The organism is Bacillus sp. BML-BC051 (assembly GCF_019656175.1).
In the GTDB taxonomy this organism is placed as follows: Bacteria; Bacillota; Bacilli; order Bacillales; family Bacillaceae_G; genus Bacillus_A; species Bacillus_A mobilis.
On the sequence record NZ_BPLI01000015.1, the window covers coordinates 115,344 to 173,014 of the forward strand.

The 57,671-nt window shown below is 34.2% G+C and carries 55 protein-coding genes, 1 pseudogene and 1 riboswitch (2 of these 57 cut by a window edge); of the genes and pseudogenes, 8 read left to right on the forward strand and 48 right to left on the reverse strand.

The genetic code is table 11. From position 1 onward, the window contains the following. From K5S59_RS06940 to K5S59_RS06985, 10 genes are all read right to left on the reverse strand, one after another. Positions 1–79, reverse strand: the 5' end (the start) of a protein-coding gene (locus K5S59_RS06940) for a glycosyltransferase (protein WP_098873305.1). It extends 2,483 nt beyond the left edge of the window; 79 of the gene's 2,562 nt are visible here — the first part of the coding sequence; its start codon is at positions 77–79; its stop codon lies beyond the left edge, outside the window. A gap of 447 nt (positions 80–526) precedes the next feature. After that, positions 527–2,251: a thiol reductant ABC exporter subunit CydC gene (gene cydC / locus K5S59_RS06945; RefSeq protein ID WP_098237702.1), complete on the reverse strand. Its 1,725-nt coding sequence runs from the start codon at positions 2,249–2,251 to the stop codon at positions 527–529. A gap of 2 nt (positions 2,252–2,253) precedes the next feature. Continuing rightward, positions 2,254–3,969 carry a thiol reductant ABC exporter subunit CydD gene (gene cydD / locus K5S59_RS06950; RefSeq protein ID WP_098873304.1) on the reverse strand — a complete coding sequence of 572 codons (1,716 nt, stop codon included), beginning with the start codon at positions 3,967–3,969 and terminating at the stop codon, positions 2,254–2,256. Beyond that, complete coding sequence (gene cydB, locus K5S59_RS06955) at positions 3,969–4,985, reverse strand: cytochrome d ubiquinol oxidase subunit II (protein ID WP_120449853.1); 1,017 nt, start codon at positions 4,983–4,985, stop codon at positions 3,969–3,971. The genes cydD and cydB overlap by 1 nt, the downstream gene beginning before the upstream one ends. Continuing rightward, positions 4,972–6,375 carry a cytochrome ubiquinol oxidase subunit I gene (cydA, locus tag K5S59_RS06960; protein WP_098258279.1) on the reverse strand — a complete coding sequence of 468 codons (1,404 nt, stop codon included), beginning with the start codon at positions 6,373–6,375 and terminating at the stop codon, positions 4,972–4,974. Before cydA ends, cydB begins: the two co-directional genes overlap by 14 nt. 616 nt (positions 6,376–6,991) lie before the next feature. After that, entirely contained in the window at positions 6,992–8,047 is a 1,056-nt protein-coding gene (locus K5S59_RS06965; protein ID WP_098237699.1) for an LLM class flavin-dependent oxidoreductase, read from the reverse strand. A 120-nt stretch (positions 8,048–8,167) separates the two neighbouring features. Further along, positions 8,168–8,611 carry a MarR family winged helix-turn-helix transcriptional regulator gene (locus K5S59_RS06970; RefSeq protein WP_001205521.1) on the reverse strand — a complete coding sequence of 148 codons (444 nt, stop codon included), beginning with the start codon at positions 8,609–8,611 and terminating at the stop codon, positions 8,168–8,170. Between the two features lie 141 nt (positions 8,612–8,752). Then, complete coding sequence (locus K5S59_RS06975) at positions 8,753–9,076, reverse strand: carboxymuconolactone decarboxylase family protein (protein ID WP_002071373.1); 324 nt, start codon at positions 9,074–9,076, stop codon at positions 8,753–8,755. Between the two features lies 1 nt (position 9,077). Beyond that, positions 9,078–9,485, reverse strand: a complete 408-nt coding sequence (locus K5S59_RS06980) for a tautomerase family protein (protein WP_120449851.1) — start codon at positions 9,483–9,485, stop codon at positions 9,078–9,080. 41 nt (positions 9,486–9,526) lie between these two features. After that, positions 9,527–10,075: a DUF4865 family protein gene (locus K5S59_RS06985; protein WP_000579910.1), complete on the reverse strand. Its 549-nt coding sequence runs from the start codon at positions 10,073–10,075 to the stop codon at positions 9,527–9,529. Positions 10,076–10,195: 120 nt separating this feature from the next. Between K5S59_RS06985 and K5S59_RS06990 the strand changes: the two genes are divergently transcribed. Next, positions 10,196–10,984, forward strand: a complete 789-nt coding sequence (locus K5S59_RS06990) for a LysR family transcriptional regulator (RefSeq protein WP_000405010.1) — start codon at positions 10,196–10,198, stop codon at positions 10,982–10,984. Positions 10,985–11,076: 92 nt separating this feature from the next. Here K5S59_RS06990 and K5S59_RS06995 read toward each other — a convergent pair whose 3' ends face one another. From K5S59_RS06995 to K5S59_RS07050, 12 genes are all read right to left on the reverse strand, one after another. Then, complete coding sequence (locus K5S59_RS06995) at positions 11,077–12,030, reverse strand: branched-chain amino acid ABC transporter permease (RefSeq protein WP_002071368.1); 954 nt, start codon at positions 12,028–12,030, stop codon at positions 11,077–11,079. A gap of 49 nt (positions 12,031–12,079) precedes the next feature. Further along, complete coding sequence (locus tag K5S59_RS07000) at positions 12,080–12,940, reverse strand: branched-chain amino acid ABC transporter permease (protein WP_000382803.1); 861 nt, start codon at positions 12,938–12,940, stop codon at positions 12,080–12,082. A gap of 21 nt (positions 12,941–12,961) precedes the next feature. Then, positions 12,962–13,663 (reverse strand): branched-chain amino acid ABC transporter ATP-binding protein, encoded by a 702-nt coding sequence (locus K5S59_RS07005; RefSeq protein WP_001196687.1) that lies wholly within the window; start codon positions 13,661–13,663, stop codon positions 12,962–12,964. Next, positions 13,641–14,414, reverse strand: a complete 774-nt coding sequence (locus K5S59_RS07010; protein WP_000149312.1) for an ABC transporter ATP-binding protein — start codon at positions 14,412–14,414, stop codon at positions 13,641–13,643. Before K5S59_RS07010 ends, K5S59_RS07005 begins: the two co-directional genes overlap by 23 nt. A 90-nt stretch (positions 14,415–14,504) precedes the next feature. Beyond that, positions 14,505–15,722, reverse strand: coding sequence for a substrate-binding domain-containing protein (locus K5S59_RS07015; protein ID WP_098237695.1), 1,218 nt, complete (start codon positions 15,720–15,722; stop codon positions 14,505–14,507). A gap of 234 nt (positions 15,723–15,956) precedes the next feature. Beyond that, positions 15,957–17,753, reverse strand: coding sequence for a 6-bladed beta-propeller (locus K5S59_RS07020; protein WP_033656318.1), 1,797 nt, complete (start codon positions 17,751–17,753; stop codon positions 15,957–15,959). 62 nt (positions 17,754–17,815) lie between these two features. After that, entirely contained in the window at positions 17,816–18,811 is a 996-nt protein-coding gene (locus tag K5S59_RS07025; protein WP_001020748.1) for a 3-oxoacyl-ACP synthase, read from the reverse strand. Then, entirely contained in the window at positions 18,811–19,227 is a 417-nt protein-coding gene (locus K5S59_RS07030) for a MaoC family dehydratase (RefSeq protein WP_002071359.1), read from the reverse strand. The genes K5S59_RS07025 and K5S59_RS07030 overlap by 1 nt, the downstream gene beginning before the upstream one ends. A gap of 4 nt (positions 19,228–19,231) precedes the next feature. Beyond that, a complete protein-coding gene (locus K5S59_RS07035) occupies positions 19,232–20,722 on the reverse strand; it encodes an o-succinylbenzoate--CoA ligase (RefSeq protein ID WP_001161516.1) in 1,491 nt (496 codons plus the stop codon). 15 nt (positions 20,723–20,737) lie between these two features. Further along, positions 20,738–21,343, reverse strand: a complete 606-nt coding sequence (locus tag K5S59_RS07040; RefSeq protein ID WP_001290799.1) for a TetR/AcrR family transcriptional regulator — start codon at positions 21,341–21,343, stop codon at positions 20,738–20,740. A 130-nt stretch (positions 21,344–21,473) separates the two neighbouring features. Beyond that, a complete protein-coding gene (locus K5S59_RS07045) occupies positions 21,474–22,397 on the reverse strand; it encodes a CobW family GTP-binding protein (protein WP_174718023.1) in 924 nt (307 codons plus the stop codon). Between the two features lie 103 nt (positions 22,398–22,500). Beyond that, entirely contained in the window at positions 22,501–23,937 is a 1,437-nt protein-coding gene (locus tag K5S59_RS07050) for a flavin monoamine oxidase family protein (protein WP_000983553.1), read from the reverse strand. Positions 23,938–24,138: 201 nt separating this feature from the next. On the opposite strand from K5S59_RS07050, the gene K5S59_RS07055 reads away from it, so the two are divergent. Further along, a complete protein-coding gene (locus tag K5S59_RS07055; protein ID WP_000715319.1) occupies positions 24,139–25,083 on the forward strand; it encodes an L-lactate dehydrogenase in 945 nt (314 codons plus the stop codon). Between the two features lie 78 nt (positions 25,084–25,161). Here K5S59_RS07055 and K5S59_RS07060 read toward each other — a convergent pair whose 3' ends face one another. From K5S59_RS07060 to K5S59_RS30105, 3 genes are all read right to left on the reverse strand, one after another. Then, entirely contained in the window at positions 25,162–26,175 is a 1,014-nt protein-coding gene (locus tag K5S59_RS07060) for an AI-2E family transporter (protein WP_001006588.1), read from the reverse strand. A 176-nt stretch (positions 26,176–26,351) separates the two neighbouring features. After that, on the reverse strand, positions 26,352–27,962 hold the full coding sequence (locus K5S59_RS07065) for an amidase family protein (RefSeq protein WP_098237690.1): 1,611 nt from the start codon (positions 27,960–27,962) through the stop codon (positions 26,352–26,354). A 111-nt stretch (positions 27,963–28,073) separates the two neighbouring features. Next, positions 28,074–28,205, reverse strand: coding sequence for a hypothetical protein (locus K5S59_RS30105; protein WP_000997344.1), 132 nt, complete (start codon positions 28,203–28,205; stop codon positions 28,074–28,076). A gap of 183 nt (positions 28,206–28,388) precedes the next feature. Between K5S59_RS30105 and K5S59_RS07070 the strand changes: the two genes are divergently transcribed. After that, positions 28,389–28,808, forward strand: a complete 420-nt coding sequence (locus K5S59_RS07070; RefSeq protein ID WP_000860621.1) for a GNAT family N-acetyltransferase — start codon at positions 28,389–28,391, stop codon at positions 28,806–28,808. A 145-nt stretch (positions 28,809–28,953) separates the two neighbouring features. Here K5S59_RS07070 and K5S59_RS07075 read toward each other — a convergent pair whose 3' ends face one another. The 4 genes from K5S59_RS07075 to K5S59_RS07090 form a co-directional block, all read right to left on the reverse strand. Further along, on the reverse strand, positions 28,954–29,556 hold the full coding sequence (locus K5S59_RS07075; RefSeq protein ID WP_001277029.1) for a nitroreductase family protein: 603 nt from the start codon (positions 29,554–29,556) through the stop codon (positions 28,954–28,956). Positions 29,557–29,613: 57 nt separating this feature from the next. Beyond that, positions 29,614–30,264 carry a DsbA family oxidoreductase gene (locus K5S59_RS07080; RefSeq protein ID WP_000216687.1) on the reverse strand — a complete coding sequence of 217 codons (651 nt, stop codon included), beginning with the start codon at positions 30,262–30,264 and terminating at the stop codon, positions 29,614–29,616. A gap of 71 nt (positions 30,265–30,335) precedes the next feature. Further along, on the reverse strand, positions 30,336–30,767 hold the full coding sequence (locus K5S59_RS07085) for an Rrf2 family transcriptional regulator (RefSeq protein ID WP_000704076.1): 432 nt from the start codon (positions 30,765–30,767) through the stop codon (positions 30,336–30,338). A 120-nt stretch (positions 30,768–30,887) separates the two neighbouring features. After that, positions 30,888–31,757 carry a LysR family transcriptional regulator gene (locus K5S59_RS07090; protein WP_000156763.1) on the reverse strand — a complete coding sequence of 290 codons (870 nt, stop codon included), beginning with the start codon at positions 31,755–31,757 and terminating at the stop codon, positions 30,888–30,890. Positions 31,758–31,854: 97 nt separating this feature from the next. On the opposite strand from K5S59_RS07090, the gene K5S59_RS07095 reads away from it, so the two are divergent. Continuing rightward, the gene (locus tag K5S59_RS07095) at positions 31,855–32,760 is read left to right on the forward strand and encodes a DMT family transporter (protein WP_098258282.1); all 906 of its coding nucleotides are present in this window, start codon (positions 31,855–31,857) and stop codon (positions 32,758–32,760) included. 199 nt (positions 32,761–32,959) lie between these two features. On the opposite strand, the gene K5S59_RS07100 is transcribed toward K5S59_RS07095, so the two are convergent. The 7 genes and pseudogenes from K5S59_RS07100 to K5S59_RS07130 form a co-directional block, all read right to left on the reverse strand. Further along, positions 32,960–33,580 carry a YcnI family copper-binding membrane protein gene (locus tag K5S59_RS07100; protein ID WP_120449847.1) on the reverse strand — a complete coding sequence of 207 codons (621 nt, stop codon included), beginning with the start codon at positions 33,578–33,580 and terminating at the stop codon, positions 32,960–32,962. 32 nt (positions 33,581–33,612) lie between these two features. After that, complete coding sequence (locus K5S59_RS07105; protein WP_000636158.1) at positions 33,613–35,262, reverse strand: copper resistance CopC/CopD family protein; 1,650 nt, start codon at positions 35,260–35,262, stop codon at positions 33,613–33,615. 479 nt (positions 35,263–35,741) lie between these two features. Then, positions 35,742–35,873, reverse strand: a pseudogene (locus tag K5S59_RS07110) (glyoxalase); the annotation flags it as partial. Between the two features lie 36 nt (positions 35,874–35,909). Then, on the reverse strand, positions 35,910–36,923 hold the full coding sequence (locus tag K5S59_RS07115) for a CgeB family protein (RefSeq protein WP_000156216.1): 1,014 nt from the start codon (positions 36,921–36,923) through the stop codon (positions 35,910–35,912). Positions 36,924–37,174: 251 nt separating this feature from the next. Continuing rightward, a complete protein-coding gene (locus K5S59_RS07120; RefSeq protein WP_073518019.1) occupies positions 37,175–37,594 on the reverse strand; it encodes a VOC family protein in 420 nt (139 codons plus the stop codon). Between the two features lie 83 nt (positions 37,595–37,677). Further along, entirely contained in the window at positions 37,678–39,033 is a 1,356-nt protein-coding gene (brnQ, locus tag K5S59_RS07125; RefSeq protein ID WP_120449845.1) for a branched-chain amino acid transport system II carrier protein, read from the reverse strand. Between the two features lie 235 nt (positions 39,034–39,268). After that, entirely contained in the window at positions 39,269–39,961 is a 693-nt protein-coding gene (locus K5S59_RS07130) for an FMN-dependent NADH-azoreductase (protein WP_000522526.1), read from the reverse strand. A gap of 293 nt (positions 39,962–40,254) precedes the next feature. On the opposite strand from K5S59_RS07130, the gene K5S59_RS07135 reads away from it, so the two are divergent. After that, on the forward strand, positions 40,255–41,220 hold the full coding sequence (locus K5S59_RS07135; RefSeq protein WP_120449843.1) for an arsenic resistance protein: 966 nt from the start codon (positions 40,255–40,257) through the stop codon (positions 41,218–41,220). A gap of 50 nt (positions 41,221–41,270) precedes the next feature. On the opposite strand, the gene K5S59_RS07140 is transcribed toward K5S59_RS07135, so the two are convergent. The 3 genes from K5S59_RS07140 to topB form a co-directional block, all read right to left on the reverse strand. Next, positions 41,271–42,512, reverse strand: coding sequence for an MFS transporter (locus K5S59_RS07140; RefSeq protein ID WP_000091032.1), 1,242 nt, complete (start codon positions 42,510–42,512; stop codon positions 41,271–41,273). 88 nt (positions 42,513–42,600) lie between these two features. Next, a riboswitch (SAM riboswitch) is annotated at positions 42,601–42,706 on the reverse strand. An 84-nt stretch (positions 42,707–42,790) separates the two neighbouring features. Further along, positions 42,791–44,038: a DUF4153 domain-containing protein gene (locus tag K5S59_RS07145; protein WP_220784045.1), complete on the reverse strand. Its 1,248-nt coding sequence runs from the start codon at positions 44,036–44,038 to the stop codon at positions 42,791–42,793. 348 nt (positions 44,039–44,386) lie between these two features. Beyond that, positions 44,387–46,531, reverse strand: coding sequence for a DNA topoisomerase III (gene topB / locus K5S59_RS07150; protein ID WP_000766759.1), 2,145 nt, complete (start codon positions 46,529–46,531; stop codon positions 44,387–44,389). Between the two features lie 292 nt (positions 46,532–46,823). Between topB and K5S59_RS07155 the strand changes: the two genes are divergently transcribed. Together K5S59_RS07155 and K5S59_RS07160 are read left to right on the forward strand one after the other, a co-directional pair. Beyond that, complete coding sequence (locus tag K5S59_RS07155) at positions 46,824–47,393, forward strand: class I SAM-dependent methyltransferase (protein ID WP_098258287.1); 570 nt, start codon at positions 46,824–46,826, stop codon at positions 47,391–47,393. 317 nt (positions 47,394–47,710) lie between these two features. Further along, the gene (locus tag K5S59_RS07160; RefSeq protein ID WP_098258288.1) at positions 47,711–48,256 is read left to right on the forward strand and encodes a hypothetical protein; all 546 of its coding nucleotides are present in this window, start codon (positions 47,711–47,713) and stop codon (positions 48,254–48,256) included. A 51-nt stretch (positions 48,257–48,307) separates the two neighbouring features. Here the strand turns inward: K5S59_RS07160 and K5S59_RS07165 are convergent, their stop codons facing one another. After that, entirely contained in the window at positions 48,308–49,888 is a 1,581-nt protein-coding gene (locus K5S59_RS07165; protein ID WP_098873298.1) for a multicopper oxidase family protein, read from the reverse strand. A gap of 119 nt (positions 49,889–50,007) precedes the next feature. Beyond that, entirely contained in the window at positions 50,008–51,291 is a 1,284-nt protein-coding gene (locus K5S59_RS07170; protein ID WP_000843002.1) for an aminopeptidase P family protein, read from the reverse strand. A gap of 189 nt (positions 51,292–51,480) precedes the next feature. On the opposite strand from K5S59_RS07170, the gene K5S59_RS07175 reads away from it, so the two are divergent. After that, the gene (locus K5S59_RS07175) at positions 51,481–51,711 is read left to right on the forward strand and encodes a DUF896 domain-containing protein (RefSeq protein WP_000789775.1); all 231 of its coding nucleotides are present in this window, start codon (positions 51,481–51,483) and stop codon (positions 51,709–51,711) included. A gap of 50 nt (positions 51,712–51,761) precedes the next feature. Here K5S59_RS07175 and K5S59_RS07180 read toward each other — a convergent pair whose 3' ends face one another. The 7 genes from K5S59_RS07180 to K5S59_RS07210 form a co-directional block, all read right to left on the reverse strand. After that, a complete protein-coding gene (locus K5S59_RS07180) occupies positions 51,762–52,241 on the reverse strand; it encodes a CcdC family protein (protein WP_000561062.1) in 480 nt (159 codons plus the stop codon). Between the two features lie 17 nt (positions 52,242–52,258). Beyond that, complete coding sequence (locus tag K5S59_RS07185; protein WP_071721767.1) at positions 52,259–52,654, reverse strand: DUF2871 domain-containing protein; 396 nt, start codon at positions 52,652–52,654, stop codon at positions 52,259–52,261. A gap of 146 nt (positions 52,655–52,800) precedes the next feature. Then, complete coding sequence (locus tag K5S59_RS07190; protein WP_000358395.1) at positions 52,801–53,196, reverse strand: cytidine deaminase; 396 nt, start codon at positions 53,194–53,196, stop codon at positions 52,801–52,803. A gap of 33 nt (positions 53,197–53,229) precedes the next feature. Next, positions 53,230–54,531 carry a pyrimidine-nucleoside phosphorylase gene (locus tag K5S59_RS07195; protein ID WP_001983022.1) on the reverse strand — a complete coding sequence of 434 codons (1,302 nt, stop codon included), beginning with the start codon at positions 54,529–54,531 and terminating at the stop codon, positions 53,230–53,232. Between the two features lie 36 nt (positions 54,532–54,567). Further along, the gene (locus K5S59_RS07200; RefSeq protein ID WP_000876173.1) at positions 54,568–55,749 is read right to left on the reverse strand and encodes a NupC/NupG family nucleoside CNT transporter; all 1,182 of its coding nucleotides are present in this window, start codon (positions 55,747–55,749) and stop codon (positions 54,568–54,570) included. Between the two features lie 102 nt (positions 55,750–55,851). Further along, entirely contained in the window at positions 55,852–56,523 is a 672-nt protein-coding gene (deoC, locus tag K5S59_RS07205) for a deoxyribose-phosphate aldolase (protein ID WP_001017444.1), read from the reverse strand. A 305-nt stretch (positions 56,524–56,828) separates the two neighbouring features. Then, positions 56,829–57,671, reverse strand: partial view of a DNA-binding transcriptional repressor DeoR gene (locus tag K5S59_RS07210; RefSeq protein ID WP_000356571.1) — the 3' portion only. Its footprint extends 105 nt past the window's final position; only the last 843 of its 948 coding nucleotides appear in the window; its start codon lies off the right edge, out of view — the gene reads right to left on this strand; its stop codon occupies positions 56,829–56,831.

Here is a 57,671-nt window from a genome sequence, read left to right on the forward strand (position 1 = left end):
GATTATAAGTAGGAATTAATACACTTACCAACGGAATTCGCTCTATCGCCTCTTCACTTTTTTCAAAACGATTCCCCATCTTTCCCCCCACCTTCTCGCATATTATTTATATACGCGACATAATATCACATTACTTAAACCGTATGAGAACTTTATACTTTTATGCAAGCCCATAACAAAATATCCAACTTTTCACTCGTAAATATACATATTCAATCATATAAGCATTTGATTAGCTACTTTTTATTCATTTGATTTCTATCATAAAATAATGTAAGGCAAATAAAACGAAACCTTAATTAAAGGAGGCTTCTCCATCCCTTCTAATTATCCCCCCTCACCAATCGGATTTTTACGTACAGTTACTCTTCCGCCTAATTTCCTCACATCAACCGGATCTTAAGATAGGAGTCTTATTTCCTGCAAATAGCGGGATAAATCTACACCTTAAAAAGAATATATATTTCTTAACAAAAAATAGCTGCACCATTAGGCGTAGCTATTTTACAATTATTACTTATTCAAACTATATTCCTTTATCTAACTCATAAAGCATACGATACTTCTCGTTTTCTCTCAAAAGTTGTTCATGACTACCTTGCATCACAATTTGACCACGATCAAGGAATATAACTTCATCTACATGTTCAATTCCTACAAGATGGTGCGTAATCCAAATCACTGTCTTTTCTTCCGTTGCAGAAAACATTGTTTCTATTAAAGATAATTCTGTCTTTGGATCTAAGCCGATCGTAGGTTCATCAAGGACAATAATTGGAGCCTCTTGCATGAGCGTTCTAGCAAAAGCAACCCGTTGTCTTTCCCCGCCAGAAAACCTTTTTCCCATTTCATGCATTTTTGTTTGCAATCCGTCTGGAAGAGAAGCTATATGCGAAGCTAATTGTGCTTTCTCTAAAGCTGACCATATCTCTTCATCCGCAGCCTCTGGTTTACCGATTCGCACATTATTTCCAATTGTCGTATCGAATAAATGCGGCTTCTGATTCAATACAGAAATATATTTCGATAAAAGATTCGTATGAGCATGTTCACTATTCAATAAAACTTCACCATGTAACGGGCTTAGCGCACCTGTTAACAATTTTAACAAAGTAGATTTTCCTGTTCCGCTTCTTCCTAAAATGGCGATTTTCTGTCCTGCCTTTATTTGCAGTGATACTTCTTTCAATACAAATTCATTACTATCTGGGTAACTATACGATACATGATTTAATTCAATGTCTATATGTTTTGATGCAACATAACCTTTATCCCCGCGTAATTCCTCTCCATCCTGTAAAACAGCATTACCTTCTACTTGATTTAGACGATGAGCAGATTCTACATATGATGGAATTCGATCGATAGCATCTGAAAGAGGAATAAGCGCGTTTGTAACTGATAACGTCATTAAGACGAAAGCCGCAATAACGGTAGGTGCAATCTGTTCACTTGCCGCCTCATTTCCAGTCCATATGATCATTGAAATAACTACAATCCCCACTACTACTTGAATGATACTGTCCCGAATATGATTCCAGCGTTTCATTCGTTTTTCCGTTTTTAACAACTGAGCATTTTGCTCTACATACTTATCAATGAATTCATTTTTTCTACCACTTGCTTGCCAATCTGATAATCCAAAAACAGCGTCTGTTAGTTGTTGATATAAACGGCTTCTTCCTTGTTTTAAAGTAACATGATGTTGCTTCATTAAAAGTAATGATACAAATGGAAGCAGAAAGACGATAATCGCTAGCATACATGCTGCAATAAGTGCAAACACTACGTCAAATGCACCGATAACAAGTACGAATATGCTATATACAACTAATGCTAATATGCTAGGAAATATTGTACGTAAATATAGGTTTTGCAAATGCTCTATATCTTCGGATAATACACCTAACATATCGCCCGTTTGAAATCGCGAACGGAAAAATAACGCCTGCGGTTCTACTATTCTATATAGTTTCGTTCTCATTTTTTCTAATATGCGTAGTACGACATCGTGTCCAACTAAACGCTCTAAATAATGGAATACCGCTTGTCCTATACTAAACGCACGTGTTGCCACGATAGGAACATATACAGCCATTACATTTTCTGGTCTAAGAGCAGATTTAGAGATTAAATAACCTGAAATGAAAAGTAACATCGCACCTGAACTAACTCCAAGAAGACCAAGGAATATAGTTAAAGTCATTCTACCTTTATTTTGCTGTATATAAGGTTTAATCCAGTTACTCATCTCTATCCCCTCTCTTTCCTGTGAAAATGTAATGCCTCATTCTTTAAAAGTTCTTCATACGTTCCACTTTCTATCATTTCCCCTTTATTTAAAATAAGAATATGATCCATCTGTTTCATCCAGTGAAGACGATGTGTTGCAAGAAATACTAACTTACCTTCAAACAGACGTAACATCGCTTGTTTTATTTCAAATTCAGTTTCAATATCAAGATGTGCTGTAGGCTCGTCTAATAAAATAATTGGCTTTTTGCTTAAAAGTGCACGCGCCATAGCGACACGTTGTTCTTGTCCACCACTAAGCATACGTCCACCTTCTCCAATTCTTTCATACATCCCGTTCGGAAGCGATGTTACGAGTGAACGAAGACCAACTTCATTAATAACTCTTTCCACTTCTTCATCAGTTGTATTTGTTTCATAAAAACAAATGTTATCTTTTAATGAAAGCGGGAAAATATAAGGTTGCTGCGGAATATAAGCAATATTCTTTTGCCACTCTTCACGAGTAGCCCCGTCAATTTCCACACCATTTACAATCATCTTTCCACCTGTAGGAGTTAAAAAACCTGCTAATACGTCGATTAATGTTGATTTTCCTGCTCCACTTTCACCAATTACACCTATAGCGCTGTTGCCTTTCCAAGTAAAATCAATTCCCTCTAATATTGCTTTTGCAGACTCATCACTCTTTACTTTTACATCTTGTAATTTCAAGTTACTAGAGGAATTCCATATTAAATCTACATTTGATTCTTTCTTTCCTATTTCTTTTTGTTGCTGTAAAATCTCTTCTATTTGCTCCATTGCAAGTTGTCCATCTAACGTAGCATGATAATTCGCTCCAACTTGTTTAATCGGCAGAAAATATTCTGGAGCTAAAATTAAAATCGTAAGGGCTGGCAATAGTACAATCGTCCCATCTATTAAACGTATCCCTAATCCGACCGCCACAAATGCGATGGATAAGCTCGTAAAGAAATCTAATGCAAAAGAAGAAAGAAAAGCAACTCGCAAAGTACGCATCGTTGCTTTTCTATACCTTTTACTTACTTTTTCAATCTTTCCTTCGTGCTGTTTACTTTTACCTAAATACTTTAATGTTTCTAATCCTTTTAACGTATCTACAAAATGATTAGAAAGTACTCGATATGACTCATATTGGCTATCCGCCATTTTCTGCGCTGCTAATCCTAGTAGGATCATAAATATAATTACGATAGGAATCGTTACAACTAAAATGATTCCAGACTCAATATCTAACGTAAAAACATATAGTACAATTAGTCCCGGTACGATACTACTTCTAATCATTTTAGGAATTGTCAATTCAATATATGTTTTAAATTTCTCAATACCTTCAATCGATAAGGTAACCAGATGACCTGTTCCAGCAGTTTGAACATACCGTGGACCTAATGTGAAATACGCCTCTATTAATTGTTTTCGCAGTAGCGATCCTGTTTTTTCAGCGAAACGTTCCACTAATATTTGCGATATTCGCACTAGCATGTGACGTACTGCAAACGTGATTCCAAAATAAACAGTCTCACTTAACACAGATTGCACTGTTTCTCCTTGAAATAAAAACGTAATAGCCCGCGCTAAAAACACTGTTTGCGCAATAATACTTATAGCTTCTAAAATGCTAATAATCGTTAACACTACATATAAAACTCGGCTACCAGGATACGACGGAAGTCCTCTTTTTCTTTTCATTAGTACTCCAAATCTTTATCTGACTTAACAGGTTGTCTAAACACATAGAAACTCCATATTTGACTTCCCATAACAAATGGCAATATAGCAATTGAAAAATACGTCATCAGTTTTAGCGCATAATCTCCTGATGCTGCATTATAAATTGTTAAATCGTATATTGACCCTAACGAGCTAATTAAGACACGTGGGAACATGCCGGCAAACACACTCGCACTTAGAAAAATGATTGTTAAACTCGTCATAACGAAAGCCCAACCATCTCTTCTTCTTTTATTTAATAATGTTGACGCACATAATGCTACAAAAGCTCCGATCGGAACCATAATCCACTCTGTACCATGACCAGTGAATATATCTGTTTTCCATAACCCTACACCGGCAAAAATAAGAAGTGCTATAATTGCAAGCGGTGCAATTTTCAACGCAGCAATACGTGCACGTTCTCTTAACTTACCAGTTGTACGTATAGTAAGGAATTGCAAGCCGTGAACAATACATAGCAGAAGGAACATAACTCCTCCAAGTAATGCAAATGGATGAAGTAATTGTAAGAATCCACCTACAGCATTTTTCGTCTCATCAATTGGAATACCTACCATAAAGTTAGCAATTGCAACTCCCCAAAGAATAGGCGGTAGCAAACTTCCTAAAAACATACCCCAATCCCAAAAACTTTTCCATTTATGATTGTCTATTTTCGCACGGAATTTAAAGGAAACCCCTCTTATAATTAAAGCAAGAAGCATAAATACAAACGGAATGTAAAACCCGCTAAATAAAGTTGCATACCAGTGCGGGAATGCTGCGAACATAGCCCCACCTGCACAAACAAGCCATACTTCATTCGCGTGCCAAAATGGGCCAATTGTATTTAAGTAAATTCTTTTCTCTAAATCGTTTTCCCCTAAAAACCTTGAAACTATACCTACACCGAAATCGAAACCTTCAAGTACAAAGAAGCCTACGAATAAAACTGCAATAATGATAAACCACAACTCATTAAGAGATAACATACTCTTCCTCCTTATCAAATGGATCATGGCTTTGAGAATCCTGTTTCGCTTTCTTATTCTCATGTCCTTTAATAATACGAACAAATAAGTAAATAGTGATTCCACCTATAATTAAATATAGTGATGTGAATGAAACTAAAGAGAATAATACTTCTCCGAACGTAACATTTGGAGATACAGCATCTTCCGTTTTCATAACACCGAAAACTACCCAAGGCTGACGTCCCATTTCAGTCATAATCCATCCTACTGTATTACCGATAAACGGTAGTGCAATTGCATACACCATTAATTTTAAATACCAGTTTTTTTCAGCTAAACGATCTTTTCTTGATAAGAACCATCCGTATGCTCCTAGAAGAAGCATAAATGTTCCACTCATTACCATCGCTCTAAAACTCCAAAACATAGTGTGTACTGGCGGTATATAATCTCCAGGCCCATATTTTTCTTCATATTGCTTTTGAATTTGATTCATTCCTTCTACTTGACCACTAAATTTATCAAATGATAATAGACTTAGCATATAAGGGATTTGAATTTCAAACGAATTTTCTTGCTTCTCTGCATCAATTTTCGCAAATACTGTAAATGGCGCTGGATCCTCACTCGTATTCCATAACGCTTCAGCTGCTGCCATTTTCATTGGATGTGTCTTAATTAATTGTTGTGCTTGCGCATGACCGAAGAATAATACTAGCGCAGTTGTAAGTGTTCCAACAATGATAGAAATGCGGAACGATTTTTTAAACACTTCAGTTTCTTGAGCTTTCGTTATTTTCCATGCACTCACACCTGCAATAAAGAATGCACCAGTTGCAATCGCCGCTGTAATTGTATGCGGGAATTGTACCCATAATTGTGGGTTTTGAATAATCGCTAAGAAATCATTCATTTGTGCACGTCCATCTGCTGCCATTTCATACCCTACTGGCGATTGCATAAATGCACTTGCAGTTAAAATCCAAAATGCTGATAACATTGTTCCAATTGAAAGGAGCCAAATACATAAAAGGTGAATGCGCTTCGGTAATTTGTCCTCACCGAATACCCATAACCCTAAGAATGTAGACTCAATGAAAAATGCTAATAAACCTTCAATCGCAAGTGATGGACCAAACACATCACCTACGAAACGTGAATAGGTTGACCAGTTCATACCAAACTGGAATTCTTGTAGAATACCAGTTACTACACCTACCGCAAAGTTTACAAGGAATATTTGTGTCCAAAACTTCGTCATCTTCTTATAAATTTCTTGTCCCTTTACCACATATAACGTTTGCATTAATGCAATGATAAAAGCTAAACCAATAGACAGCGGAACAAAAAAGTAATGGAAAATCGTTGTTGATGCGAATTGTATTCGTGCCAATTCGAGCGTTTCCATACTACAATCACTTCCTTCATAATTTTTTATATCGTATTTTCGATTGAGTTGTATGAATAAAACAACTCAAATCTTAGAAATATAGAAAGATAAATTTGTTTATGTACTTTTAGAAAATAGAAATTTTCAGTTTTCAAGATCATTACAAAAGAACTTTCTCATAAAATTTACCTTTTCACTATTTCAGTAGTGTTTTATCCGTTAATCGAATTGTATAATATACCTGCATAGTAAATTCAGCTGATTTTTGACGTATTATTGACATCATTTTGTCTGAAATATGTCTTTTGTCATTTTTTTGAATTAAATTTTTCTCATTAATAAAATGTATTTTTTTAATATAAGACTTACTTTCGTATCAATAAAATAATCGTTTTTCTCTTTATACACTTGACTTTCTTATGAAAAAATGTCCTCTTAACCAATGAAGAAATCAGTTATTTTTTTGTCAAGAGAAAAATGCATTTCTAAAATTCAAACACAAAATAATGTTATTTAAAAATAGAAAATATCCTCCCTCTTTCCAGACCGAAAATTCATTTTTTGTCATTTTTTCAAACGAAATTTATACATAAAAAAATACCGAGAATCGATTAGACTCTCGGTATTTTTCAAATTATTTTGCTGTATGTTTTCTAACAGCCGGTAAAATTTCAGTAGCAATTAATTCGATGTTTTTCTCAATTTTATTAAGTGGTACACCACCAAAATCAATTTGTGCCATAAAACGTTGTTGTCCAAACAATTCATATTGGTAAAGCATTTTTTCAATAATTTGTTGCGGGCTACCAACCATTAATGCATCACGGTAATCTACTGCATTTGTAAATTGTTGCTTCGGATACCCGCCACCGCGTAGTGTAAGCATACCAGCATTAATATGAGGATAGTATTCATTAAATGCATCTTGTGAATTTTTTGCTGTATAAAATAAACTCGTTGTTGCAACTGGTAAACTTGCTGGATTAAATCCACTTTGCGCCGCAGCCTCACGGTAGGCATCTACCGATCCTTTAAAGTTAATAGCTGGGCCACCTAGTGTTGTTATCATCATTGGTACACCCGCAAGTCCCGCTTTAATCGCACTAGCTGGTGGGCCACCAACTGCACGCCAAATTGGTAAGTTATTATTTTTAGCCCTTGGAATAACCGATGCATGTGCAAGCGGCGCTCTGAACTGTCCGTTCCATGTTACATGTTCCTCTTTATTAATTTTTAATAAAAGATCCATTTTCTCTTCAAATAACTCTTCATAATCATTCACATCATAACCAAGTAAACTATATCCCCCAATACGAGATCCACGACCAGCTACGATTTCTGCACGTCCATTAGAAATTAAGTCAATTGTAGCAAAATCCTCATATACTCGTACCGGATCAGATGTACTTACTATCGTTGCTGAACTTGCAATTTTTATATTTTTCGTAGCTTGTGCAATAGCTCCTAAAATAACTGTATGAGCTTGTGTTGTAAAATGCGTTTGATGGCTTTCACCGACAGCAAATACATCAAGTCCAGCTTCATCCGCTAACTTAGCTGTTTCAATTAATTCATGAATTCTTTGCTCTGCACTAATCTTCTCTCCGTTATGCGGATTTAAAACATGATCCCCAATCGAATATAATCCAAATTCCATTCCTTTACTTGTATCCATACGGTATTTTTCCATAGTTGCTCTCTCCTTTAATGAAGTGTTATTAGTTTCTCTTTTAAAAACGTTGGTAAGTCAAGTGTATCTCCCTATTACCTACACCATCACTTGATTAGTCAATTGATGGTGTAAAAAAAATTACTCATGTGGTAATTCTTTTTTTTCACTATGCTTATGAACTTTCGTCATTAGCTCGTATAATATTTTCTGCTCTTCTTCATTTAATACATCATCAAAAAACGATGATTGAAATGCAAGTTGCTCTGGCAATGCTCTCTCTAAAGCTGCTTCCCCTTGCTCTGTAAGGCTAATTGTTTTCGTTTTCCAATCTTGTTTTCGCACAATATATCCTTCTTTTTCAAGACGAGTTAACATTCGAGAAATACCGCCTTGTGTAACAGTTACCTTTTCAGCTAACTCCATTTGCGTTAGTGGTTGATACGTACGTATTTGCAAAAGCACATCGAATTGAGCTGTCGTTAAATCAAAACGTTTTAAAAACTCATTTGACATCTGATTACTTTGGTTCGTAAATCGTATTAAACGTAACCATATTAATGATCCTATCGTATTATCACGCATATTTGATCACTTCCTATCGTGAATCTTACTATCACTTTACTACGCAAGTGATAAAAAAGCAAGAGAAAAAGTGAAAAATATCTCATTAAATAACGATAAGAAAGAATTCATATTTAAATAAATTCTTTCTTATCGTTATTCTTAACTTTCCATTTCATTCATTGCTATATTTAAAGCTCCCACTGCTTTGGGCCAACCAACATAAAAAGCCATATGTGTTATTAATGCGATCATTTCATTTTCTCCAATTCCATTTTGTTTGGCCAGTCGCAAATGAAATGGTAATTGTTCTGTATGACCAAGACTGATTAATACCGACACTGTACATAAACTTCTTTCTCTTAATGTTAAAGTGTCATCCCGCCACACTTCCTCGAACAATATCTCTTCACTATAATGAGCAAATGCAGGTGCCATTTCTTTCATTCTCTCTTGAATACAATATTTAATTGATTCATTCATCATTTCACTCTCCCTTCACTTTTACCAATTGTGCCAATCCTTGACCAAATGACCAATTTTCAGTAGATGTCTCATTTAGCGTAATAAAAATATCTGCACTTTTTATACTAGAACATTCAGAAACCTTCGAGGATATCGACTGATACAGATCACTTTTCTGTTTTATCGTTCTTTCCGGTCCACATGTAATAGAAATATAAATCATATTCTCTGTTCTCTTTTCTCCTCTTTCTAATAAATAATATGGATTATATAAAAAGTGATTTTGTTGATAAGGTAAAAACAGTTGAAAATAATCATTTTCAGGGATGTTAAAATGTTCAATTAATGACAGATGAATACATTCACCTATCTTTTTCAACTCTTCTTTATTTAATATATTTTCATGATAATAAACGTTCACAAAAGGCATACATATTCATTCCTTTTTCCTAATTTAACTTCAACAAATTTTCATCGTGAAATGTGCAAAATCTCATATACTGTAACACCTTTATTTGTTACCATTTCAGGCTTTTCTTCATAAAAATTAAACTGACTATACCTCCATTTATCTGGATTATAAATGATTACATTTCCTAAACACTTTTCTATATTTTGTACATATTCATTCATAGTTTTTAATTGAGTCTCCCTCAGTGAATTACTTTGAGAAATACTCCCTACATATTCAACCACATACTTACATTTCTTAAAATCATCCTTTAGATTAACAACTAATGGAGCACCTATATTTATTTGTTGCCACCCAAAAGATTGTAAAATATTATCGTAATACCCTTCAAAGATAAATTTGTTCATTCCTTCATGGCCATTCCAAATATATAAAGGTGCATAACAGTTATAGAAATTCCCATGCTTACCTGCCTCAGTCATTAAATATGCTTTGAAATTCAATTCTTGAAAACCATCCGTTTTATACCCATTATCCTTTACCCTTTTCTTAATAATCTCCATATCATAATCTTTTGGCAAAATGACCTTATATTGCATTCCAATCATGTTTATCACTCACTTTCCATCTTATATACACAATGATAAACCGGTGATTGACTAACGTAAAATAGGTATAAATTATGTTTGATATCATTTATAATGATATCGTATAAGGGGCTGTGATAAATGGAAATAAATGATCTTATTATATTCAAAACTGTAGCTAGCGAAGGTTCTATTAGTAAAGCTGCGAAAGAGTTAGGGTATGTTCAACCAAACGTAACTGAGCGAATCAAAAAATTAGAACAAGAGTTAGAAACACCTTTACTACATAGAGATAACAAAGGCGTTTCCTTGTTACCTTCTGGTGACATTTTATTAGACTACACGAATCAAATATTAACTCTAGTAGAAGAAGCAAAAGATAAAATTAAAACGAATGGTTCTTCTTATATAATTGCGACGTCACAATCTATTTTGACTAATTATGTAAGTAAGCGTATTAAAGAAAATTTCAGGAATTATCAAATATATGTAGAAAATAGTAGTCATTTACAAAAATTACTGCAACAACAAAAGGTTGATATGGTCATCACTTATGAGGATGATCCCGACGCAGCTTTTAAAAAAGTATTTACTACTTCAATGTCTGTAGGCTTATTAAAAGCGAAAGAAACACGAACCATTGACTATTCAAAGGAACTCTTCTTCGTTAGTAATGACAAAAAGTGCCCTTTTAGAAATAAGACGATACAATTTCTAAAAGAAAATCATTTATCTCAAGGTCAACTTCAACAATTAGATTCTTATTCGCTTATGGAAGAGTTTATTCAGGATGGAAAAGGAATAGCCTTTTTGCCGATTAGAAATGATACATTGGTACCAATTGAAAATGTTCCAATTGAGAAATTAGCTGTTCATTTTTTTACAAATCAAAACTCTTTAAAACAAATCCCTGATGAACTATTTGATTAATATAATAGCTATAAACTAATTACATACACTAATAAAAATCCCTCCTTTACGAATTTAAAAGAGGGATTTTTATATTCTATACAATTGATTTTTCACACATTTTGCTCCACTTTTGCACTTTTCTCCTTCTTACTCTGTTTCACATTCTTCAGTCTCTTAATCGTGCCAACTAATCCTTTCGGAAAAACTAACAAGACGATAATGTACAATAAACCAAGAATAATTGTCCATCTTTCAAAAATCGGATACGCTGTGGCTAGTTCTGATAAATAATATTTCAGTGATTCAATAATTCCAGCTCCAGCAATTGCTCCAATTAACGTTCCAACGCCTCCAATCATTGTCATCAATAATGCATTTAATGTCATTTCAATTGAAAATACAGTCGTATTAACAAAGCGTAGTGTGATAACAAATAAACCACCGCTAATTGTAGCAACTACTCCTGCAACAATACTAGCAATAATTTTATAATGAAGAACTTTATATCCTAGTGCCTCAACACGTTGCTCATTTTGTGAAATTGCTTTTAATACTTTTCCAATTGAAGATTTTGTGAAAAGACGTAACAGAATAAAAATGACAATTAAACATATAAGTGTTACATAATAAAAGGTAAAACGATCACGGAATAAGTCTGGTACACCAAATGTAAAACCGTCTCCTCCATGAGTGAGTCCACGCCATTTTTCAGCAAGTACGAAAAACAACTGTGAAATAGCAAGTGTTAACATTGCATAAAAATGACTTTTCAGACGCAATGAAAGCAAGCCGATTATATAACTAACAATTGCTGAAATGATAATTGCAGCTACTAGCCCTATAAAAAAGTTCGTTATAGATACTCCTTGCCGATCAAATAAAAGCGCTACGCCATATGCCCCTATTCCAAAGAACATACAATGGCCGAACGATACAATTCCGGTATATCCAAGTAATACATCAAAACTCATTGCAAAAATAGCAAAGATGAAGATTTGAGTGAACAAAATTAACAAGCTCCGTGAATCATTTACGAATGGAAATACACTTAAACAAATGAGCATACATACTCCGAAGTATACTTTAATTCGATTTGAAGTGCTGTTCACCATGTCACCCCTTTTCACCAACAAGTCCGTTTGGCTTCACTATTAAGAAAAATAGTAACATTAACATATTAATTGCAAGCGATAAATCCGGTATAAAATATGCTGTAAAAGCACCAGCTAATCCGACAATTAAAGAAGCGATTGCTGAACCTTGTACGCTTCCTAACCCTCCTATGATTACTACTATGAAAGCTAAAATCGCATACTGCATACCCATCTCTGCAAAAATAACGCCTGAATACGGTGCTAATAAGAAGCCTCCCAACGCTGCCATCCCTGCTCCTAATAAAAAGACGAAAGAAAATATCGCTTTTACGTTAATACCGAGTGCTTGAACCATCTCTTTATCCATTACACCTGCGCGAATCATAAGACCTATTTTTGTTTTTTTGAGCAATAATAGTAAGGCAATGTAAATGATGATCCCAATTAAAATAACGAATAGACGATATTTAATTAATATAACACCTTCAAATGTATAACTACCTTGTAACCATAACGGTAATTTAGCACCAATTGGATTCGGTCCCCAAAATACTTTAATACATTCACTAAGTACAAGCATTCCTCCAAGCGTCACAAGAAGCTGGCGAACATGATTTCCATATACCGGTCTAATAAGGAATCTTTCTAAAATGAATCCAAGAAACATACCCATTGCAATTGCTCCAACTAACGCTAATACATAACTACCTGTCGTATTAAATAACCAAACACCTGTAAACGCTCCCCACGCAAATAAACCACCATGTGCGAAGTTTAAAACGCTCATTAAACCGAAAATCAGTGAAAGACCTGATGCTAATAAAAAAATAAGCATCCCTGTTGAAATCCCATTTACAAATAAATTGATTAACACATCCATCCTTCTCACCTCGGATTCATGTTAAGAGATTCCTAAATATTTGTGACACATTTCCTTATCCTCTTTTAATTCATGCATAAAACCGTTATGAACAATTCTTCCGTTATCCATAATATAAAAGTAATCACCAATTTGACTAGCCATCATAAAGTTTTGTTCAACGAGTAAAACTGTTGTTTTCTCCTTCATTTTTAAAATAGCTATCATTAATTTCTCTATCATAATAGGGGACAAACCTTTACTCGGCTCATCAATAAGTAATAAACCATCACTATTAATAAATGCTCTTGAAATTGCTAGCATTTGTTTTTGTCCGCCGCTTAAGAGTCCACTTTTTTTGTGCCAAAACTGCTTTAAATCTGGAAATAGTTCAACCATCCACTCAATTTTCTCTTCCGCTTCTTCTCCCTTCCCCCTAGCAAGAGCGAATGTTTCTTCTACTGTCAGGTCGTGAAAAATACCTTGATTTTCTGGTACATAACCTATTCCTTTTCTTGAAATTAAATGTGTAGATAATCCATTTACTTGTGTACGATCATAATAAATTTCACCATGTGCGATATGGTGAAATCCCATAACGGAACGTAATGTCGTCGTCTTCCCTGCCCCATTTCTTCCAAACAGTACAGTAATCGTTCCTTTCTCAACAGCAAGAGATACCCCTTGTAAAATATGAAACTGATCTAAATACGTCTCTATATTATTCACTTGTAATAGTGCCACTATATAATCCCCCTAAATAAGCACTTTGTACACGCTCATCTTTCATAATCTCTTCGGGCAAACCTTCAGCTAATAGCTCTCCATGGAATAAAACGATAAGATGGTCTGACAAACCTAGTACCATATCCATTTTGTGTTCAATCAGTACAATCGTACTCTCTGGATGTTTTTTAATATTCTCAATCACTTGTAAAATAGCCGGTACCTCCTCAACTGATATACCTGCCGTCGGCTCATCAAGTAGTAACACATCTGTTTTTAAAGCTAATAACATTGCAAGCTCTAACTTTCGTTTTTCTCCATGTGCTAAATCTTTCGCTAATACATGTTCTTTCTCCTGAAGTAATACAGTTTTTAAGAACCGTCTCGCCTCTCCAATTTGTTGCTTAAACTTTGCCGAACTCGGAAAAAAACTATAGTAATCTTGCACGAATGATTGAACACTTAATCGAACATTTTCAAGTACCGTTAACTCCGGGAATATATTTGTAAGTTGAAAAGAACGACCAATTCCTAATCGAGTTCGATCCGAAATTGATAATTTTGTAATCTCTCGTCCTTTAAAATATACTTCACCCTTCGTTGGAGAAATTTGTCCACTAAGTAAATTAAATAACGTTGTCTTTCCTGCACCGTTTGGTCCAATAATAGAAATGAGCTTTCCTTTTTGTACTGTTAAATCCACGTCCTTAATAACATGATGCTCGCCAAAAGATACGCTAAGATTTTTCGTTTCTAACAAATGTGTCACGAAATCCCTCCCTTTAAAGCTATAAGTATGAAAGAAATACGTATAAAGAGGGTACACTCCCTCTTTATACAAAACAACAGAAAATTCAGTCTATTTATTTTGAACTGGTGGTTCTGTCTCTTTCATCGTTAATTCTCGCTCTAATACTGGCACTGGATAATCAACACCATCCTGCTTTTTCAATGTGATAGAATACAGTGTCTGCATCGCTTGGTGATCCTTTTCTCTAAACTTCATCTTTCCTTTCGGTGTATCAAATTCCATTCCTTCCATTTTCTTAATTAATGTATCTACATCTGTATCACCTTTTGTTTTCTTTAAAGCTTCTACAATTGAAATTGCCGCTGACATTCCACCTGCTGTAAATAAATCTGGCACCGCACCATTAAATCGTTTTTTATGTTCTTCCACTAACCAATCATTCACTTTATTTTTCGGGAGTGTATGATAATAAACAGAAAAACCTTGCATTCCTACTAGCGCATCCATCGTTTTTAATGCCGGTATATCTGGTGCACCGGTAGAAATTTTAATACCTTGCGCTTCCACATTCATATCTTTCAACTGTTTCCAAGGTGAATTCGCCCCCGCCCAAACGATAAATAAATAATCTGGTTTTGAGCTAATGATATTTTGAATATTAGCAGTGAAGTCAGTCGAATTTGTATCAGCATATTGCTCGTTTACAATATTTGCACCTAACTTCTTTGCTCCAGCTTTAAATGCCGCAATTCCTTCACGGCCGTAAGCATTATCTTGTGCTAACGTTGCTATTTTTACATCTTTTTTAGCAATTGCTGCTGCACCAGCGACTGCATCTTGAGATGAATTTCTACCTGTTCTAAAAATGTATTTATTCCAGTTCTTCCCGGTAATACTATCAGCTACCGCCGGTTCTACAACCATTATTTTTTCATATTCTTCTGCTAATGGTAAAACCGCTAATGTATCACTTGAACTAGACGATCCAACTAAAAAATCAACTTTCTCTTCTTCTAATAATTTCGTAGCTTTTTTAACTGCTACATCAGCTTTTGTTTCCGTATCTTCTACAACAAACTTAATCTTCTTCCCTTCCACTTTCCCAGTTCCACCCGTTGCATAGTCTAACCCTAATTCAAATCCGTTCACTGTTTGTTTTCCATACGATTCTAATGGACCTGTTAATGATGCAAGAACCCCTACCTTAATCGTCTTTTCATCCTCTGTACTTGTTTTCTTTCCTGAACAAGCTGCCGTTATTAATAACGAACCTAACACACAACCAGTAGCCATCATTCTTAGCCATTTACGTTTTTTCATCGACATTGTGATCCTCCCCATACTTTACTTTCTGATAGAATCAAACACGCCAAAGTTACCCATCCGTAATTATGACTTTTTCTTTGAATCATATAAACGAGATTGTTAGTATACATGTATCTTCTCCGATTTCCATGAAACACCTTTACAATTTAATACAAATATTTTATTCCTACCTATACCGTATTCCTAAACTATTAAACTTCTATCCTTTCTAACAAGCATTTTGAGCCTCTAATACTAATTAGCTTTCTTAAAAAATTGAATTCTTTGGAGTAAACCATCTGTAATAATGATATTCCCTTGGCTATCCACATCTATTCCTTGTGGTGAGAAAAACTGCCCTGATATACCACTAAAACTTCCAAAAGACTCTAAAAAATCCCCATTTTCATTATAAATATTCACGCGATTATTAGAAGTATCTGTGACATACACCGTATTATTTATATCGATTTCAATTCCTATTGGCAAAAAAAGATCCCCGGGACCCTCTCTCCAATTTTCTAGTGGATCTAAGTTTCCAGTTCCATGATTTGTACCCCATTTTGTAAGAAAATTACCCTCATTATCAAATTTTTGAACCCTATTATTAATCCGATCCACAACATAAATATTATCTTTTGAATCAACCGCTAATTGCATAGGTTGAAAAAACTCTGCCTCTCCACTTCCTTTTCTCCCCCATTCTTTCATATATACAAAGAATGGACTAAATTTTTGAATACGATGATTTTCTGAATCAGCTATAAATATGTTTCCTTTACTATCAATAGCTATTCCAGATGGAAATTGAAAAAAACCTGGTAATACTCCAAATGAACCATATGAAGCAAGTGCTATCCCTGAATTAGTGAATTTTTGAATACGATGATTTACAGAATCAGATACATACACGTTATTGTAACGATCCGTTGCAATTTGTCTTGGAACATAAAACTGTCCTGGAAGACTTCCGTATCCTAGTGGTCCACCAGCACCAAATAAACTTCCCCACTTCCCAACAACCTTCCCAGATGTATCATATTTCAAAATTCGATGATTAAAGGAATCAGATACAAAAACATTTCCATTCTTGTCTCTTTCGACATCATAAGGTCCTGCATATTGTGTATTTCCATTCCTATCATTACCTATAGTTTTCTTCATTACCGCTGTTAGGCCTACTTCATTATATAAAAGTACACGATTATTTCCCGTATCCGTTATATAGATATTCCCTTTACCATCCGGAAGAACTTGATTTGGATAAACGAACTGAAAAAAGTTACCTACTGTATATAAAAATTGATCTTTATTTGTAAATTTCATTATCCGATTGTTATAAGTATCTGCTACATATAGCGATCCAGATGTTGAGTCAAAATTTATTCCTCTTGGATGATAGAATTGATATGGGCCTAAACCTGCAATTCCTGCTCCGATTACTCGCTTAAACTCCCCTTTTTTATCAAACACTTGAATACGATTGTTATAAGTGTCTGCAATATAGACCTCGTCTTGTTTATTTATCGCAATACCTTGTGGTAAAGCCATTTCTCCATTCGCCTTTCCATAACTCCCTATTGTTTGAATATACTGCCCATTCGGGCTATATTTTTGAATCCGATGATTGTATTCATCCGTAATATAGTAATTGTTATCGCTATCTACTGCAATCTCCCTAGGAAACGAGAACTGCCCACTTCCTTTACCTTTTGTGCCCCAACTTTTAATAAATTGAAACTCCTCATTAAATTTTTGAATACGATAATTCGCTGTATCCGCAACTAAAATATTACCTTCTTTATCAACAGCAATACCAAATGGCATATTAAACTGTCCCGGACCTTCACCTAAAGTTCCTATAGCATCAACAACTTCTCCATTCTTATCTATTTTCAAAACCCTATTATTCCCCATATCAACAACATACAGAAATCCTTTTGCATCCCTTGCCATCGCCACCGGTGTCCTTAATAACTTAGAAGGATCTAGCTCACTCCCCCATGATTTCACATATTTTACAGCAGAGGCATTTCCTACAGAAGCAAACATCCATAGACTCACAATAACAATGAAAAAACAACATATAATTTTTTTAATAAAATCCATCTTTACTACCATCTAATCACAGTCGCTGCCCACGTATACCCAGTCCCGGCACTTACTACTACTGCAATATCTCCAGGCTGTAATTTTCCCTGTTCATTTGCAAAGTGAAGGCCAATGCAAGGATCAAGCGCTGACATATGTCCATAATGATCTAAATATACAACTTGTTCTTCTGCTAGCCCTAGCCCCTGTATCAATTCTATTAACATAGAACGTTTTGTATGCAGTGGTAACAATACTTTAATATCTTTAGGAGTAAATCCACTTTTTCTTAGCGCCTCCCTAATAACCTTATCAAAATTAGAGATTGAAACCCGGTCTAGACGTTCTTTCATACTATTAGGATCTATTACATCAATATAATGTTGTCGATTCTCAACTGTATCATAGCTCGCAACCTGCTTTGATCCACCTGCTGGAATACGTACATCTTCATGAAATGAACCATCTGTTATAATCGCACTGCCTAATATTTCACCGTTTCGAGCATCTTTTTTTACTAAAGCTGCGCTTCCGCCATCAGCGAAATTAAACATAAAACGTGAGCGTGGATTATCATAATCTACAATTTGAGATTCTTTACATCCACCTACTAATAATATATTTTCAATTGAGTTATCGGAGTAAAGCATATCTTTTGCGACTTTGAGAGCAATAGGAAAGCAAGAACTAACATTCATAATTTCAAAAGCATAAGCATTTTTCAATCCAAGTTCATGCTGAATTTTTGGGGCACTTGACCATACGTGGTAATCTTTATGTGGACTGCCAAAATAAATGACTACATCAATAGATTGAGGATCTACTTGTAATAATATTGGCTTTGCAGCAGCAATAGCTAAATCTGATGCATGCATTGTGTCATCTGCGACATGTTTTTCATATAAACCAAACTTTTCTATAATAATTTTCTCAGGGATACCTGTTTTCTTAGATAGATCTGCAGCCGTCTCTACGTCTTTTGGGAAGAAAACACCAGTCGTTTCAACCCCAATATTCATTAGACTACTCCTCCTTCTTTTGGCACCATCATAGTCGCTACACCTGTCAATACTAAATCTCCTTTTTGATTATGGCATTCAGTTAACAATTTCAAAACTCTCTTTTCTATCATAAATTCTTGCACTGTAGCCGTAGCTGTAATTGTATCTCCTATAAAAACTGGTGCTGTAAATTTAATAGTTTGTTCCATATAAACGGATCCTTTTCCAGGTAAATGAATCCCAAGCAATTGTGATAATAGACTGGAAGTTAGTAAACCATGTGCTATTCTTTGATTAAATCTAGTTTGTTTCGCATACTCATGATCAATATGAATTGGATTAAAATCCCCACTCAAACCTGCAAATAATACAAAATCTGTTTCTGTTATCGTTTTACTACATGATGCCTGTTGACCAGTGCTATACATCGTCATCTCTTCACCTGCTTTTCAATTGATTTGCTAACTGTACTTTTTGAATTTTACCAGTTGCATTTTTAGGCAATTCCTCTAGAAATACAATTTCTTTTGGAACTTTATATTTTGCTAGAAATAAACAACAATGTTCAATGACTTCCTTTTCAGTTAATTCACTGCTACTCTTTTTCACAATAAAGGCGATTGGAATCTCTCCCCACTTTACATGTTGCCTACCAACGACTGCTACCTCATATACCTCCGAAATCTTATTAATGACCTGCTCTACTTCAAGCGGATAAATATTTTCACCACCGGAGATTATCATTTCTTTTTTTCTACCGACAATGTATACAAAACCATCTTCATCAACTTTAGCTAAATCTCCCGTATATAACCATCCATCTTGAATTGTTTCTTTTGTTGCATCTGGTCGATTCCAATACTCTTTCATTACATTCGGCCCTCTTATAAGTAACTCCCCAACTTCACCGATTCCAACCTTATTTTTGTTTTCATCAATAAGTACATAATCACAAAACAGAACAGGTTTTCCAATTGAACCTATTTTACGTCTTGCATCTTCTTCTGAAAGCATAAATACGGTTGGTGATGTTTCAGTCATACCAAAGCCTTGACCAAATAAAAATCCTCTATCTATAAATTCTCTCATCAACTCTTCTGGACATGGAGCACCACCGTTATAAAACCAGCGAACTGATTGTAAATTTGCAGTTTCAAACTTTGGGGAATTAATTAATGCTTGATGAATTGTAGGTACTCCCATCACTACAGTAACTTTATGTTTTTCTATCATGGAAAGAGCTGTGGTTGGTTCGAATTTTCTTGGAATAATGATTACGCCACCTGCAAATAAAGTTGGAAATGCGAATAAACCAATTCCACCAATATGAAATAAAGGTAATAATACAATAGAGCTGTCGTGCATAGTTAAGTCAATCGCAAATGTATTGTTAAGCGCATTCCAAAACATATTTTCTTGTGTAAGTACGGCCCCTTTCGGTTTTCCTGTTGTACCTGATGTATAACATATAATAAAGGATGCGCTTTCATTTATCTCTTCAAAGTTAACAATTTTTCTATCTTCGATTTCTTTTAAACTTTTAATTGAAATAACTCTTTGTACGTACGATACCTTATGCATTGACAGTGCCATATTTTGAAATGTTTCCTCTACAAATAAAACTGTAGTTCCACTATCTTTTAACTGGAATATAAGTTCATTTTCTGTTAATCGTATATTCAATGGAACAGCAATACATTCTACTTTTGCTATAGCAAACAAAAGTACAATATATTCCAAGCTATTTTGTGATAAAATGGCTATCCTTTCTCCTTTTTGCACATTCAAGTCGTAAATTAAATAAGCTGCTACTTTACTTACATACTCATGTAACTGTTTATATGTCATTTCCTCCTCTTCTGTAATAATGGCAATGCGATCTGGATGTAAATAGGACCGTTTTTCAATCCAATAAGCAATGCCTTGCATATTTCCCCCACTCCCTTATCTCTTTCTCAATCCCTCAAATATTAATGACATCGCTGCTTCAAATACATCTTCTGGAACATCTTTCTCTTCCCAATAACCCCATCGCATTCCTAGAAATTGCCCAATTGACATAAGACAATACGCAATTGTTTCTTTATCAAGTTGTTTAAACTCTCCCGCTTCCATACCAGCCGATAAACTTTTTAAAAATCCATTTGCGAGCTTTGCATAGTACCACCTATATAAGTTATCATCAACAACTACTGCCTGTTGTACAATGTTATATAGATTAGGTCGATCTTTTACCCACCGAAAAAAAGCCTGAAAACCTCTTCTTTGTGCCTCTTCATAACTTGATATTCCCTTCATTTCTTCTTTAATAATTAAGCGTAACTCACGATTCAATCTGCGAATTAATTCATCAAATATATCTTTTTTAGATGGAAAGTAATTATAGAAAGTTCCGTGCGCTACCTTTGCTTCTTGTGTAATATTCACGATAGAAGCCTCGTAATATCCTTTACTACCAAACACCTCTTCTGCAGCACACAATAATTTCTCTCTCGTTTCTAATCCTTTTGTTGTTAGGTTTTTTACATCCATTATTATTTTTTCTGACACCTGAATCACCTCTTAGATTTGATTATAAATACATTTCTGAATTTTACAATTATTTTCATTAGACAAAATCCGCAAGCGTTTTTCTACATATAAAAAAGGACTAACTTAATTTGAAGTTAGTCCTTTAATCTTAATTAGAATTAAGTTCTACTTTCTCTAATCCTTCAGCCAATTGTTTCTTATCTAGCCCTTCTCCTATTACTACCAAGTTCGTCGGAAAACCGAAGTCTTGTTCCAGTAAAGTCGGTACCCCGAACGAATATTGGAATAGGTGCGGATATTTATCACCATGAAATTTCACAAAACCTTTTACACGATAAATACTATCTGGTAAATTCGAAAGCCATTCGTATAATTTATCTTGATCAATCAATTTCGTAAATTGATACGTCATCGTTTGTATATGTAAATGCTGTTTGACGTGTAGTGTCTCATGTTCCGCGTCATTTACAAATTCAGCTTCTTCTATATCTTCTAAAGATATATTACAATATTTTGTTTCAAACAATTTCGCATGATTATTTATTGCTTTCACTTCTTCAATTACTTTGTTCTTATCCGCATCTGTTAGTAAATCTGATTTATTAATTAAAATGTGGCTACCAAACTTCAGTTGCTCATGCAATAATTGCTGAACGTTTGCACTTAATACTCTTCGATTTAACCACCTTACTGCATCTAAAACAACTACAATTGATTTCACTTCTAAGAAAGGTGCTAAAATTGGTGATACACACGCATCTAACACTTCAATTGGATGTGCAACACCTGTCGTTTCTATATAAATGACATCTGGTCTTTCTTGCTGATATAACGAATGTAATTGTATTTCAAGCTCTTCTTTTAGCGTACAACAAATACATCCTTTCAGAAGCTCTCTTAAAACATTCTCTTTTCCAATAATATCTGTATCTACTGAGTATTCACCAATTTCATTCATTAATACTGCAACTTTTCTATTCTTCTTTTTCTCCGCTAACAATAAATTTTGTAATAATGTTGATTTTCCACTACCTAAAAAGCCACCTAATATATGAATTTCTACTTTATTCATTTGATCGACCATCCATTTCTTTATTTCAAACGTATTCAAAGCGTAATAATTACGATTTATATTAATCATTTTATTAAAAGAATAGTGATTTGTAAATATATCTTCACTGTTCGTTTACTTCATAAGCAACTCGAATTCCAGACTCTATTGCTCCTTGCATCCATCCATGTGTTAATGTCGTATGCTCTCCTGCAAAGTGTACTTTGCCAGCTGGCGGCGTAATATACGGAAATAACTCTAACTCTTGACCTGGTTCGAAAGCCGTAAATGCGCCGCAAGAATACGGATTTTGGCTCCAGCTAAAAGATGTTCCAGTAACAAACTCACTATAGACGATGTCCCCGTATATTTCCGCTAAATTTTTTAATGCGTAACGAATACGATCTCTTTGCGTGAGACTATCCCACGTTAACGCCTCATCTGCCCACGTATAACTCGCTAAAACGATAGCTGCCCCTTGTTTATGAATACCATAACTCGGATAATATGTAAATCGTATAGGTAAATCTGTAATAGATTTACCGCCACACTGTCTCGCTTTCTCCCAAAATTTACTTTTAAACTCTATCGCAATTTTAGTTGCAGCAATATAATTTAATTCACGAATTGCTCGTCTTTTAAAATAAGAGAATAAATGATATGGCTGAACTTCTACAAATCGTAACGCTGAAAATGGAATTGTGATAATAGCAATGTCGCCTGTTACCATAAATGAATGTAACGTTTGTTCATTTGTTACTTGCATCATCACTTTATTATCTTCCTGTATAATTTTTTCTACTTTATACGACATAAAAATATTTTCTTTTAACTCGGGTAAAAATGAATTTGGTAATGTATCCATTCCGCCCGTTATTTCATAATATTTTGTCGTTGAAGTAAAAAAGATCATTTCACGTAATACTTCAATTAAAGACATTCCCATATATGCTTCCATATCTAGAAGTACCCCAATCATATCTATTGCTCCATCTGAATAATACTCACTTAAAAATGATCCGAGCGAATATGTTTTATACTTTGTTTCAACGATGATCCAGTTTTTATTAGAATCTTTTTTTATAAAATTAAGTATTGGTTCTAGCACTACTAACATTAACTCTTCTGCCGTTTTCCCTTTTTCATTCTCTAAAATTGGATATCCAAGTATACTTGGATTTTTTTCAAATACGCTCAATCTCGTTTTAATATTATTCGTATAAATAATATCTGAAGCGGTTTTATTTATAAAAAGATTTAATGGTAATTTAAATTTACGAATGTAAGCTAAAGTTAACTCGTGTGTTTCAGGAATTCGCATTGGCCCTGCATTAAAATATAAGCCTCTGCTAAACGGTTCACGGATCGTATATATTCTTCCGCCTATTCGGTTATTCGCTTCTAAAATTGTTATGCTATGCCCTGATTCTTTCAATAACGATGCTGCAACTAATCCTGAAATTCCTGCACCAGCAATAATAATTTGCTTTGGATTCTTCGTTTTTACGAGCCCCACATTAATAATATGGAGCATTCTTTCCATCGTTAATGGCTGCATCATGCCCTTTTCCCCTTCTATAAAGGATTTTATTGCATTATATTCGGTTCACTTACTTCCTATGTTTCGTGCAAGAAATTGCACGGATACATTTTCAAATACTTGAATATCTTTTATAAAATGTAATAAACTAGATATGAATCTATAGAAGTACGACGTATTATCTTACATAATAAAATCAATGAAATTGCGAGGAATTTTAAAATGAAAAAAGGGATTAACCGTGTAGTATTAGTAGGAACAGGAGCAGTTGGATGTAGTTATGCTTACTGCATGATTAACCAAGCTGTAGCTGAAGAATTTGTTTTAGTTGATGTAAACGAGGCAAAAGCTGAAGGAGAAGCAATGGATTTAAGTCATGCTGTTCCTTTTGCACCAGCTCCAACTAGAGTATGGAAAGGTAGCTACGAAGATTGTAAAGATGCTGATCTTGTAGTCATTACGGCTGGATTACCACAAAAACCAGGTGAAACGCGCCTAGATTTAGTTGAGAAAAACGCGAAAATCTTTAAACAAATCGTTCGTAGTATTATGGATAGCGGATTTGATGGTATCTTCTTAATCGCAACTAACCCTGTCGATATTTTAACTTACGTAACTTGGAAAGAATCTGGTTTACCAAAAGAACGCGTAATCGGTTCTGGTACAACTCTTGATTCTGCTCGTTTCCGCTATATGTTAGGTGAGTATTTCGATATTGGTCCACACAACATTCATGCTTATATTATCGGAGAACATGGTGATACGGAACTTCCTGTTTGGAGTCACGTATCAGTCGGTATTCAAAAACTACAAACGCTTCTTGATAAAGACAACACATACACGCAAGAAGATTTAGACAAAATCTTCATAAATGTTCGTGATGCAGCTTACCATATTATCGAGCGAAAAGGTGCAACTTACTATGGTATTGGTATGTCACTTCTACGTGTTACAAAGGCGATTTTAAACGACGAAAATAGCGTATTAACAGTATCAGCTTACTTAGAAGGCCAATACGGTCAAAAAGATGTTTATATCGGTGTACCTGCTGTTTTAAATCGCGGCGGTGTTCGTGAAATTTTAGAAGTAGAATTAAGTGAAGACGAAGAATTAAAATTCGATCACTCTGTTCAAGTGTTGAAAGAAACAATGGCACCTGTTCTTTAATCGTGTATGCAAAAAAGCAATCCAATTTATTTTGGATTGCTTTTTCATTGCTCGCTCATTGAAAACATCAGTTATTTTCTATTTTTTAATCGATTCCTCATTATTTACATTAAGTACATCTAATAAGAAGATGAAGATTGGTATACCAATAATTAGCCCCCATATTCCAAGGAAATGCTCTGAAAAGATGAGAATCATAAATGTATAAAAGATTGGTAAATTCGTTTTCGCAGACATGAACTTCGGGTTTAAAAAATAACTTTCCAGAGCATGGATTATTGTAATGAACACAAGTATGTATACAACGTACATAACTCCGCCTACGTTATAAGCAATAATACATAGCGGGAACAAGGAAATGATTACACCCGCAACAGGAATCAAACCGAGTAGAAAGACCATGACAGCCAATACAAGAAGCTGCGGAAACCCTAAAATCACAAGTGCAATTACAGTGAGTACACAATTGACAACTGCAATTAAAAACTGTGCTTCAATTACTTTACCGAACGATCTTGCAAACCTTTCGCCAAAATATGCAATCTCCTCATAAAAAACCTTCAGACTACTATCTTTAAATTTCGAAGTAAATGATATTATGCGTTCTTTTTCTAACAAGAAAAATAAACTTAAAATAAGAGAGAGTAGTATTTGCAAACTGACTTTTCCTATATTTGCAATCGATTGATATATAACATCTACACCTTGTTCTATATATTTTGATACTTCCATCCCATTAATTGTTGAGAGTGCATATTTAATGATTTCATTATCAGGTGGATTTTGAAAAAACAATCTAAACTGATGAATTAATTGGGAAATTTGTATCGTTAGCACAGGTAAATATTTATATAATGTTGTGCCGATAAAAGTAACTAATATGATATACAAACATGCGATAACAATTTTCCGATTCACTTTCAATTTCTTTGAAATAAAACGTTGAAACCGATCCATTAAAAACGTCAGTATAAACGTAATCAATATTAAATTAATCATACTTTTTAATCCGTATAATACAAGCGCTACTATTATTAAAACGAGAAACCGTTGAAACCCTCTACTTCGAAAGAAATTTTTCACTTCATTCATTTAGATTTAACCTCCCCCTTCAATGGATGGAAATTGAATATATTACATTTTATGAACTTCTATAGACAATCTTTCTTACTAATTGAGAAGAATCCTTTTTTTCTTTTATAATGTTAGATTCTTTTGTATTAGCCGACCAACATAATTTAGTGGCACTCTTTTTTTCGTTTATCCTTTTACAATTTTGGTGATTTTCTATTTTTAGACTGTTGTTCATACGCATATCCAATATTGAACAGATCCTTTTCACCGAATTGCTTCCCTACAAACACTGCACCTACTGGCTCTCCATTGTTATCATATCCTGCTGGTACCGCTAATTCTGGATAGCCAGCTACAGCTGATAGAAGAACTTCTTCGTTATTAATCATAACTAAGGCATCCAAACCTTTTTCTACTAAATACCTATCTAGCTCTTTTCTTGCATTTTCTTGACTCGTTTGCACTACTTTTTGAAACTCATCTTTCGTTATAGCAGATTTTTCAGATCCCTCAATTAATGTTTGTCCATATTTTATTCGTCTATTACTATCTTTTTTATTAAACGTTATAATCTCTTCTAGCGATTTTACTGGTACATTTTTTTGCTTTGAAAGATAGTCGTTAACATTATGTTTAAACTCATATTCTAATGTTTGCAAATTATCTACACCCCCAGCGTTTAACTGAATATCATCAGTCAAGATCGCACCTGCATCTTGAAGGTCTTTTCTAATCTTTTCTGCTACCTCTTTTCTATTTTCATCTTGTCGGTCTATTGAAAATAGAACGCCTACTTTTTTCCCTTTCAATCCGTCTATTGATAAGTCCTTCGTATAATCGATTCTTTCTTTATCTTTCATTTTTTCTGTCATAGCATCTTTTTCATCATAACTTACCATTACGTTAAATAACGTTGCTGCATCCTTTACCGTCCTTGCCATCGGTCCTGCTGTATCAAGTGTTTCAGCTAATGGAATAATACCTGATCTACTCACCATACCTAGTGATGGACGTAACCCAACTACTGATTGCTGCGTCGCTGGTGCTACAATCGATCCTGTCGTTTCTGTTCCGACTGCAAGCGGTGCAAAATCTGCTGCAACTACTGTAGCAGATCCTGAACTTGATCCTGAAGTATCGAATGTAATCGGATCGTACGGATTTAAATTTTGTCCTTTCTTCCCGCTATACCCGCTTGGCATTGTAAAAGATAAATAATTCGCCCACTCAGACATATTCGCTTTTCCTAAAACAAATGCCCCCTCTTCTTTCAACTGCTTCACAATTGTTGCGTCTTGATCTGCAATCCAATCCTTTAATACATAAGTTCCTGCACTAGTCGGCATCACTTTTTCCGTTTGCACATTATCTTTTACAACGACAGGAATACCATATAAATTCGACTTTTTGTTTCTACTTCGCTCTTGATCTAACTTTCTTGCTTCTTCCATCGCATTAGGATTTATCTCTGTAACAGAATTTAATGTTATTCCATTTTGATCATGTTCTTGTATTCTAAAGAGATAAATACTCGTTAATTCTTCATATGACAATTTTCCATCATCAATCATTTTTTGAAGCTCATCTACAGTCGCATTTACAACTTCTTTTTCTTTTATCTTTACATTTTCTATATTAATTCCTTTAAGCTGATTATGTATCGGTTGTAGCACTCTTTCTTTATCATATACAATACGCTCAGGTCCCTTTGGAAAATAATTTTTATACACGTAATATCCGCCGGCACATGCTAATAAGACAATGCCTCCAGCGATAGACAGCGTTACCTTTACCCACTTCTTCAAGTTGCTTCCTCCACTCTACAAGGTGCTTCCTTATACGAAAAAGAGAGTTACCTTTTACTTAACTCTCTCCAATCGAAATGCTAAATGAAAAAATGAAAGATTTCAATCTAATTACTTCTTTTTTTGCATTTGCTTTGCTAACATTTCTTTCACTTGATTATACGTTAACCCTGAATTTTTATTTAAACGCTTTACTTCCTCAACATCAGTACCTACCACTGTATATTTTTTCTCATCATTCATTTTTCCACTTCCCTTTCTATTGCATTATTTCTAATATTTTTTCCCTAAACTCATATAAATTAATACAAATAAGGAAACTATACGAAATTCGATAGCTAAAGGAAATTCAGTTACATAAGAGGAAAAGATAAAAAAATGTCGAATGTATATATTTGTTGAATTTAAGGGTTTGGAGGGTACATTTTGAAAACATATGAGTTTAAACATAACATTCCAACATTGGAAGAGTATAAATATTTATGTGATTCTGTTGGATGGACTAATTATATGAATTTTAAAGTAGCGGAAACTTCACTGAAACATTCTATTCACTGCATCACAGTCAATGATAATGAAAAAATTATCGGCATGGGTAGAATTGTTGGTGATGGATCTATCTATTTCTATATTCAAGATATAGTGGTGCATCCAGATTATCAGAAACACGGTATCGGGAAAGAAATCATGCATCGTTTAGTTGCATACTTACATGAGAATGCCCCTGATAAGGCGTTTGTCGGCTTGTTTGCATCAGAAGGTAAAGAATCGTTCTATGAGAAATTTGATTTTAAAGATTACTCACCAAACATGACGGGGATGTTTACTGTCATTTCAAAAACATAATAGATTTTTAATTGTAAGAAAAGACTTCGGTTCATATAAAGGAATTTGTTCTTGCAGTATAAGTTTACTATTACATACGAAAGGAGAGTACATATATGGCTCATATGTACTCTCTTTTTATTTCACTCTTTACATATTAAATTTTTTAATAAAATTTCACTACATCTTCAGTAGGTAAGAACGTTCTTTCTCCCGGTTGTTCATTTGGCTCACCAAATGGCATTTGTCCTACTAAGCTCCACTCTGCTGGAATATTCCAAGTTTCTTTCACTTCAGCATCTACGATTGGATTGTAATGTTGCAGAGATGCGCCAATTCCTTCAGCTGCTAATAACATCCATACAGTATGTTGTAACATTGCATTTCCTTGATGAGACCAGAATGGGAACTGATCTTTATATAATGGTGCATTTTCTTGCATTTTTTCTACTGTTGCTTGATCTTCAAAGAATAACACAGTCCCAACACCTGTATGGAAACCTTTTAATCTTTCTACAGTCGCTTCAAAGTTTTCTGCTGGTACGCGGGCTCTTAATGTTTCTTTAACAATATCCCAAAACTTTTCATGTTCTCCATCCATTAATACAACCATACGACCACTTTGCATATTGAAAGATGTTGGTGCGTGTAAAGCTGTTTTTAAAACTTCTTCAATTCTTTCTTTCGTAATTGCATCGTTTTTTGTTACTTTACGAATAGAACGACGGTTCACGATTGCTTCTTTTAAGTTTGTTGTAGTTGCTGACATGTTAATTCCTCCAAATATTTGTTTTATAATTTATTTTGTTATTTCATAACAAGCGATTTAGCAATATCCATCTGTATTACACTGCATACCTTCAAATGAATTTGTTTTTTCCTTTTCAATTTCTTTATCAATTACTCTTTGTAGCGTTTCTTTACTAGCAAGTCCTTGAATGACTTCATCTCCAATCATGACAGTTGGAACAGCCATAATATTTGCCTCATCATATGCGTGCTGAATTGCTTCTTGATGCTTTTCTTTATATTTTCGATTTACTAAAGCATCTTTAAATTCGGCTTCAGGAAGACCTACTTCTACCGCTAATTTTGTTAAAACATCAATATCTTCAATGTTTTGCTCTTCTTGGAAAAATGCTGTGAATACACGGTGATGATACTCATTTCCAAGTCCACGTTCCTTCGCAAATTGACATCCTTCAAAAGCTAAATGTGTATATGGATGCGGAGAAACACGCGGCAAACGCATATCGATTCCTAACTTTTTCGCGGTTGGAAGAATGAAAGCGTCCCATGAACCTAATTTTTCCGGCTCATTCCATGGATCTATTTTTGAATATGGACTTGGACGTAATTCAAATGGCATCCATTCAATCTCTACATCATTCTCTTTCGCTACCTCATCTAATGGACCTTTTGCTAAAAAACAAAATGGACATATAAAATCTGAGTATACTTTCATTTTTACAGTCATAACTTTGACACCTTACCTTTATAGTTGTAATCAAATCAGTTACATTAATAACAAAAAAATATAAATATGATTTAAGCATTCATTTTCTCTTGCAGAGTTTCAAACAACTGCCCCATCGTAATATTTCTTAAAACTTCTTCCATCGCAGATTGCGCTTGTATTAATATAACTTCTAATACAGCTTGAATATTCGCTCCAATTGGACAATCTGGATTTGGTTGCTCGTGAATATGAAATAGCTTGTCTTCTTCGACTACATTTACTGCATGATACACATCCAACAATGTGATTTCATGTAAATCCTTTAATAATCCCGCACCACCTGGGCCGCGATTTACATATACAAATCCAGCTTGCTTCAAGTACGACATGATTTTGCGAATAACTACTGGATTCGTATTTACACTTTCAGCCATATAGTCTGAAGTACAAAGTGAAGATGGATTGTTTTTCAAAATAGATAAAATATGAACAGCTATAGAAAAGCGGCTACTAATTTTCATCGTGATCACCACCTCGATGTAATCATTATAGTTACAACAAAAAGATAAGTCAATCCTTTTCATAAATTTTTTATAAGCAAATTAAAAAGTGTCCCATTAAGATATATGGGACACCTCTTGTCATTCTGCAAATAGAACTTGAAATTCCTCAATAAATAGCTGCACAGCGATTGAAGAGTCCTTCAATGAAGGAACAGCTAAAGCAATTTCTCTCCATACTTGCGGCTCCAATTCTCTCGTTTGCACATTCTGTGGTAAATTCGTTAAAGATAATTCAGCTAATATTGCAATACCTAGCCCTTCTTGAATCATATTTAAAGCTGTAGTAACGGTCGATATTACATACTCAGCCCGAAGTGGTACGTTAGCTTGTTTAAACATATCAATAATGGGTGGTTCGTATCCGCCCTTACATAATATGATTGGTTCATTCTCTAGATCACTAATTGCAATAGAGTCCTTCTTACAAAGAGGATGATCCTCTCTTAAGATAGCAACCATTTTCCCCCTCGTTAATGGGACAATCTCCATCTCTTTATTAGGCAAAATAACAATTCCTATATCAACAACCCTCGATATTAACCAATCTTCAACTTCTTTAATTGTTCCTTCGCAAAGAACGACCTCTAAGTTCGGATACTTCTCCTTAAAATGGTTTATCATTTTCGGTAAGAAATGTGCAGAAGCACTCGGAAAACTCCCAATTCGAATCGTCCCCACTTCGTGTCCTTTCTCCATCGCAACTTCTTGTTCAATCTTCTCTACACCGTTCAAAATCTCTCTAATATGTACAAGAATTCTGTTTCCTACATCCGTAACGATTAATCCTTTTCGTTTATCACGTATAAGAATCGTAACTCCTAACTCTGACTCAATACTAGAAATGGCGTGACTTACAGCTGGCTGCGTCATATTTAACACCCGAGCAGCCTTCGTAAAACTACCTAGCTCAACAGTTTTTATTAATACTTGCAGTTGTGTAATGGTCATAACTAATCACTTATACTCCTTATAAAAAAGATTCATTTTATTTATTACAGTCGATATCATATCATAGTGAAATGAATAACAACAAGGAGGTCTTACCGTGACACAGCTTTCTCGAACTAAGACGGCCATCATCCTTACCTTTCTCGTTTTCATGTGGGGAATCAATTGGCCTTTATCTAAGTTTGCCCTGCATTATACACCACCCATTTTATTTGCAGGCGTTCGAACTTTAATTGGAGGATTCATTTTACTCCTTTTCGCATTACCGAAATACAAAGAGTTACACTTAAAAGAAACTTGGCATTTATACGTTATTTCTTCTTTACTTAACATCATTATATTTTACGGATTACAAACTGTCGGCCTTCAATATATGCCTGCTGGGCTATTTTCCGCCATCGTATTTCTACAACCAGTTTTACTCGGCATTTTCTCATGGATTTGGCTTGAAGAATCTATGTACGGCTTAAAAATTTTCGGGCTTGTTCTTGGATTTATTGGCGTAGGTGTTATTAGCTCTAGTAGTTTAACTGGACATATTTCTATTATCGGAATCCTTCTCGCGATAGGATGCGCTATTGGCTGGGCACTTGGAACAGTATTTATTAAGAAGACTGGGCACCGCGTTAATTCCATTTGGATGGTAACACTGCAGCTCATTATTGGTGGACTTTGCTTAATTGGATTTGGTTCAGAGTTTGAAAGCTGGTCTAGTATCGCTTGGAGTATACCATTTGTTAGCGTACTACTCTTTATTTCATTCTTTGTTATTGCAATGGGATGGCTTGCATACTTTACTCTTGTTGGAGCTGGTGAAGCAAGTAAAGTTGGGGCTTATACATTTCTTATTCCACTAATCGCTATTATTGTAAGCTCAATTTTCTTACATGAGGCCATTACTATTAGCTTATTCATCGGACTATTATTTATTGTGGTGAGTATTTGTTTCGTAAATATAAAGCCGAAAACACTTGCTGTAAGGCAGCAGGTTGAAGTGAAATAAAAAAGAGTCTACGTTTGTAGACTCTTTTTTTATTGTATGATGATATTTAAGTAGTAAGAATATTTTCTCTAACATATACAAATAGACTAACAATTCTAATCATAAGGGGGAATTATATGGTTTTACAGTATAAAGAATTTGGAGATTCAAGCTCTCCACTATCCTCATTCTTACTATTCCATAGACCTTTCAATCTTACTTATTTTTTACGACGTACCACAAAAGCACATGCACCTACCGACGATACAATCGCTAAAATAGATAAGACAATTGCTATCAATTGCATATTACTAGTGCTTTCATTCTTTTCTACATTAGACACTTCACCATGTTCACCTGTTAATGACGTACCTTTTGCAATTGTAGTAAGTGAATGTGGTTTTTCAGCTTTTTCATCGCCTGTCCATTCAACAATTTCTCCGTCTTTATATTGTTGATATGCATCCCAAGCTATTTTTTGTTCCTTATCCGGATTTTTAGCGACGAAAGTAAATCGCTGAAACTGACCGGGTAAAATCCCTTCTCCTGTTGCTTCCCACACTACAGTTTTCACTTTTCCATCATTATCTTTTTGTTCTTCCACTTTCCATCCTGGCACTGGTTCATACTGTTGGAACTCTACTCCAGACGGTATTTTCAATGTAACTTTTGTCGTTGCAACATTCTTTTCAACCGGTACTTTTATCGTGTAAGTCTCCCAAGAATTTACGTCTGAAGTTGCTGGCTTCACAGTGACGTGCGCACTAACCGGTAACGAAAAAATGCCCATTGCAATAATTGTTGCGATCATTGTTGTGCCAATTTTTTTTATACGTTTCATTTTATTAACTCCTTTTTATTTATACCTTCTCTTTATCTGCCGCCTACTATAAATTTATAATCCGCATCAAAGCTATCAAGAGATTTTGTTAATCCGTGCACTTGTATATTCCAGTTTCCTGTCATGTTAATATACATACCTTCCGCTTCATATTCTCCTGGTGAAACGGCCGAAACTTTAAATGAGCCTTTTCCCATGTTCATATCCAATGATTGCGTAGTTAAAATAATTTGCTCCATATCAGTAACAGGTTGTCCGTTCTCATCCTTTAAAGTAATATGGAATGTATTTTGTCCTACTTTATTAGGACTTACATGTAAAGTAAGTTCATATCCATTATCTAATTGTTTACTCTCTGTAAAAGGTCCAGTAGGTGGCATCGGCGGTGTTTGTACGTTTGTCATAAAAGCTACGATTACGAAAATAATAATTCCTATGATAAACTCTACTTTCACTGTAGCGCCTAATCCTTGCTGCGCTCTCATTTTCCCTTTCACATAATGAACAATTCCCAATATCCCCATGAAAATGAATAAAAGTATTTTTGCTAATAAAGCTAATCCATACTTCGTATCAAATAACGAGTGGATTGTTGGAATAAAAAATGTACTGTTAAAAAGACCTGTTATTAAAATCACGATGACAGCACCTGTTGCCCACGGTGAAAAACGCTTAATCATATCCCAATACATACTCCACTTGTCATCCTCTTTACGTAAAAGAAGAATAATGGTTGATAGACCGCCAATCCATAATGAGGCTGCGAATAAATGTAGAAAGTCCATAACGACAGCAATTTCTTTAAACTTTAAACCATATGCGTGACTATTAAAGGCTTTCATAACAAGTATCCCAATAAACAATACTATCGGAATGCTCCATACTTTAAACGACGATAGCTTTTCACACTTCAGCGCAAAATACGTAACGGTTATAAGCAAACTAATAAGAGCCATTTGAGTGAGCCATACGTAACTAAAAACAGAGAGCTGTAATGTTTCTTTTAATAGTAAAGGATTGAATGCTTCTAGCCATGAAACATCAGCATTTATTTTCGTTTGCAATGGTAGATTGAATAGTAAACTAATGAATATGCCAATTAATGAGATCCATATTATTTTTTTACTTCTTGATTGAACCGAGATTGCATTCCCTTTGTACATAATAAGATTAAAGAATAGCACTCCTATAAATAGTGAGAAACTTGTATATAGAACGCCACGTTCCATAATCATATCTATTTGTGGAACATATCCCATCTCTTCTACTTGTAAATCGTCTGCTCCCGCTTCTGCTGATCCAATTCGGAACGGAATCACTCCTTGAATAGGATGACCGTCAGCTGAAATCACTTTCCACTGAATAGAGTAGAGTCCGTTTTTCAAATTTTCTTTTAACCCTGCTTCTAATAATTTTTTATTTTTCTTATCGATATGAGCATCTTTTAAATCTACTCTTGTACCTGATGTATCTCTTACAAACAATGTATTAAAATGCGAAACTTGTATATCCTCATCGAATTCAATTTTCACAACAGCTGGTGCTTGCTTCAACGTTTCATTTTCAGCAGGATTGGATTTCACAATGTACGCATGAGCAGATGCACTTTTTGGTATCGATATAATAAGCACACATACAATGAATAGCCATGCCCCTAACCTTTTCATTACTTTCACAATCATTTCACTTCTTTCTTACTCATCGCTATACTTCCATTCCTTTAACTTCCCAAGTTCAATTCCCCGGCGAAATATTAACCTGATTAAATATAAATTGCTATACAGTATAACTCTTTATTTCTCTCTCACCTCTAAACTTCTAATAAAATAGTAACTACCTTCATAGATACAACTTACATTTTTAAAGTCGATTGTAATTATATCATAAAATATATTTATGTAAGTTCCTGAAGAAGAAAAGTTATCGTGAATCATTTGTGAAGAAAGTGTGAAATACATAAAGTAAAATTTTTATCAGTGGGTGTTTTTGTTCCCCCCTAATTCTTAGCCCACGCCAGTCAGGCCTTTATGGACGGTAAGCTCCCACCTAACTCTCTCATACTCGCAGATTTTTGAGGTGGTAGTCTTATCGCTCGCAAATAGCCGAAGAAACAAAAAAGGCATTACGTTATTACGCAACACCTTTTCTTAATACAATTCTTTTACTTCTCTTCCAGATAATCACCATAATCAATGCTCATTTCTTTTGTATCTGCTGGGTTAAGATAAAATAACCTTCTATCATGCTTATTAATGGGAAGTGTATGCTCTAATGCTCGAATACCTTGTTCTTTAAACATTTTATGTTTCTGCATATCCTAACCCTATTTTTAAATTCCACTTTCTTTTTTAGGATTAACGCTAATTATTTCCAATAAATCTTTTACCCTTTTATCATATGTATGTTCAATTAGTGTTCTTCTAAATCCTTCCATCGCAATTTTATTTCTTTGTGCTGGATTTGCCAAATACCTTTCTGCTTTCTCTATAAAATCAACCGATGAAGTAAATGTCTCAATTTGCACCCCTGGAATATAGCACTTTTCCAAATCTGAACGAATATCCGTCATTTGAAAAGCACCTGTACTAGCTATTTCGAATGTACGATTATTAATGGAACAAGCATTTATTTTTACTCTATTTATATTAAATGTTACATCCTCTATCGATCGATGTATATTCATGTTAATTTTACTTTTTGTATAATATTCCATACTATTTTTATAAACCAAAAATGGTAAAAGTATAATCTTATCCTTCAATAATTCATAGTTTTTTAGTCTATCCCAGTTACATCCTATAATTAAGGTGTTTTTAGTCACTAAATACTCTGCAATTGAATCAATAAACGCTAGCCGATTATCAAAAGCAGTCCCTATGAAACTAATATCAAATAAATAATCCTCTTCCGTACGTATCGGCGTATATGCAGGAGGTTCTGCCGCTAAAGGCAAGTAATAAACATTATCGCAGCCTAAATCTTTATAAAAATCAATACATCCTGTATCTTGTGTAAAAACATAATCATAATCAAGCACTAAATTTTTTGTCACATCTGTAAAGTAAGGATCATCTGTAAGCCAGAGTGCAGTCGTAAAATTATATTGTTTTAGCTCTTGAATCCCCTTACTTATTCCTTCTTCAAAACCATGGAATACAATAATGAGTGAGGGCTGTATCTTTAAAGCTGTTTTCACCAAATTTTTGTATGTTACCATCGTTACATTACCAATTGCTTTTTTCAAACTATTAAATATAGATTCCTCTAACACCGGAAAATATACAGAAGCACCAGATTTAACAAATAATACGTTAAAATTTTCAGCACTATATGAAATCGTCACAAATAGCCACGCTCCAATACATGTAATTAACTATTTATATTATATTGTATTACCTAAAAATATATAGTTGGCTACAAATTAGTCTCCCCTGTAACATATTGCCGCGGAAGAGGAGCATAATCAGCTCATTCTACATCTTTATATAAGATATGACTTTCTTATAAAATGTATAACTTTTTTGTCACCTCACACAAATACATAAATAAAAAGGAGTTACATTATAATGTAACTCCTTTGCTTAAGGTTGAACTTTATTTCTCTTCCGGATAATCACAATACTCAATGATTGTTCCCTCTGTATCCGCTGGGTTAAGATATATTAATCTTCTGCCGTGTTTATTAATTCGAAGTGTATGCTCTAACGTTCGAATACCTTGTTCTTTTAACTCTTCTAAAGCTACATCTAAATCATCAACACGATACGCAACGTGATGAACACCTTTACCTTTTTGTTTAATAAAGCGTGCAATTGGAGATGTCGTATTATTCGTAGGCGCAAGTAATTCAATTCTATCTCCATCCACTTCAAGAATGGCTACTTCGCTTTCCACACCAGGAGCTTCACTTACGTAACGATCTATTAAAGTTCCTAACAACACCTTTTCATAAAAACGTATCGTACTTTCTATATCTCGAACTGCGATGCCGATATGATCAATTGTTTTTTTCATTTTATTTCCCCTACTACTTTATTTTCTTTCATTATTAATAGTAACAAAAAAAGTTATAGAAACAAGTTCTATAACTTTTTTATTTAACCTATTTTCTTATTCGCACTAGCTGGCTGAACTTGATTTTTTGCTTTTAAAACGCTAATGCCATATCCGATAAATCCACCGATAATTGCTGGGAAGATCCAACCTAATCCTACTTCTTGCATCGGAAGGAATTTAGTGAACACTTGGCTTACTACTTCAATGTTAACGCCAGCTGCACTTAATCCATCGAATAAGCTAATGATAAATGTTACGATTAAGCTCACTTGATAAACTTCAGCTCTTCCTTTGAATAATGAATGGAAGAATGTTAAGAAAATCAATACAATGGCTAGTGGATAAATTGCTGTTAATACTGGAACAGAAACTGCGATTAATTGTGTTAATCCTACGTTTGCAACAACTGCACTAAATACACATAGTATGATTGCAATTGCTTTGTAAGGGACATTTGGGAATAACTTGTGGAAGAATGAAGAACATGCTGATACAAGTCCCACACTAGTTGTTAAACACGCTACTGTAATCATTAATCCTAATAATATTCCGCCGTATGATCCGAAATAGTAGTTAGAAACTTTCGCTAATACTTCTCCACCATTCTCTAAATGTCCAAGCTTTGCAACACTTGAAGCACCCATATAAGAAAGAGCTGTATAGATAATTGCTAAAATAGATGCTGCAATGATTGTCGCTTTTGCACAAACAATCATAATCTGTGTTTTCGTTTTCGCACCTTTTTCTTTAATTGCATTAATGATAATGATTCCAAATACGAATGATGCAAGTGTGTCCATTGTTAAGTACCCTTCTTGGAACCCTTTAAAGAATGCATGTGATGTATAAGCTTCCACTGGTGCTTGCATATCTCCAATCGGATGTATAAAAGCAACGATTACTAATATACCGATAAAAGTTAACTTAATTGGCGTTAAGATTTTTCCAACAATATCGACAATTTTCGCGGGATTTAGCGAAAAAAAACAAGTGATGCTAAAAAATACAATTGTGAAAAGAATTAAAGGTGTAGAGCCTATTCCCTCTGGCATAAACGGCTTAAGACCAATTTCATAAGAAACATTTCCTGTTCTTGGTATTGCAAATAACGGGCCAATCGCTAAGTATAAAACTGTTGTAAACACAATCCCGAACACTGGGTGAGCCCGACTTGCTAATGACTGTAAATCATCTTTACCCGAAAAACCAAATGCTAGTACACCTAGTAATGGTAAACCTACTCCTGTTACTAAAAATCCAGCGTTAGCAATCCATACATTCTCTCCTGCCGATTGCCCTAACATTGCCGGGAATATTAAATTTCCTGCTCCAAAAAATAGTGCAAATAACATTAATCCAATAACTACTATGAACGAAAACGGTACTTTATTCGCCATAATATAACCCCCATTCAAATTTCCTTATCTCATTTTCCATTTTTAACTAATTGAATTTTCTGAATTTTTAATTCGACTATCAACTATTCTTGAACTCATTATAGTTTGCTATATAATATTTTGCAATACTATTTTCAAACTTTTCATTTATTTTATAAATATACATTTTTTAACATAGAAATAGACTAAAAAACCAACATGGTCATCCATGTTGGTTTTTTACATTTATTATCAATTAAAATTTCGCCGCTACTTTTTTAACGTTCTCTAAACCTTCTTCAACAATTTGTTGTGAACGATCTGGATATTGATTGTGCCCTTCAATTACAACAGTCTCTGGATTTGTAATTCCCCAGAACCCAAGTACATTCGTTACATAATTAACGGCCATTTCCATAGGAGCCATTTGTTCTGAAGAGTAATCTGAACCACGCGCACCTAATACAACGACTTTCTTATCACCAGCTAAACCTTCCGGACCATTTGCTGTATATTTAAATGTTTTTCCAGCTTGAGATAAATATGAAATATACGTAATTAATGGTGCTGGCACTGTGAAGTTCCATAGTGGAAAGGCAAATACAACTTTATCAGCTTCTAAGAACTGATTTAAATATTGATCTACCGTAGCTACAGCCTTCTCTTCTTCTGCTGTTAACTCCATTCCTTGACTACGTTTGTATCCACCTGAAATAGCAATATTTCCGTAATACGGAAGATCTAATGCGAATAAATCTAACTCCGTAATTTCTGTATTTGGGTTCGCTTCTTTATAAGCACTTACAAATGTTTCATACATTCTTGAACTAACTGCTTGCTCCGCTGGACGATCGTTTGCTTTTACAAATAATACTTTTGACATTGTTTTATTCCCCTCTACTTTTGTATTTTCTTCTTTTTTACCAAATAACGAGCTAAATAATCCCATTTTCTTCACCTAAACTTTCTTATCATATTCATTATTCATCATCATAAAAATTCTTATTCTAGTAAAAAGTTCCAATAGATACCTTAAGTACAAACACAAAAACTTTTTGTTATTTAATTACCTTATGTAAGTGATTGTAATACAGTAACTTACTTTAGTCAAGTAACTTTAAATATAAAATAATATCTCGAATTAAAAATAACGACCGCAATACAATTCATACACCCATTGTAACTTTATTGTTTGTATAATGGATGTAGAGAGGGCAATTCATATTTAGAAAGGATTTACTCATGAGCACTATAGAAAAGATTCAAACTTTTATTATTCTTTTTGCTGTTACATGCGGCATCGTACTCGGACAATTTAATTTGATACATATGTATTCAGAGCAATTTATTGTCCCCTTCTTATTTTTCATGCTGTATGGATTATTCCTCAGCATTCCATTGAAAGAAATAAAAAATGGATTCCGTAATTTAAAATTTGCTGGAACGAGCCTCACCATTAATTTTGTATGGACACCTTTACTAGCTTGGGGGTTAGGCGCTCTATTTCTTTCAGACCATCCGGCACTTTGGGTTGGATTTATTATGTTAATGGTTACTCCATGTACAGATTGGTACTTAATCTTTACTGAAATAGCGAAAGGAAATGTAGCACTTTCTACTGCTATTTTGCCTGTAAATTTAATATTGCAAGTACTGCTCCTTCCCATTTATTTATTTTTATTTGCTGGTGTCATGAAGACTGTAGCTGTTTCTGTTTTAGTGGAAAGTATTGTTATCGTAATCATCTTACCATTTATACTTGCACACGCTACAAAATTCATTATGAATAAAATGAAAAAAGCTGAAACACTCGAGAATAAACTCATCCCGTTTTTCAGCTCTGCTCAAATTGTATTTTTAAGTTTAGCAATCGTAGCGATGTTTGCATCACAAGGAAAATATTTACTACAAAATATGAATGTCGTTTTACTATTACTCATTCCTGTTCTATTGTTCTTCATCATTAATTTTATACTAGGACAATTTATCGGACGCATGATGCGTTTATCTTATAAAGATACAGTTAGTCTAAGCTTAACAACATTAGCAAGAAACTCGCCTGTTGCACTCGCTATTGCTGTAACAGCTTTTCCAGACGAACCTCTTATTGCGCTTGCACTCGTTATTGGACCGTTGATTGAACTGCCAGTACTTGCTTGTGTTTCACAAGTGTTGTTGTTTATTAAGAAAAAACAGCGATATACATAATAAAAAAAACGTCCTAATTCGGGACGTTTTTTTATCGAGCATTTATAAAATTATCCACCCTTATTCATTATTAAAAATAAAATAACTGAAACTAAAAATGTAATGATACCAATTATAATAAATATAATGGAAGCTGAAATTGACTCTAAGGAATACCCCGTTATTGCAATTCCAATCGGAGTTGATACTAATAATAACGAGTTTAGGAAACCAAAGAATCTTCCTTGTACTTCATTTGGAATTAACTTTCTATACAGTACCCCGAAATATACATTACTCACTCCAAAAGCTATCCCTGACAGAAAATAATAAACTGAAAATAATATTGGATTCAATGTCGTACCCATTGCAGCGTTAAAAATCCCCATAGTAGCAGTAAATATAAATGCTGTTGTTATTGTTTTATATGCACGGATTTTTTTAGTAATAAATGCCCCAATTAATATCCCTATCGGAGATGCCGCAAAGATGATACTATACCACTGCGTAGAAAGATCCATCTCTCTAACGACTATTACTTGCAGTGAAAGCATACACGCTGCTCCAAGTAAGTTAATGACTGCAGCGCTCATTAGTAAGATTTTCAGCGATTTATTATTACTAATAATAGAAAATCCCTCTTTAAAATCTTCATAAAACGGCTTCTTCTTCTCCACTTTCAATTCACGTGGAAATTTAATTTTCATCAAAATTAAAAACGATATAAAGAATGTAAGTGCATCTAACACAAATACTCCATGAAAACTAAAAATACCAATCAAAAAGCTCGCCATCAAAGGAACTGCGATCGATATGATTTGTATTGATACTTGTCTCAATGTAATCGCCTGCTGAACATGCTTTTCTTCCACATATGTAACTAACGCTGCATTTGAAGCTGGTGTAAATAAGGCACTTCCAATTGAGCGTAAAATTAGTAAAAGTAGTAATGGAATGTACAACATATTATTATAAAATGCTATTACAGCAATTAAAATCATGACAATACACCTTATCACATCTGCAACTATCATAAGTTCTCTTCTCGACATTCGATCCGCTAATGTTCCTGTAATAGGAGCAAACAGAATCGCTGCCGTTGCAATCGCAATATTTACCCCCGAAACGAGTAATGGCGAGTTTGTTAATTTCATTACCCATAATGGTAAAACAAGTGTAACCATAGAATTACCTATTAAAGAAATACAACTTGCTAAGAAAAAATAAGAAAAAACTTTATTACTCCATATACTAGAGCTATTCTCTTTTCTATTACTAACTTCACTATTCACTGTAATCTCCCTTCTACTCACATATTCTTCTTCTCCTTCTCTTCGTCACCATCCTGTAAAATACAAAAAACCTTCTTCAAAACAAGAAGAAGGTTTACTTATACCCAAATTCTTATCTTTTAGGACTTTTAGATCCTACAGGATTTAGCACCTTTATGTAATATTAGGTTGCTGAGGTTTCAAAGGGCCAGTCCCTCCACCTCTCTTTATAAGAAGTCATTATTCCATTATCTAAATTAATTATATATTGCATCAAAGTACTTTCAATATATTTTTTCTATCCAGTTAACAAAGTCTTTCTAATTAAACATTAAAGGAAAAGTAAATATGACGAACGCTGCCCAAAGTCCGTAGATTGGCAAATATTTCGTAACGGCGTCTTGGATTGCTGTCGGTCCTGATTTGTTTTGTAGAAAACGTATATAGGAAAACATAATCCAAATGAGATTTGCCCAAATCAGTATGTTTACGCCTAAAACAGCAAGTCTATTAGGTGTAATCCCGTAAGAAGAAAGTCTGAATACGATGGCTGACAATGCGACAGTGTCAATAATAAGCGCCAAAACAATTAGGGCAAAATTTATATAATCTGAAATGCTCTTTTTCTCGTCCGAGTCACTCTCAACGATAGAAAATATAGTAACAGCCAATACACCAAGGAGTATTCCATTGAAGGCCATTAGGAAATTGCGGTCCAAGAATGGATTTTTCCCACTCCATATAACCGTTATAAGATAGATCAACAATGTAATCAGTACAAGCGGACTAAAAATTTTAGCTATATATGGTGTAATATTTTTAGCAAGTTTAAGGTTCATTGATACTAAGTATGTAGCCACAATAGCGAGGGCCGCAGCACAAAATAAAACAACATTACTAAAATAGAATTCTCCTATATCCAAGTCAACGAAGCTAAATAACTTCATGGTGAATACCGCTAGTACCATTCCGCTCACTGCCATGCTCGCATAGAGAAGACAATATTCTAAATTAAATTTTATGTACGCTAATCTTGTACTACCTTTTGAATATTCATTTCCTGTAAACGCAAGTCCTACTAAGACCCATAACAATATAGGAAGATGTAAATAAGCAAGGATGCTGCTGTCTTTATAATTTAATGGCAACATATTAAGATACAATCCGGAAATTAGGAACAACGCAGCAAGGAAATAAATAATACTTTTTTTCGGCGTATTATTGTAAATAAAATAAGCAACAATAAAAGGAATTACACCAAAAGCTAGGTTAATTGGAGCAATTGCTTCCTGCTCAACAAAGTGGAAAATAATTCTAGTGCTTAGCCCAGCTAGAATAGCTAACATGCCCATGAATAAGAAACCTTTTTGAAATAGCGCTATTTTTTCTGCATTTTCCGTTTCCTTAAAATGCATCCTTTCATACCAAGCAGCTAGAACCTGAGAATCAGGATTTTCATCCCATGCTTGTGAGAATGATTTTTTAAAAGCTTTTGGATCTTTTCTATACATTCTCTCCAACTCATGAGGATTATCCATATTTTCAATAATCAAATTGTTAATGTCCATATTTATACCTCCTCTAATAAAAAATAAAGTTGTTACCTTTTCTATAAAAAGTACCACAATTATTTATTCTGTTTTTGATTTTAATATAAATTTTATCGTTTTACAATAAATTTTTATTATTTAAGATGCTATTTTTATTGCATATTCCCACAAAAATCCGTATAAACTACTCTCACTTTCTCTTAATTATTTTTTCCTCTTATATAAAATAAATGGTAAAGATAATATAAACGCCCTATTTAAATACTATCTTTTCAAATATTTTTTATCGTTAGCATACAAAATAAAAAAGCATGACATAAAATTGTCATGCTTTTTCAAACTTAACCTTTTATTTGTTAAAACCACTTAATTCTCAAACACAAAATTCATCTTATTATCTTTCCACTCTAACTTCGCATCAAACGTTTTCTCGCCTTTTTTAAAGCCTTTAATTAAATCGGTCTTTTCACCTTTTAAAAGCTTTGTCATATTCTTTTGCGAAATTGTTTTACTTAATATCTTCTTTGAAATGGTAAAATCACATTGCGTTGTATTGTAGTTTGAACAACCGTAAAATGTGGACTTATCAATCACATCTCCATCACATTTTTTACAACTACCAACCTTTTTACCTGTTGTAAATTTCGATCCTTTTCGTTCAATCGATTCCACATGTAATCCAGTGAAGTCCCATTTCTCCGACATTTCTACCGCATCTTCAATAATTTTAGCTGATAGCTTTTTCGTTTGTTCCATAAATGTAGCTGGTGATGCTGTTCCTTCACCAATTTCCGCAAGGCGTTGCTCCCATTTCGCTGTCATTTCTGGTGAAGCTAGTATTTTATCACCGATTGCGGTAATTAAGACTTTCCCTTTATCAGTTGCATACACTTGGTTCTTCTGCACATCTATATATTTACGGTCTTTCAGCATCGTAATAATACCTGCACGCGTTGCCTCAGTACCTAAACCTTCTGTTTTCTTTAATACTTTCTCCAGCTCTTCATTCTCTAAATACTTACCCGCCGTTTTCATTAACGTAATAAGTTGTCCTTCTGTATAACGCTTCGGCGGCTGTGTTTTTCCTTCTTTCACTTTCACCTTTACAACTTTTCCTTGTTCACCTTCTGCGACAATTGGAAGAATTGTTTCGTCATCTTTATCATCTTGGAAAATAACTTTACGCCAACCTTCTTGAATTTGCTGTTTTCCTTTTGAAATGAATTCAGCACGTTCATCTACAAGAGTTGTAATCGTTGTGTAGTCAAAGATTGCTACTTCATAATGCGCCGCAATCAGTCTTCTTACGATCATATCGTAAATTTTCTTTTCATCACCTGATAGTTTGCTTGGATTTGTAACTTGCTCTGTCGGAATAATAGCGTAGTGATCTGTAACTTTTTTTTCATTCACATAACGCTTATTATTCATAATCGATTCAATTGGTGCTGGCAATAACCCTTTATATTCATCAAACTGACTTAACTTCTGTAAAATATCAGGGAACGTCGCTGCTTCTCCTTGTGTAACATAGTTAGAATCCGAACGCGGATAAGAAACTATCCCTTTTTGATATAGTGCTTGTGTTATATCAAGCGTCTTTTTCGGTGAAAATTTAAAAGCTTTATTAGCTGTCGCTTGCAGTGCTGATAAATTAAATAAAAACGGCGGCTGAAACTCTTTACGCTCCGTTTTCATTTCTTTTACTACAGCCGGTTTCCCTTGGCAAAATGCTGCAATTTTATTTGCCATATCAGGGTCTTTTAAGCGGGATTCACTATCCTTCTCCCATTTCCCCTCATACTTCTTTCCTTCTATATTAAAGGTTGCGAACACTTCCCAAAACGGCTCAGACTTAAAATTTTCAATTTCTTTCTCACGCTTTACAATCAACGCTAACGTTGGTGTTTGTACACGACCAGCGGAAAATACATCGTTCATTCCTTTTTTCTTTAGCAAAATACTAAAGACACGCGATGCATTCATACCAACGACCCAGTCCGCACATGACCTTGTATACGCCTCATAGTACGTATTAATTGTATCTGCTTCATCTAATAAATTTTTAAATCCTTGGTATATAGCTTGTTTCGTTAAAGATGAAATCCAAAGACGTTTCATCGGCTTTTGCACGTTACAAAGATTAATAATGTTTCGTACAATCAATTCCCCTTCGCGCCCAGCATCGCCCGCGTGAATAATTTCTGTTACCTGTGGATTATGTAACAGCTGTTTCACAACGTTAAACTGCTTATACTTTGACTTTGTTACTTCAAATTGAAAACGCTCTGGAATCATCGGTAACGTATTAAGTGACCATTTTTTCCACTCTGCGTGATAATGCTCTGGATTACATAACTGCGTCAAATGACCAATTGCCCATGTACAGTACGCTCCATTTGGAAATAACTCATTCGCTTCTACTTCTAAATAGCCATCTTTCCGGCGATATTTAAATTGTGAAACAAGAGCCAAACCTTGATCTGGTTTCTCGGCAATAATTAATTTCATTTTATAACTCCCTATCTGTATTCCAGTGTTACTTTCATTGTCTATCTGTTTAGAGGCGATGATAAAACAACAATCTTATTTATCATTCGCGGGTTATTCCCAGTAATGGGATAACTATAATATTATACGCTTATTCTTTATATGTTCACAATAGAGATACTCACATATTATTTCTCCTATATTTAAAACAATATAAATGTGAATTCAATTGTACAAAAGTTAAACTCTACAACCATATCACTTTTTTTCTACTAACATAAGCTATAATAAACTTGAAAAGGATGATGTTAATATGAAAAGTCTAGTAAGTATACACGACTTATTAGCAATTATAGAGCATACCGAAGGCTGGTTATCGCCGCATGAGCAATTTGCTCTATTACACTTATCTTCAACGCTAGATCACTTAGACGGAGATATAGTGGAAATCGGTTCCTATAAAGGAAAAAGTACAATTGCCTTAGCTCTGGGAAGTTCTCTATTGAGTAACAGAAAACGTCCAATCTACGCTATTGATCCATTCCTTGATTGTTATTACCCTTCATTTCAGTTCAACATAAATTACCACGGACTACAAGATTTCGTTATTCCAATAAGAAAGTTTAGTACACAAGCTTACGATGATTGTCCTAAATCTATTGCCGCATTATTTATTGATGGTGATCATGAATATTCTAGTGTGAAACACGACATCACTCATTATGTATCACGTGTTGTAAATGGTGGGCTCATTCTATTTCACGATTATACCGAGCAGTTTCCAGGAGTTATCAAAGCTATAAATGAACTTTGCAATAACTCTGAATACAACATTGTTTTAACTTACGACCACCTTATTATCGTTCGAAAAACAAATAATTAAGCTCTGTTTCATTATCTTGCTTACTATCCTAACTCCTTTTTATTCACAAAAAAGATGTTCAAAAGTGGATCATCCTTTCCATTCATTTTTACTATATATATTTCTCTCAAAGTAATAATACTTTTTCCCTCTGTAACTACTATGATCGTAATGCTTTTTTACAGATCCTCACCTACTAAAAGAACACATCACTATTTGAACATTATATCGAACTCACTTCTAATAAATTGTGCAGATAATATGCAGATATAAATAAGCATAAGTACTCTCCATATGAACATATGATGAAATAAATGATAGGACAGGGAGGTATCATGATGTTCGCTTACACATTAACCGCCTTAACACTTTGTTGTATCTCGGTTCTTATTACATCATATATATCTAAACGCAAGGGTACCCTAATGGAGTATATGGTATTTATTATGTCTTTTAGTATGAGTACGGGTTTAAGTATAGGTTTTTATTTAGGTATTCTTTTTAAAGGAGAATTACTATATTCTACTTTGCTTGCTATTTTGATTAGTAGTTGTATAGGTTTTTTAGTCGGTCTACGTTTTCACCTATTCACTGCTTTAGAAGGAATGTTCTCTGGATTAATGGCAAGTATGATGGGAGCAATGATTACAGAAATGTTAAATGCTCAACAAGCGCATAGTATACTGTTTATTAGTCTTTTACTTACGATAACAATAACTATGTCATGTATGATTCAGCTTCTATCAGAAACCTTTTCTACTTTTATTCAACGGCGTTTTTTGTTATTACTATCAATTAGTGTGGTAATTATCGTTGCCGTATTCGTGACATTCCCAGATCATACTCCCCCATCTTCACCCGCTCATGATCAACATATACATTGACTCTTGCAACGAAAATGAATAAGCAGCTATCCATAGGATAACTGCTTCATATTATTCTGGCTTATTAGGAATGTTTGGGTTTGGAACATAGTCAGATTTATAATCTGTATATTTCACTTCTGTTACCATTCCTGCTGAAGCATGGTGTAAATCATGACAGTGGAACATCCATTCACCTGGATTGTCTGCTACAAAGGCTACTCCATATTCTTCTCCTGGTTTTAAGTTCAAAGTGTCTTTCACAATCGGAGAACCTTCTACCGGTTTTCCATCTTTACTCAACACCTGGAAGAAATGACCGTGTAAATGCATCGGGTGATCGTCCATTTTAGAGCGATTTACTAATTTTACTTTTACTAAGTCACCCTTTTTCACTGGAATTGGGTCAATATCTGGGAATACCTTTCCGTTAATTGTATATACCATTTCATTTCCATTCATTTGCGTATTCAAGTCCATATTATATGTGGCAGTATACGGCTGATTTAACGTGAAACTTCCTAATTTTTTAGTACCATATTTCGTCATGTCTAATTTTGATAACTTCTTTTTTTCGTTTGCTTTGTCTTTCATCTCTTTACTACCTTCATATTCAATAACAGCTTTCATTCCTTTTGCACCTTTATTTTCTGAATGGTCTTCAACATACCATTTCCCAGGATTATTAGCAGTAAATTCAATATCATAACGTTCACCCGGTGCGATTGAAATTACTTGATCCTTTATAACTTTTGGATCGTTTATTGGTTGACCATCTGTCGCAATTACTTTTATATCATGACCGTGAACGTGTATATCATGTGATAGATAACCAGCATTAACGAGTCGAAGACGAACTTTATCTCCCTTATTCACTTTTAATGGTTCTACTAAATCCCCACTTTTACCATTGATTGTGAATAAATCATACATACTCATATCATGACCTTCCATCTTCATATTTCCATGGTCCATTCCTTTCATATCATCATTCTTTTTCGTATTTTCATTATCCTTAGATTTATTACCTTTTTGCCCTTTTGTCATTTCTTTTAACTGTTTATTAATCTCTTCTTTATCTGTTACCCATTCATCTAACATTAATGTGTAATCTTTATCATATTTTTCCTTTGTATCTTCTACAATGAGCGCTCCATATAAACCTCTATCTAATTGATTTACAGAATCTTGATGTGAATGATACCAATACGTTCCTGGTACATTCGCCTCAAATTCATAGGTGAAACTTTTTCCAGATTCAACCGCATCTTGCGTCACGCCTGGAATTCCATCCATACTATTTGGGACAGGATATCCATGCCAATGAATAGATACTGGTGCAGATAATTCATTTTTCAATGTTACTTTCACCGTTTCGCCTTTTTTCACCCGAATTTCGGGACCAGGAGATGAGCCATTAAATGTCCAGACTGGAACAATAACACCGTTACTTAATTTTTGTTTTTCTTCTTTCGCTATTAAAGTCACTTCTGATCCTTTTTCAACTTTCAATGGTTTTGTAGCCGTTTCAGTCTGTGGTGTTCCTTTATCATTCATATTTTTATGATCGTTTGTTGTATTTGTGGTCGCGGAACATGCAGCAATTAAAGATATGACAGAGACTGTAACTGCTGTTAATACAAATCGCTTCATGGAAAACCCCTCCTTTTTCTTTTTCAAAAATCATTATAAAAAATGATTTTCAAGAAAATATGGAGATGTGCAATGGACCAAATAAAAAGACGCCCAAAATTGAGCGCCTCTACTAATGATTATTTTGTAACCACTTCATTTTCTTTTACATTCACATTATTTTCTCTCATAAACGTTTCAATCTCTTCAACTTCTCTAATGATATCTTTTGACAAGTTTTCATGTCCGTCTTTCGTTACAAGAATGTCATCTTCAATACGAATTCCAATTGATTCTTCTTCAATATAAAGACCAGGTTCAATTGTTATAACCATACCTTCTTCTAACACTCTCTCTTTATATGTTCCTACATCATGCGTATCTAAACCAAGGAAATGGCTGACACCGTGATAATAGTATTTTGATAACTCTTCGTCTTCCTGAATTAAACCAATTGCTTTACACTCTTCTGCTAGTACCTTTTTTGTATGCTCATTTAATGCAGCAAATTTTACTCCTGGCTTAATGAGTTTCGTTGTTTCTTTCAATGCTTTTAATACAATATTATACATTTGTTTTTGGCGACTAGAGAATGTTCCATTTGCCGGGAAAGTATAACTAATATCAGCGTTATAGTAGTCTTTTTGAGCGCCTAAATCTAGCAGTACTAAATCACCATTTTGAATTTGTGCATCATTATCTTCATAATGAAGAACTGTAGCATTTTTTCCACTTGCCAAAATTGTATTGAACGCATGATGCTTAATGCCAGATGATTTCAGTGTGAAATCAAACTGAGCTTCTAATTCATACTCCATCATGTCAGCTTTTGCATGCTTAAGTACGTTGTAAATACCCTCTTTCGTTACAGCAATCGCTTCTTTAATGATTTCAATTTCTTCTTCTGTTTTAAACACTCGTAATTCACAAATATTCGGATATACATTACCAATTAAAACGTGTGGATACTGCTCTCTTACATGTTTAGCAAATGCTAGCGTTTTTGTCTCCGTACCATTCCACTCACGACGCTCTAAATCTAAATATAGATGCTTCACATTTTCTGTAAAAAGTATATTTGACATTGTCTTTTCAAAGCTATCTAAATATACAACTTTCTTTATACCTGAAATTTTCTCTGCTTCTTCGTTAGAAACTGTTTTACCGACCCATTTTTCCATTACTGGATCTGACTTTTCAATGAAAAGTGTTTCTTCTACACTATTTCCAAACTTCTTCAACATGAAAATAACATTTGGTTCATCGATTCCTGTTACATAGTAAAAATTTCGATTCGGCACAAATTTATAATGTGCATCCGCTGACATATGAGGTGCTTGTCCAGCGAATAAAATAGTAATAGATTCATCTGGTAATGTGTTTACTAATCGTTCTCTATTTTGAGCAAAAAATGTTGATTTCATAATAATCCCCCTAGCATTCTATGTATACTTGTAAAGCAAATTGTCCTCTGTTATTCATTTTATTATTGTTATAATTTTTCGTCAATTTTTAACCATTTAGATGGTGTTGACATAATAAAAATTAAGCGTTACAATAACTATAAATTAGTAAGTAACTAATATAATTAATTCTAACTAGAGGTGAATCAAATGAAAAACATTTTATTCCGTATTAACGAATTATCAAAAAAAGAAAAAGCATCTGGATTAACAGTTGATGAAAAACAAGAGCAACAAATGTTGCGTCAAAACTATACAAAAACATTTCGTGGAAGCTTAGATTCCATTTTATTAAACACAAAAATTGTTGATCAACATGGTCTTAACGTTACACCAGCTGCATTACAAGATGCTCAAATACGTTTAAAATTAAGCAAATGAAATTAAAGCGAGAAAAACAATCTTATAAAACATAAAAAGAGCCGGAATTCCTATTTAGAAATTCCAGCTCTTTTTATTGTCTTTTCTAATTTAGCATATGAACGATACATCGCAATTCTCCACGATACAATCATCGCAAATGCGAGTAAGAAAAACATTCCACTTAACTGTGCTAAATCAATTGATTGACTTAAATATGATTTTAACGCTACTCGTACAGCCAATAATGCGACTAAAATAAATATGAATGCTTTTGACGGTTTCATAAATATATGTTCGGCCCTTATTTCGAGCTTAGTTGTTTTAATTAGAAATATAGAGAAAATAAGTCCTACACTAATTGCCTCTACTATTTCTAACGATGTTAATCGAAACTCTGGTAAGAAGTACATCATTGCACCAGTACTCATAAAAATTGGCGGTAATATAATTTTCTTTTTCGTTACCGGTTTTTTCGCTGCTTTAAAGCGCAGAAACATGACACCAACAGCCATACAAACCGCTACAATACTTGATAAAAGTGCTATCATACTCTCCCCACTCCTATCTATTTCACAGACTTTTTGAGCAAAATCATAAACCAAACGAGCCCGATACTTATAATAACATGACCTAATCCAGCCATATGGCTTAAACCGTTAAAGTCAGTTCCATTTACTTGTAGAAGACCTCTCCATAGCATTGTAGCAATAGTAAAAATTAATCCTACATTATAAACAACAAACCATGCACGAAAGCTCTTTGTTTCTTGTACATGAAATACTTTACATAAAGCTAAAGCAATTAAACAGAATACGAAACCGAGCACTAATACATGTGTATGCACCAATTGCAACATTGTGGATCCTTTAATTCCTTGTGCTTTCGTATACTCTCTTGCAAATACTCCTGATAATAAACCAATAATTAAGTAAATGAATGCCGCATTATATAATCTCTTCATTCTATTCCTCCTGTTGTAAACTTTCTATATTCGCTGCAATTATTTTAAGCAAAGTTTATGAACGGAATATGAACAAAATATTACATTCAATTTTTGAAAATAAAAAAGCCATCCCACAATTCATATTTGTGGAATGGCTTTTCAACTTATTTTAAATCTTCTATCGAGAAAGCGCCTGGAAGTAATTGCTCAACAGTCACTTCTTTTTCATCGCCTTTTACATTCGTTAGTAAAACTGGCATTTTCGGTTCACAGAATTCAGCTATTACTTGTCTACAAGCACCACATGGTGAAATCGGTCCATCCGTTTCGCCTGTAATAACTAAGTAACTAAAATCGCGTTCACCTTCTGATACTGCTTTAAAGATCGCTGTTCTTTCTGCACAGTTACATAAACCATAAGAAGCATTTTCTATATTACAACCAGTATAGATTTTACCTTCTTTCGTAACTAACGCTGCACCAACAGGAAATTTTGAATACGGAATATATGCTTTTGCTAACATCTTATTTGCTTCTTCAATACATTTTTTCTTATCCATATTATTTCCTCCTCAAAGTAAATGTGATTATGATTAATCAGTAATCACTGTATGAACTAATTTAGGTGCTACTGCTGTTTCAGCGATAGAAATGTTCTCATAGATTTTTGCTTTTACATCTTCTACATTTTCACGATTTGCATAGATCGTTACGAATGGCTCGCCTTCTTTTACTGCATCGCCAACTTTTTTACGTAACATTAATCCTACCGCTAAATCGATTTCATCTTCTTTCGTTGCACGGCCAGCACCTAGTAACATAGCTGCAATACCAATCTCATCTGCAACAATGTTAGAAATAACACCTGAAGTTTTTGCAGGTACATCAATTACATACTTCGCCTGTGGCATTTTTTCTGGATTGTCTACAATTGAGCTATCTCCGCCTTGATTACTTAAGAACTCTTTAAACTTCTCAGTTGCTTTTCCGTTTTTCATAACTTCAATTAGCATTTCACGAGCTTCTTCTAGTGTATTTGCTTTTTTCGCAAGTACGACCATTTGACTTCCTAATACAAGTACTAATTCTGTTAAATCTTCTGGACCTTCACCTTTTAACGTATCAATCGCTTCTTTCACTTCTAGAGCGTTACCAATAGCAAATCCAAGCGGTTGTGACATATCTGAAATAACCGCCATAGTTTGACGTCCTACATTATTTCCGATACGTACCATTGCATGTGCTAATTCTTTTGCATCTTCTTCTGTTTTCATAAATGCGCCAGCACCTGTTTTTACATCAAGTACGATCGCGTCAGCACCAGCTGCAATTTTTTTACTCATAATTGAACTTGCGATTAAAGGAATTGAGTTTACTGTTCCTGTTACATCGCGTAATGCATAAATCTTTTTATCGGCAGGTGTTAAGTTTCCTGTTTGTCCAATAACAGCAACTTTGTCACGGTTTACAATATCAATGAACTGTTCTTTCGTAATTTCAACGTGGAATCCTTCTACCGCTTCTAATTTATCAATTGTTCCGCCTGTATGTCCTAAACCACGACCAGACATTTTTGCTACCGGTACATCTAAAGCAGCTACTAATGGCCCTAATACTAATGTTGTTGTATCACCAACACCGCCAGTTGAATGTTTGTCTACTTTAATTCCTTCAATTGCTGATAAGTCGATTGTTTCTCCAGACTCCACCATTGCCATCGTTAAATCTGCACGTTCACGATCTGTCATATCTTTAAAGAAGATTGCCATTGCAAGCGCACTCACTTGATAATCAGGGATACTTCCATCTGTATATCCATTAATAAAGAATTTGATTTCTTCAGTCGTTAATTCTTTGCCGTCACGTTTTTTTGCAATAATATCTACCATTCTCATTACAATCACCATTCCTTTTTATATGATATGAATCTGTTAAAATAATAAGCCAACGATTGTTGCTGATAAGAAACTTACTAATGTTGCACCGAAAAGTAATTTCAAACCGAATCTTGCGACTACATTCCCTTGCTTTTCATTTAAGCTCTTAACTGCCCCTGCAATAATTCCAATTGAAGAGAAGTTTGCAAATGAAACTAAGAATACAGATATAATCGCTGTCGTTCTGTCTGAGAAATTAAAGTTTCCTTGTGCTAAATCTGTCATAGCGACAAATTCATTTGATACTAATTTTGTTGCCATAATATTTCCGGCATTAACTGCTTCATGCCAAGGTACACCCATAATAAATGCAAATGGTGCAAATACATAACCAAGGATTTCTTGGAATGAGATACCAATTACACCTTTAAACACTGCATTAATGAATGCGATAAGAGCAACGAAACCAACTAGCATAGCTGCTACTGTAATCGCAACTTTAAATCCATCTATAATGTATTCCCCTAATACTTCAAAGAAAGTCTTTTTCTCTTCTTCTTGTACTTCTAACATATCTTCTTCTTCAGTAACTTCATACGGGTTAATGATAGAAGCGATAATAAAACCACCGAATAAGTTAAGAACTAAAGCGGTTACAACGTATTGCGGTTTTAATAACACCATATATGATCCGACGATAGACATTGAAACGGTAGACATTGCAGATGCACATAATGTATACATTCTTTTCTCTGGCAATAACCCTAATTGTTTCTTAACTGAAATAAACACTTCAGATTGTCCTAAAATCGCAGATGCAACTGCATTATATGATTCTAGTTTCCCCATTCCATTTACTTTACTTAATGCTAGACCGATAGATTTCACAATAATAGGTAATACTTTAATGTGTTGCAAAATACCGATTAAAGCTGATATAAATACGATTGGCATTAATACACTTAAAAAGAACGAAAACTCTTTTTGATTTACTAATCCACCAAATACGAAATTCACACCGTCAGCGGCATATTTTAATAGTTCTCCAAAACCATCTGCTATTCCGCTAATTAATATATTCCCTACACTTGTATTTAATAATAAAAACCCCAAAATAAATTGTAATATAACCATCGTTATGATTGGGCGATATTTGACTTTCTTTCTATTATTACTAGCAAGCCAAGCGATACCTAAAATCAATACGAGGCCAAAAATACCGATTAAGTATTTCATAAGCCGTCTCCTCCCATTCGTATCCGCTTACATTTTTTTCAATTATTAGAGCAATAGATACACAAAGTAAAGTGTATCTATTGCTTTTGACTTCATTAATGATTAGTAGTTATCTGTAGCACCTTTTGCATCATTTAATACGATTGCAACACTAGCACTTGCTCCAACGCGAGAAGCTCCAGCAGCTACCATTTTGTCTGCATCTTCACGTGTACGAACGCCACCAGATGCTTTTACACCAACGTTTGGTCCAACTGTTTTACGCATTAATGCGATGTCTTCAGCAGTTGCTCCGCCAGTTGAGAATCCAGTTGAAGTTTTTACGAAATCAGCACCAGCTTTTACTGATAATTCACAAGCGCGTACTTTCTCTTCATCTGTTAATAGGCAAGTTTCAATGATTACTTTTACAAGAGCTTTTCCTTTTGCTGCTTGTACTACTTCATAAATATCTTTTTCAACAAACTCGTTATCGCCATCTTTTAAAGCGCCTACGTTGATTACCATATCAACTTCAGTTGCACCTTTTGCAATAGCATCTTTTGTTTCGAAAGCTTTTGTTTCAGTAGTGCTTGCTCCTAATGGGAAACCGATTACAGTACAAACATCTACGTCATGTCCAGCTAATTCTTCAGCAGCTAGCTTCACCCATGTAGGATTAATACAAACAGAAGCGAATTTATATTCCTTTGCTTCTTCGATTACTTTCATAACATCTTCTTTAGTAGTATTAGCTTTTAAAATTGTATGGTCAATTAACTTTGCAATATTCATTATCTTCACTCCTCATATCTTTTAACAACTTCATTCTAACTCTTAGTTGAACAAATGTAAATACACTTTTGAAATTTTGTTCATTCTTTTTTAGAAGGGAATCTCTTGTAGTAAATAAAGCACATTCTAACTAAGAAACACTTCATATATAAAATGAAAACTTTTATATTAACAATGGTAGTATGTATCTCAATATCCATAATTATTTTAAAAAAGGCAATTTGTATTCAAAAACACTCCATAATTCATACATAACAAAATAAAAGGCTTTCTCAAAATTAACATCTTGAGAAAGCCTTTTATTTCTAATCTTTTTTATAATGTAACAGTTCTTTTGCTGTATGCTGATCTATAATTAATACATTTGCATACCCGCCACGTAACGCACCATCAATTGCTTTTATTTTTCTATTACCACCTGCAACTAAAATAGAACGTTTCTTTAATTTCAGTTCCTCTAACTCAATTCCAATTGTACGCTGATTAATTTCTTCGCTACTAATATTTCCGTCTCCATCAAAGAAACGTGAACAAATGTCACCGACCGATTGTTTTTTGAGTAAACTTGTTTCATCCTTATCGAAATAACCTAATCGGAATAATAGCGCTTCGTCTCGCACTGTTCCTACAGTGAAAATTGCAATATTCGCTTGTTTCCCCATTTCGATAATGTGATGAATATGTCGATCCTGCTCTACTAATTCCTTTGTCACTGCATTATCAAATATTACTGGAAGGGGTAGATTTCTTGGCGTCGTTTGAAAAGCATCTGCAAATAAAGCAATGGTCTCATTCGCATATGTATTTACACTCGAATGACTAATACCACCTTTTAACTGGACAACTTCTACACCTTTTACATGTTGTGGTACGATTTTTCTAGCGATTTCATACATCGTCATTCCCCAGCTTACACCAACGATATCACCAGTTTTAACCGTTTTTTCCATATACTCTGCTGCATATTTACTAATATACTCTGTAATCGTTGCATATTCTGGTACTGGAGAAAATACGACATGTGCCTCTAACAAATTGTACTTTTCTTTCAGTAAATTTCCAACGTTATCTAAATCAGCAAATGGATCGGCTATACTAATTTGAACAAATCCTTTTTCTTTCGCGTACTTTAATAGTCTAGAAATTGT

Bases quoted from the DNA above. Each gene is read 5' to 3' on its own strand.
- K5S59_RS07135 (WP_120449843.1), top strand. From the start codon at position 40,255: ATGAGCACTATAGAAAAGATTCAAACTTTTATTATTCTTTTTGCTGTT.
- K5S59_RS07030 (WP_002071359.1), bottom strand. From the start codon at position 19,227: ATGACGATGTATAGCACTGGTCAACAGGCATCATGTAGTAAAACGATA.
- K5S59_RS07165 (WP_098873298.1), bottom strand. From the start codon at position 49,888: ATGAAGCGATTTGTATTAACAGCAGTTACAGTCTCTGTCATATCTTTA.
- K5S59_RS07160 (WP_098258288.1), top strand. From the start codon at position 47,711: ATGTTCGCTTACACATTAACCGCCTTAACACTTTGTTGTATCTCGGTT.
- K5S59_RS07200 (WP_000876173.1), bottom strand. From the start codon at position 55,749: ATGAAATACTTAATCGGTATTTTTGGCCTCGTATTGATTTTAGGTATC.
- deoC (WP_001017444.1), bottom strand. From the start codon at position 56,523: ATGAATATTGCAAAGTTAATTGACCATACAATTTTAAAAGCTAATACT.
- topB (WP_000766759.1), bottom strand. From the start codon at position 46,531: ATGAAATTAATTATTGCCGAGAAACCAGATCAAGGTTTGGCTCTTGTT.
- K5S59_RS30105 (WP_000997344.1), bottom strand. From the start codon at position 28,205: ATGAATGATGAGAAAAAATATACAGTGGTAGGTACTGATGTTGAGGAA.
- K5S59_RS07045 (WP_174718023.1), bottom strand. From the start codon at position 22,397: ATGAATAAAGTAGAAATTCATATATTAGGTGGCTTTTTAGGTAGTGGA.
- K5S59_RS07170 (WP_000843002.1), bottom strand. From the start codon at position 51,291: ATGAAATCAACATTTTTTGCTCAAAATAGAGAACGATTAGTAAACACA.
- K5S59_RS07175 (WP_000789775.1), top strand. From the start codon at position 51,481: ATGAAAAACATTTTATTCCGTATTAACGAATTATCAAAAAAAGAAAAA.
- K5S59_RS07120 (WP_073518019.1), bottom strand. From the start codon at position 37,594: ATGAAAAAAACAATTGATCATATCGGCATCGCAGTTCGAGATATAGAA.
- K5S59_RS06970 (WP_001205521.1), bottom strand. From the start codon at position 8,611: ATGCGTGATAATACGATAGGATCATTAATATGGTTACGTTTAATACGA.
- K5S59_RS07000 (WP_000382803.1), bottom strand. From the start codon at position 12,940: ATGGATGTGTTAATCAATTTATTTGTAAATGGGATTTCAACAGGGATG.
- K5S59_RS07105 (WP_000636158.1), bottom strand. From the start codon at position 35,262: ATGATTGTGAAAGTAATGAAAAGGTTAGGGGCATGGCTATTCATTGTA.
- K5S59_RS07035 (WP_001161516.1), bottom strand. From the start codon at position 20,722: ATGCAAGGCATTGCTTATTGGATTGAAAAACGGTCCTATTTACATCCA.
- K5S59_RS07185 (WP_071721767.1), bottom strand. From the start codon at position 52,654: ATGAAGAGATTATATAATGCGGCATTCATTTACTTAATTATTGGTTTA.
- cydB (WP_120449853.1), bottom strand. From the start codon at position 4,985: ATGTTATCTCTTAATGAGTTGTGGTTTATCATTATTGCAGTTTTATTC.
- K5S59_RS07020 (WP_033656318.1), bottom strand. From the start codon at position 17,753: ATGTTTGCTTCTGTAGGAAATGCCTCTGCTGTAAAATATGTGAAATCA.
- K5S59_RS07085 (WP_000704076.1), bottom strand. From the start codon at position 30,767: ATGAAAATTAGTAGCCGCTTTTCTATAGCTGTTCATATTTTATCTATT.
- K5S59_RS06985 (WP_000579910.1), bottom strand. From the start codon at position 10,075: ATGATTGGAATGCAATATAAGGTCATTTTGCCAAAAGATTATGATATG.
- K5S59_RS06965 (WP_098237699.1), bottom strand. From the start codon at position 8,047: ATGGAAAAATACCGTATGGATACAAGTAAAGGAATGGAATTTGGATTA.
- K5S59_RS07190 (WP_000358395.1), bottom strand. From the start codon at position 53,196: ATGGATAAGAAAAAATGTATTGAAGAAGCAAATAAGATGTTAGCAAAA.
- cydD (WP_098873304.1), bottom strand. From the start codon at position 3,969: ATGAAAAGAAAAAGAGGACTTCCGTCGTATCCTGGTAGCCGAGTTTTA.
- K5S59_RS07180 (WP_000561062.1), bottom strand. From the start codon at position 52,241: ATGATAGCACTTTTATCAAGTATTGTAGCGGTTTGTATGGCTGTTGGT.
- cydA (WP_098258279.1), bottom strand. From the start codon at position 6,375: ATGGAAACGCTCGAATTGGCACGAATACAATTCGCATCAACAACGATT.
- K5S59_RS07015 (WP_098237695.1), bottom strand. From the start codon at position 15,722: ATGTCGATGAAAAAACGTAAATGGCTAAGAATGATGGCTACTGGTTGT.
- brnQ (WP_120449845.1), bottom strand. From the start codon at position 39,033: ATGGCGAATAAAGTACCGTTTTCGTTCATAGTAGTTATTGGATTAATG.
- K5S59_RS06990 (WP_000405010.1), top strand. From the start codon at position 10,196: ATGGAAATAAATGATCTTATTATATTCAAAACTGTAGCTAGCGAAGGT.
- K5S59_RS06980 (WP_120449851.1), bottom strand. From the start codon at position 9,485: ATGCCTTTTGTGAACGTTTATTATCATGAAAATATATTAAATAAAGAA.
- K5S59_RS07075 (WP_001277029.1), bottom strand. From the start codon at position 29,556: ATGTCAGCAACTACAACAAACTTAAAAGAAGCAATCGTGAACCGTCGT.
- K5S59_RS07060 (WP_001006588.1), bottom strand. From the start codon at position 26,175: ATGAATGAAGTGAAAAATTTCTTTCGAAGTAGAGGGTTTCAACGGTTT.
- K5S59_RS07145 (WP_220784045.1), bottom strand. From the start codon at position 44,038: ATGGACATTAACAATTTGATTATTGAAAATATGGATAATCCTCATGAG.
- K5S59_RS07155 (WP_098258287.1), top strand. From the start codon at position 46,824: ATGAAAAGTCTAGTAAGTATACACGACTTATTAGCAATTATAGAGCAT.
- K5S59_RS07100 (WP_120449847.1), bottom strand. From the start codon at position 33,580: ATGAAACGTATAAAAAAAATTGGCACAACAATGATCGCAACAATTATT.
- K5S59_RS07090 (WP_000156763.1), bottom strand. From the start codon at position 31,757: ATGACCATTACACAACTGCAAGTATTAATAAAAACTGTTGAGCTAGGT.
- K5S59_RS07055 (WP_000715319.1), top strand. From the start codon at position 24,139: ATGAAAAAAGGGATTAACCGTGTAGTATTAGTAGGAACAGGAGCAGTT.
- cydC (WP_098237702.1), bottom strand. From the start codon at position 2,251: ATGAGTAACTGGATTAAACCTTATATACAGCAAAATAAAGGTAGAATG.
- K5S59_RS07130 (WP_000522526.1), bottom strand. From the start codon at position 39,961: ATGGGATTATTTAGCTCGTTATTTGGTAAAAAAGAAGAAAATACAAAA.
- K5S59_RS06975 (WP_002071373.1), bottom strand. From the start codon at position 9,076: ATGATGAATGAATCAATTAAATATTGTATTCAAGAGAGAATGAAAGAA.
- K5S59_RS07025 (WP_001020748.1), bottom strand. From the start codon at position 18,811: ATGAATATTGGGGTTGAAACGACTGGTGTTTTCTTCCCAAAAGACGTA.
- K5S59_RS07195 (WP_001983022.1), bottom strand. From the start codon at position 54,531: ATGAGAATGGTAGATATTATTGCAAAAAAACGTGACGGCAAAGAATTA.
- K5S59_RS06995 (WP_002071368.1), bottom strand. From the start codon at position 12,030: ATGCTCATTTGTTTAAGTGTATTTCCATTCGTAAATGATTCACGGAGC.
- K5S59_RS07050 (WP_000983553.1), bottom strand. From the start codon at position 23,937: ATGATGCAGCCATTAACGATGGAAAGAATGCTCCATATTATTAATGTG.
- K5S59_RS07080 (WP_000216687.1), bottom strand. From the start codon at position 30,264: ATGACTGTAAAAATGAAAGTATACTCAGATTTTATATGTCCATTTTGT.